The following is a 55808-nucleotide window of genomic DNA, read 5'->3' as shown; positions in this document are numbered from 1 at the left end:
GAGGCGACCGAGATGTCGATATCGCCCATCAGGATAATGAACACCATCGGCAGCACGATGAACGCTTTGTCCAGGAAGCCCATCGTGGCGTCCCGCAGATTGTCATAATCCAGGAAAAACTCCGAGAGAGAAGCGTTCATGACGAATACGGCCAAGATCAGGACGACCAGCAGCCACTCCCATTGGAGGACGAATCCCTTCCACGAAAACTCTTGTCGGTTCGCTATCAAGCGCGGTTCCATGGCTAGATGGACCTCCTCATCAGGTTGTTGCGGTCGATTCCCCGCTTGACCAGCGCGTTCACGAGCACGGCGATCAGGATGATGCCGCCTTGGATGAACATTTGCCAGAACGCGGAGACGTTGATCATCGGCAAGGCGTTATTCAGAATGCCGAGCAGGATGGAGCCGAGCACGATGCCGGAAATTTTCCCGACGCCGCCCGCGATGCTCACGCCGCCCAGCACGCAGGCCGCGATGACGCTGAGCTCATATCCGGAAGCCGTATCCCCTTGCGCGGAAGCGAACTTCGACACCCACAGGACCCCCGCCAGTCCGGACAGCCCCCCCATGATCGTGTAGACGAGCCACAGGATTTTGCCGGTCCGGATGCCGCTGATGGCCGCCGAATCCGGGTTGCTGCCGATCGCGTAAATTCTCCGGCCGGTCCGCGTATGGCCGACGAAATAATAAGCGGCCGCATAGGTCACGATGGCGATCGCGATCAGATTGTTAATGCCGAGAAGCGATCCCGTTGCGATGTCTTTGAAGCCCGTCGGCATCTGATGGGCGCTGACCCACTTGCCACCGCTCGTTTCGTAGGTCAGCCCCCGGAACACGTTCATCATCCCGAGCGTGGCGATGATGGGCAAGATGTTCACCCTCGCCACCAGGAAGCCCAGAATCATGCCGCAAACGAGACCGATGCCGATTCCGATCCCGATGGCGGCAAGCGGATGCAGCCCCGGATATCGGCTGACCGTCAGCGCCGCCATCATCCCGGACAATGCGAGCGTCGCGCCGATGGACAAATCGATGCCTCGGGTGATGATGACCAGCATCATGCCGACCGCCAAAATGCTCAAAATCGCCGTATTCGTAATCATGTCGTTGATGTTTTCCCAGGTCAGGAAACTCGGATTGCGCAGTTGAACCCCCGCCGACAGCAGCAGGATAAATGCGAGCAGCCCCAGCTCCCGGAATTTCGCGATTTTCGCGCTCATGCTCTTACCCGCCTTTGGTCTCTCGATTGCTCCGCATCGTCCATCGACGCCGCGAGGATCGCTTCCTGCGTCAGTTCGTCCCGGTTCAGCATCGCGGTGATCCGTCCTTCCCGCATGACCGCTACGCGGTCGCACAAACCGATGATCTCCGGCATTTCGGAGGACACGAGGATGACCCCGTATCCGGCGCAGGCCAGATCACCGATGATGTCGTAAATCGCGGACTTCGCGCCGACGTCGACGCCTTTGGTCGGTTCGTCCAGGATCAGCACGTCGAGGTCCGCCGTGAGCAGCTTCGCGAATACGACCTTCTGCTGGTTGCCGCCCGACAGGGAGCTGACGAGGTCGAATACGCTTTTCGCCTTGACGCCGACCTTCTCCGCCAACCGTTTGGCGATGTCCAGCTCTTTGCGCGGCTGCAAGGCTCCCTTCGCCGTGATTTTCTCGAGCGTCGACAGCGTAATGTTACGGCCGATCGCCCATTGCAGGACGAGACCCTGCTTTTGCCGATCTTCCGGCAAGTATCCGATGCCCAGCCCCATCGCTTCCCGCGGACTGCGGATGCGGACCTCCCGGCCTTTCACGAAGATCTTCCCTTTATCCGGCCGATCGATGCCGAAGATCGCTTGGCACACTTCCGTACGGCCCGCGCCGACGAGACCGGTGAGGCCGAGGATTTCGCCCCGCCTTAGCGAGAAGGCGACGTCCGCGAAATAACCGGTGCGGCCCAGTCCCTCCGTTCGCAATACCTCTTCGCCGATTTGCGCTTCCTTCTTCGGGAACAGCTGCGATATTTCACGCCCGACCATCGCGATGATCAGGTCGTGGTTCGAGATTTCATCCACGTTCCAGGTGCCGATGTAACGCGAATCACGGAAAACGGTGACCACGCCGGCCAGCCGGTACATATCTTCGAAACGGTGGGAGATGAAAATGATCGACTTGCCTTGGTCGCGAAGCCGTTCGGCGATCCGGTACAGCTCTTCGCTCTCGCTGCGCGTCAAGGCGGCCGTCGGTTCGTCCATGATGATGATTTTGGCGTCGACGGAAAGCGCCTTGGCGATTTCGACGATCTGCTGCTCGGCGACGCTGAGCGCCCCCATTTGCGTCTTGGGGCTGAACGACGCTCCCAGCTCCCGGAGCAGGCGTCCCGCTTCCTCGTGCATCTCTTTCCAGAGCACGCGTTTCGTGCCGGACGCGATTTTCTCGTGCCCCATATAGATGTTCTCCGTCACGCTCAAGTCCGGATAACACGTGACGTGCTGATAGATCGCCGCGATGCCGGCTTTCTGCGCATCGGTCGGATGCCGGAAGTCGACCTTGCGGCCGTTTAGAAACATCTCGCCTTCATCGGGACGGTGAACGCCCGTGATGACTTTGATGAACGTCGATTTGCCCGCGCCGTTCTCGCCCATCAAGGCATGGATTTCGCCGGGGCGAAGCTTGAAGTAAACATCATCCAGTGCCTTGACGCCGGGAAAAATTTTGGTGATGCCTTTCAGTTCCAGTACGTATTCGGTTTCCGCCACCGCTGTTGTCCCCCCTTGCTACCTGATTCCAAACTACCGGAAAAAGAGGCAGCCTATAAGGAGACAGCTTTCGGCTTGGGGGGATGGCTTTCGGAGAATGGCCGGGGATTCGCGAGGATACCGGCAAAACAAATAAAAGACCCGGCGGGCGCCGGGTCTAGATCGATTCGCGGTATTGGGTCGGGGTCTGCCCCGTCCATTGCTTGAACAGGCGGCTGAAATACTTGACGTCCTGGTAACCGACGGACCGGCTGACGTCCTGCAGCTTCAGAGGAGAGCCTGCGAGCAGTTCCTTGGCTTTGGACATCCGGTGCCGAGTCAAGAAATCCAGCACCGTTTCGCCTGTCTGAAGCTTGAAGCATTCGCAGAAATAAGTCGGGTTCATATGCACCCGGTCGGCGATTTTCTTGACGGTCAGATCCTCGCCCAGATGCTCCAAGATCCATTCGGCCGCCTTCTCCACCGGTTTGGCTCCGCCCGCTTCGCGGGATTGGGCGATTTCCCGGATGACCTGCCCGATCATCCGGTTCAGGCGGCGTTTCAGTTCCTGCAGGCTCGGCGCTTTCCTGAGCTGCGCCAAATCCTGCGAAAGCGACATCGCTTGAGGCAAGCTCTTATGGCTCTCCAACCGAACGGAGTGGATGAGGATTGCGGCGTTCTGCACGGCCGCCTGCACCCAGTCGGGAGACTCCAGCCGCTCCAGACGGACGAACAGGCGGTCCGCCCATTCGGCGGCAGCTTCCGCATTCGCCTGTTCCACGCTTCGCTTCAGCTGCAGCGCGAGCGGCAGCCACTCCGACTCCAATCCGCGGCCGTCCGGATGGATGGCGGCGCTCCGGAACACGCGGTTCTCGCCGTACACCAAGCGGTAATCCATCAAGTGCAGCGTTCGGCGTTTGGCTTCCGGAAGCATATAGAGATCCTCGATCGGTTCCCCGAACGCCGCCGACACCGAGAACGGCGTATACGTTCGGACGGCGGAACGGATCTCTTCGGCCAGTCCGCTCATCGCTTCTTCCAGATTGTCGTCGGTGTCCGAAGTGTGCAGCAGCGTCCAGAAATCCGAATCCGAGCCCCGCCAGCACCAGGCTTTCCGTCCCTCTCCCGCACCGGAGGAAACGACTTCCCGAATGATATTTTCAAGCGCGTAATAGTAAGCCTTCCAATCCTTGGCCGTGAAGGTTCTCGCTTTCACCGGCGGCGTGTCGAGCCGTACGTTGGACAGAAGATACCGGCCCGCTGGAAAATCGTCCACCCAATACCCCAAGCTGGCCAGATCGATGTCGGTGGAGGTAATGGCGCCCAGCGTTCCGATTTGCCGGCTTTCCTTCAGCCTTTCGGCCTCTCTCTCCATCTCGCCCCACTTCAACAGCTTGTACCGGCCGCCGGAGATCTTCGATCCGATGTCGGCCATCCGTTCGCGGAACTGGGTTCTATCCACGGGCTTGAGCAGGTAATCGAGCGCCCCTTCCCGAAGCGCGTCCCGAACGTAGGTAAAGTCGTCGTAGCCGCTGATGACGAGCGGATAGAAGGAGTACGTTTTGCGTGCTTCGCGGATCAGCGTCAAGCCGTCCATTTCGGGCATCTTCACGTCGGTGATGAGCAGATCGACTCTTCCGTCCGACTCCTTCAAGTATTCGAGCGCCTGAAGGCCGTCCCCGACCGCCGCCACGACCTCCCACCCCTCGCCGCACGATTGCACCAGCCTCTCGATGCCCCGGCGGATGCGGGCTTCATCATCCACGATCAGCGTCCGGATCGTCTCCATGCCGGCTCCCCCTTTCCCCTTGCTCCGTTTCCTCCGGCGTATGCATGACCGGGATGCGGATCGTCACTTCCGTGCCGATGTCTTCGATGCTGTGGATTTGCATGCCGTATTCCGGCCCGTGCATCATGACGATGCGGGCATTGACGTTGCTGAGGCCGAATTGCGAGCTGCGTCCTTCGAACCCCGCGCCCCGGAGCATCGTCTCCATCTGCGCGAGCTTCTCTTCCGGTATCCCGGGGCCGTTATCCCGCACCCGAAGCACGAGATCGGTTTTGCCGGAACGCGCCCCGAATTCCCGGCCGACCGAAATATGGATCTCCAGCGTTTTGCGTCTTTCCAGCCCGTGTTTGATCGCGTTTTCGACGACCGGCTGCAAAATGAACTTCGGCGTGTACAAGGCATGGTACTCCCTCGCGTCCAGCTCCTGCACCACCTCGAACGTCAGCCGATCCTCGAAGCGGAACTTCTGGATCGTCAGGTAGTCGCGTACGTGCTGGACCTCTTCCCCGATCGTCACCGACGGGCTCTGGTTGGAGACGGAGAACCTGAGCATCCGCCCCAGCAGCGTGACCATCTCGACGACAGACTCCCGTTCGCCTTCCTCGACCGCCATGCCGATCGTTTCGAGCGTGTTGTACATGAAGTGAGGGTTGATTTGCGATTGCAAGGCGTACAACTCGGCTTCCTTCTGGCGGATTTCAATCTGGTAGTTTTTACGGATGAGCTCGCGGATCGTGCCGATCATCGAGTTGAAGCTGCGGCCGAGCGTGCCGACCTCGTCTCCGCTGCCTACCTTCAAGTCGACCTCGAAATTGCCTCTTTCCACCGTTTTCATCAGGCTGCTCAGTTTCTTCAGCGGGCGGGTAACGCTCCAGGAGAAATAGATGGCGATGATCGACGTGATCAGGACGATGACGATGAAAACGAGCACGGTCACGTTCCGGACGAGGTCCGTCCGCTCCGTCAGCGCCTTGGCGGGAATGCTGTGCGCCAGCGTCCATCCGAGCTCTCCCGATTCGTTCACGCTGACGAGCCGGGAGACGCCGTCCTCCATGCTCCGGAAGCTCCCGTTATGCACCGGGTAATCCGGCTTGCGCAGGTCCGGCTGCCCGATCCGGCTGCGGTCGGTGTGGTAGACGATATACCCGTCCCGGTCGGTCACCCACAGGTCGGCGCGTTCGTCCGTTTCGAAATTGTGCAAAATTTCGTCGATGAACGACAGGTTGACGGCGATGAGCATGCTGCCCAGCACTTTCCGGTTGTCCACGTCGAACAGGGGCTCCAGCAGGAAAACGTACGGAATGCCGTTCCCGTAATGGACGTCCATGTCTTTGGGAAGCAGGATGCGAGGTTCGGCGGCCGCTTCCGCCTTCTCCCCAAAACGCCGGAGCGTATCTTCCCAATCCCGCTCCCGGAAATCCGTTTTGACGCTTCGGTACATCCTTCCTTTGGAGAAGACGAAGACGCCGAGGATGTCAGGATTGCCGGCGTTCACGTACGTACGCGTCAGGAAACCGTTGAAATTGTACTCGTCCCGGTTCACGTCAGACCGGCTTGCGTATTTCTCTCGCCGGAGGATCGCCAAGCTGCCGTCCGAATTGAACAGCAGCTCGGAGAGCCTCGCGAGCTCGTTCATGTGCTTGCCGATATCGGCGTTCGCCTGATAGAGGAACTTGGGCATGTATTCGCCGATCTGTTCCTCGACGGACCGGGCGTATTGGGCATAGGAAATATAACCGAGCAGGGACAGCGGAATGACGGTAAGCAGCAGGTACGTGACGATCAGCTTCGAGCTGAGACGGAAATCCCTGAATCGGACGGGCAGGCTGCGTTTAAAAATCATATTGGTCCACGTTGTCCTTCGTAAAATCGAGCGGTTCGCCCATAATCACCATGTCCCCGTTCACCCGGATGCTCCCCGCCTTGTCGATCTGCTGCCCGTCTCTCGGCTTCTCTCCGGAAAGATACCGATGGGCGAGCGCGATCGTCAGGTAACCCAGCTTTTTCGGGCTCCATAGCGTCGCGATCTGCGCCGAATCGTCCTTCAGGTACTCCTTCATCAAATTCGGGTTGGACAGCCCCACCACTTTGACCTGTCCGGCCTTCCCCGCTTCCCGTACCGCTTTGGCGGCGCCGGGCGGTCCGACGGAGGAATTGCCGAGCACGCCTCCGAGGTGCGGGTATTCGGCCAATAATCGGCGGCCAAGCTCCTCGGCTTTCGCGACGTCGTCGTTCGTCGGCACGACCTCGACGAGCTTCATGTTCGGGTAGAACTCCTCCTGCTGGATGCGGATCCACTTAAGCCACTCATTCAGGTTCGCGGCGGACAGGGAACCGGTCATGACGGCGAATTCCCCTTTTTCCCCCATGGCCAGCGCCATCGTGTCCATCAAGTGGCGTCCGAGCGTTTCGGGTTCCACCATGTTCACGAAAAACTCCCTGGCCGCCGGCAGCGTATCGGCATCCCAGGTGATCACTTTGATTCCCTGCCGCTTTGCTTTCAACAGGACGGGCACGAGTTTGTCGGGATCGTTCGCCGATACCGCGATCAGATCGACGTCTTGTTCGATCAGATCTTCGATGACCCGAATCTGTTCTTCCGCGCCGGCCGTCTTCGGTCCCGCGAAAATGACCTCGTCCCCGTAGTCGCCGGCGGCCTCCTGCGCACCTTCGGCGGCGAATTTGAAATATGGAATTTCGACGCCTTTCGGCACGAGTGCGATCCGGTACGGCTTGTGATCCGCCTCATCTTTCGTGTTTGCGCTTTCAGGATTGGCCGCGCCATCCATCGAGAACACGACTTCGTAAGCTCCGTTGTGCCCTCTGCCGCAAGCGGCGAGAACGGCCATCATGGTGAATAGCAGGAATAACCTGCGGTACAAGCGGACTCCCCCTCGCGACATTTGCAACTTTAAACATAACCCCGGGTAGAGGCGCCGGTAAAGAGGAAGTTATTCGGATCGGGTGACGATCTTCGGGAGAATCGTAATAAAGCCCGCGAGTGCTCCGCGGGCTTCTTCGTTTTGGCGAAGCTTAAACGTTCTCCATCGTGCTGATGTCGATCACGAATCGATACCGGACATCCGAAGCGAGCACCCGCTCCCAGGCTTCATCGATCCGGTTGGCGGAAATGACCTCAATCTCCGGGGCAATGCCATGTTCGGCGCAGAAGTCCAACATTTCTTGCGTTTCGCGAATGCCGCCGATCATCGATCCCGCAAACGACCGGCGATGTCCGATCAGCGAGAAGACGTTCACCGATAACGGATCCGCCGGCGCTCCAACATTGACGAGCGTGCCGTCCAGCGCCAGCAGCGACAGGAAAGCATTCAAATCGATCTGGGCGCTCACCGTGTTCACGATGAGATCGAACGTACCGGCCAATTTCGCGAACGTCTCCGGATCGTTCGTGGCATAGTAGTGGTCCGCGCCCAGCTTCAAACCGTCTTCTTTCTTTTTCAAGGATTGGGATAAAACCGTCACCTCGGCTCCCATGGCATGAGCGAGCTTCACGGCCATATGCCCAAGCCCGCCGAGTCCGACGACGGCGACCTTCTTGCCGGGCGCGGCTCCCCAATGGCGCAATGGGGAATACGTGGTAATGCCGGCGCACAGCAACGGAGCTGCGGCATCGAGTTCGATCCCGTCCGGAATGCGAACCACGAAATCTTCCGTCACGACGATGTGGGTCGAATAACCCCCTTGGGTATATTGACCGTATTTGTCAATCGCTCCATAGGTGCCCGTCATGCCATTCAGGCAGTACTGTTCCTCTCCCTTATGGCAGTTCGCGCACTCTCCGCATGAGTCGACCATGCAGCCTACTCCTACCCGGTCGCCGACGGCATGTTTCGTAACTTCCGAGCCCACCTGGGCGACGATCCCGGCGATCTCATGCCCAGGAACCAGCGGATATTGAACTGGCCCCCACTCGCCGCGGGCCGTATGAATGTCGGAGTGGCAAATGCCCGTATACTTAATTTCGATAAGGACATCATGCGGCTGAAGATCCCTGCGCTCTATTTCAGTCAATTGGAACGGACCTTCCGGACTGAAAACAGCTCTTGCGTGAGAAGCAATCATCGTATTACCTCGCTTAATCAAAATATATTGTTTATCCACCACATGTCTATTATTGTAGGATGAGAGCGATTCGTTCAATGGTTAAAACAGCACGATCTGTTGATATATCAACAGATCAACGGAAAATGTCCATTATTTATTGAAAGAGTGGTGGAGTACGATGGCCAAAGTGGACCGGAGAATTTTGAAGACGCAAGAATCGTTGAAAAAAGCGGTGATCGAACTGATGACGGAAAAAAATTTCGACGACATTACGATCCAGGATATCGCGGACCGGGCAGACGTGAACCGCGGAACCATCTATCTTCATTATCAGGACAAATACGATTTGTTGGATAAACTCATCGAGACGCACCTTCAGGAAATCGGAGAAATGGATGCTTGGGCATGTCAGCTGGATTGGACGGATGCTCTTGTACCCTATTTTGAATACTTCGAGAAAAACCATCTGTTCTTTTCGACCATGTTGGCGAGCAAAGGTGCCCCTTCCTCTTTTAGAACCCGGCTGCTTGCGTCTTTCATGGATGGTTTTAAGGGGGAAATAGACAGAGAAAGCGGCAAAAACAAAGACTTCCATGACGATGTGCTGCTGCAATTTACCGGTACCGCTTATGTGGGAGTCATTGAATGGTGGATCCGCAACGGGATGCCGCATCCGCCGAAAGTAATGGCCCAACAAGTCGGAGACTTGTTGGGGAGAAGCCTGTAGTTCCTCCTATTCCTTCCGATAACACCGGATGTAATCGATATGGAATTCGCTCGGGTACTCGGGAGCTTGCTTCGCCAAGCTCTCCGGCCTCGGAATCTCATAGACGTTCAGCATCAGCTGCATGGGATAGTTCGGCGACTGCTTGGAGTGGTGAATGAGCTCGTTATCGATGTAAAAGGAGATCCCCTGCGCCGTCCAATCCACCGCATAAACGTGAAAACGGCTGGCGTCGATGGGGAACTCCCGCTCGAAGAACTCATTCTCGATCGTCGGGTCGCCGAACGGATGCAGGCCGAAGCCGATGGTCGACGTTTCCTCCCCTCCTCCGTTCCAACCCTTCAGCTCGAATGGACAAATCTCCGCCGATCTCTCCGGACGGTCCTCGAACCCGATCATCCAGAACGCGCACACGTTGTTGGCGTTGTGGAGACCCTTCGCTCTCAGTTCCACATATCCGTAATGAGGCGTGAACAAATGCTCCTCGGCCTGCTCTTCACGGACGAGGCAGTTTTTTGAAAACCGATGCTGGCCCCTTTCGCTGTCGAGCGGCCCGGAATAAACGCCGGTTTGGAGGTTGCTGACCTTGATGCCTCCGTCGAGTTCGGGACACCATGGTTCTTGATCCTCCGTAATCTGCAGCACAAGCTGGCTTTCCTTGAATCGGTAATTCGCCTTCGATTTCTCGCGGCTGCTCCATTGCGGGAGATAGTATGGCAGCCATTTGCTGCGGTCAAGGTCTCCCGAATCAAAGTCATCTTCAAAAACCAGAGAATACCCCGGTTTGTTCTTGTCGTTTCTAGGAAAATCGTAACTCGACATCGGGTTGGCAGCTCCTTTTAAGCAGGCAATATTGTCTATTGTAATATAAAGATGGAAAAATGAGACCACCTGAGGTGGACAATTCATGGCGGGCGCTTTATGCTGGAAAGGTAATAATATGTAATTAATTGTTACAAATTACTTATTTAAGGAGGCTGGTTTGTCCCAAATATTCGTTTTAATACACATTTCCTATGAGAGAGTGTTTTTGATTTCCAAGTTCATGGAATTTAGAAAGCGCTGTCATTTCGAACGGGAGGGATTGTAATGGACAAGTCTGTCGTGAAAAAGCTGCTGACCGGAATGCTGGTTTTGGTGATGGCCCTTTCGATTTATGTACCCCAAGGTGTCGCTCAAGCGCAAACCCCGCCCTCCTCGGACAACTTTTATAACGTGTTGATGCAAGACGGCGCCGATCCTTGGATGATGAAGCATACCGACGGCTGGTATTATTTCACGAAGACGACCGGCGGCAACGTTACTTTATGGAGATCCAAAACGATTACCGGGGTGGATGCGGGAGATTCCAAAGTCGTCTGGGCGCCGCCCGCGAATACGCCTTATAGTCAGAATATTTGGGCGCCCGAGATTCACTTTTTGGATCACAAATGGTACATCTACTTTGCGGCGGATGACGGCCATAATGAGAACCATCGCATGTATGTGCTCGAGAATGACAGCGCGGATCCCTTCGCCGGGACGTGGACATTCAAAGGGAAGATTGCCGACTCGACCGACCGTTGGGCGATTGACGGAACGGTTCTGGAACTGGGCGGGAACAAGTATTTCATTTGGTCCGGTTGGGAAGGCACGACGAACGTCAAACAAAACCTCTACATCGCCCGTATGACCAATCCCTGGACGATCGGATCGGACAGGGTGCTCATTTCAACCCCTACTTACCCGTGGGAGACCAACACCGATCCCCAAGTGAACGAAGGACCGGAAGTCATCGTGAAAGGCGATACCGTGAATCTGGTGTACTCGGCGAGCGGAAGCTGGACGGATAAATACTGTCTGGGCCTGATTACGGCTTCCGCATCCGGCAACCTGTTGGATCCGTCCTCCTGGACGAAGAAGAATACGCCGATCTTCCAAAGCGGCAACGGAGCTTACGCTCCTGGCCACAACAGCTTCGTGAAATCCCCGGACGGGAGCGAAGACTGGATCATCTATCATACTGCCCGGTACCAGGGAGCCGGCTGGAGCCGCAATATTCGTGCGCAGCCGTTTACCTGGAATCCGGATAACACCCCCAACTTGGGAACGCCGGCAGCCCCGAACGTTCCGATCCCTCTTCCATCCGGAGAACCGTCACGTGTGCGGTATGAAGCGGAGGACGCGGTGCTGGCCAATGGCCCGAGGGTCGTGGATGAAGGAAGCGCATCCGGCGGCAAGAAGGTCGGATTCAAAGATAACCTCGACAGTTATATCGAGTTTACGGTTAACGTCGAGAACGCCGGCTACTATGTTCTGGCAGCCCGCACGGGGACAGGCATTGGCGGCTGGGCGCTGGATTCCCTTCAGGTGAATGGCGGTGACGCGGCCAACTTCTACGTGATCAATTCCGGCTGGAACCATTGGGGGATCGCAACCGCGAATGTCTATTTGCAAGCAGGAGAAAACAAAGTCCGCTTTACGAAAAAAGTGGGCTATGCCGAATACGACAGTCTCGATGTATTCCCCGGAATGAAGCCGACGCTTTTCCCGACGGACAGCGGGATATCTGGAACAGACAAAGTAGGTCCCATGACGGATAATTTCAACGACCCGATTCTGGGCAAGCATTGGATCGTTGGCCCCGGCGAGGGACAGGAAAATCCCGACTTCTGGTCGTTAACGGCGAACAAAGGATTTCTGACCATTACCACGCAGGATTCCGACGTTTATGAAGGACGGAATCAACCGTTGAACTTTTTCCTCCGCCAGGCTCCGAAGGGAGACTACGAGTTTACGACCAAACTTGATTTCTCTCCCGAAAGAGGGTACGAACAGGCCGGACTGACGGTTTGGAACGGACCGGATAATTTCATCAAGCTGTCATTCGTCTTTACGGATCGCAAAGTATTCGAAACGGCGATGGAATCGGAAGGGCGCTATTTCGGGGTCACGACGCCGAACGATATCGGGGACAATGTGTATCTGAAAATCAAGAAGGAAAGGAACACCTACTCTTTCTTCGCAAGCGGGGACGGAGAGCAATGGAACCCCATCGGGATACCGTTCGAAGCTTCCTACGGAAATGAACAGATCGGATTGTTTGCCATCTCTCCTGTCAGCGGCAGGCATATTCCCGCGAAGTTCGATTTCTTTAAAATCAAGAAGTAACGGATTAGGACTTGATACGGGAAAGAAGCATTCGAAAACATTCGAATGCTTTTTTCTTCGTTTCGCGTCAATCAAATACTCGACAGAAACTCCTCATAAGCGGCGATCATTTTATCCATTTTGGCGTCCAGATCCTCGTCTATCGTTTGCAGCTCCGGATGCGCTCGGAAATACGCAATCGATTGCCGTATGCCATGCTCGAAATTCATTGTTGCATGGTAGCCGGGAACGAATGCTTTGATTTTCCGGTTATCTACGACATAGCTGTAGCTTGCATCCCCGAACAACCCCGCTTTGAACTCAGGCAAAAATAATGAAATGCACTCCGACGTCATGTGAATGACTTTAGGCTTGATGCCCACGGCTTGTCCAATGGCAGTCAAATATTGATCCCACGTTTTAACCTCGTCCGATGTAATGTGAAACGCCTGACCCAATGTCTGCGTGTTGCCTAATAATCCAACCAGCCCTTTGGCAAAATCAGTATTATGCGTAATCGTCCACAGAGAAGTACCGTCGCCGGGAACAATGATCTTCTTCCCTTTCCGGATACGATCGATCAGTGTCCATGGATGAGCCCCGCTTGTAATGGCAAAAGGAATGGTCGTTTCCCCATAGGTATGCGAAGGTCGAACGATCGTCGCGGGGAACCCTGTTTCACGGTATGCTTTCATAAGCCGCTGCTCGCAGGCTATCTTATCCACGGCATAGTCCCATCCCGGGTTATGCTGGGGAGCGGATTCATCGAAGATATAATAGCTTGGCGGCCTTTGGTAAGTAGCCACCGTACTAATGAAGATGTACTGATTCGTTTTTCCTTCGAACAGCTGAATGTCCCGTTCGATTTCCTCGGGCTTGAAGACAATCCAATTCACCACCGCGTCAAAATGTTTATCCTCGAGCAGCGCCTGCATTTCCTCTTTATTGTTGATATCCCCGCGAAGTACGGTTGCGCCCTCCGGCACGAAACGGTCCCGATTGCCTCGATTCAGAAGATACAAATCAAACCCCTGCTTTACGGCCAAATTTGATGCTGCCGAGCTTATGAGGCCTGTTCCTCCGATAAACAACGCTTTCATGGCTATCACTCTCCTGTTCAGTACCGATATTCCTTCAACGTGGAGAAGCCCAACCCAATTCTCTCCGTTACTCATACATTGAGGTGAGGGGAACGGAGGGATTCGGCTTTGGCTCATTTTATCAGCAGGAAGTACGGAGTTTCAATCGTCACTTGCACGAACCGCCCCGAGTTTTTTACGAACCTTCTGAAAAACTATAAAAATCAACGCTATAGGAATAAAGAACTGATCATCGTTTTAAATAACGATAGTATGCACTTGGACGATTACCGCGATAAGGTTGCACAGTATCCGAACGTTTCCGTCTATCAGTTACCCGAGAGCGTGTCTCTGGGCCGCTGCTTGAATCATGGAATCGCCCATGCCAAGCTTCCTCTCATCGCCAAATTCGATGACGACGATTATTATTCGCCGTATTATTTGTTGGAGCAAGTGAAGGCTCTTGTTCGCAAACGCAGCGACGTTGTCGGCAAACACGCATGTCTCGTCTACGTTGCCGCCAAAAAAAAGCTGATCATCCGGTCTCCCAGCCAAAAAAATAAATTCCTGACGTTTGTGCAAGGCGGAACGATATTGTTCAGGATGCGCGTTTTTAAAAAAGTGCGCTTTGCGAATCGTACGGTAGGCGAAGATGTGAAATTTTTGAGATCGTGCAGAAAAAAGGGCTTTAAAGTGTACGCCACCTCCCCTTTTAACTACGTCTACATCCGCAGAAAAAACAAGAAGAGCCATACATGGAAAGCCAATGATCGTTTCTACCTGGCAGGAAGCAGGCACGTAGCGAAAACACAACAATTCCGTAGAATCGCGATTCGGAAAATGTAAAAGTTTTTCCGCGGAGGCAGCTGGGAGGGTACGCCAGAGGCCGCATAATGCCAAGAGGAGCAGTTGCCAGTGCAACTGCTCCTCTTATTCGTACAACCAACTCTGTAAAATTCAGAGCGACTATTTCTCCAACTCATAGCGGGTCGCGATTATGCCCGAGGTTAGACGATCACGCGGTAGTGAAGATGAATGATGCCGCTTCGGAGACGGCGCTCACCGAGCAGCTCGAGCCGCATGCGGAGGTTATCCGGCAATGCCCGCTTGCCTCCACCCAAGACGATAGGATTAAGAAGCAGATGACACTCGTCGATCAGACCCGCGCTCATCGCCCGCTCTGCCCGTAAAGGTAGGTGCCGATCGGCCGCTGAAATTCAGTCCAGAACGCAAACTCCTCGTCAGCGGAGATCGACCACTCGAGGTTGCCGCGCTCGTCCTCCATGTTCCCGTCCAAAGATACGTTAATCGGATAGATCAGCTTAGCCATGATAATAAGGCCCTCCAATTATCAGTTTCCAACGAGACTAAGTCCTGCTTGCCCTATTTAGGATAACATATATTGGAAGAATTTTGCCCGTTAACCTAATAAGTAATTTAGTGAGTGATTACTCACTTCTCAGATCGCGAACAGCATGTTAAGATGGGGATACCATCCAAATGAGTGATTACTCACATTTTACACGGGGAGGTATCCTGATGCAGCAATCCAACGCATCGCGAAACGATACCGTGATCGATCTGCACGGCGTCTCGCGACGATTCGGCGCCAAGACCGTACTTGATGGCATCACGCTTCAAGTCTGCCGCGGTGAAATCTTCGGACTTCTCGGCCCTTCGGGTTCCGGCAAAACGACGCTGATCAAGCTGATCACCGGAATCGACAAGGCCGACAACGGCGAGGTCCTCATGCTCGGCGAGAAAATGCCGAAGCTTGCGATGCTTCAACGATTTGGCTACATGGCGCAGTCTGACGCCCTCTATCAAGAGCTGACCGCGCGCCAGAACCTGCAATTTTTCGCTTCCCTGTACGGACTCGCGGGGGCGCGCCAACAAGAGCGGATCCAGGCGGCCATGGCGGTCGTCGACCTGCTCGACCATCTGAACAAACCGGTCGCCGCTTACTCCGGCGGCATGAAGCGGCGTCTTTCGCTCGCCATCTCGCTGCTCCATGAACCGGAAATCCTCATCCTAGATGAACCGACGGTGGGCATCGATCCGGTGCTTCGCCAATCCATCTGGAAAGAGCTGATGTCCATGCGCGACAGCGGCACGACGATCATCCTGACGACCCACGTCATGGACGAAGCGGACAAATGCGACCGGATCGGCCTTATCCGTGACGGCAAGTTGAATGCGGTCGATTCGCCGGAAGGGCTCAAAGCCGCGAGCGGCACCGATACGATCGAAGAAGCATTCATCGTCCTCGGGGGAGGTGCCCGGGCATGAGAACGCGCGCGCTCGCACTGCGTATCATTCGGCAATTCGTCCGGGACAGAAGAACGTTAGCCTTGCTGCTGCTGGCTCCCCTGCTCGTCTTGACGCTCATGCACTTCGTCTTTAACGGGAATCAGGTAAAGCCGGACATCGGCACGGTCGGCCTCCCAACGGCGCTGGCGGGAAGGATCGATCCCAATGCCGCCAACGTCACTTCTTATCCGGATGCGGCTTCGGCGGAACAAGCTTTGCGGGACGGCAAACTGGACGCCGTCTTCTCCCTCTCGGACGGAAAACCTTCTATCCGCATGGAAGGAAGCGATCCCTCCATGAACAAAGCGGTCATGCTGGTCTTGCAAAATACGATTCAGGCCGATATGCTGACCATACAGCCTTCGATCACGTATTTGCACGGAAACGCCGACTTGTCCTCTTTCGACTCCTTCGGCCCCGTGCTCATCGGCTTTTTCTCATTCTTCTTCGTTTTCCTGCTGGCCGGAGTCGCCTTCCTTCGCGAAAGAACGACGGGAACGCTCGAGAGGCTGCTTGCGACGCCAATCCGCCGGTCGGAGGTCGTCGCCGGTTATTTGCTCGGATTCGGCCTGTTCACCTTACTGCAAGCCACGCTGATCGCCTGGTATTCGATCGGGGTTCTCGGCATGTACATGGACGGCTCGGTCTGGCTCGTGCTGCTCATGAACCTTTTACTGACGCTCACTGCACTCACGCTGGGTACGTTGCTCTCCTCGTTCGCGAGTACCGAGTTTCAGATCATCCAGTTCATCCCGTTGGTCATCGTGCCTCAGGTGTTCTTCTCGGGCTTGTTCAACCTGGAGGCCATGGATCCCTGGCTGCAGAAGCTAAGTTACGTCATGCCCTTGTATTACGGCGCGGACGCCATGCGCGGCATCATGCTGCGGGGCGAAGGTTTCGCCGATATTCAGATCGACGTTTACGTTCTGCTCGGCTTCTCCGTCGCTTTCGCCTTGCTGAATATCGCGGCGCTCAGAAAGCAGCGGGCGATTTAACCGGAAGTTCTTGAAGGAGCGCAACCGTATGACCCAATCGATGGAGCCCTGGATGGAAGAACTGCTGAACGCATCCTCCTCCGGGGATAACATGACCGAAAAACAAAGCCGGATTTTCGAAGCGGCGATTGAGGTTTTCGCGGAGAAAGGCTATTCGGCTTCGTCAACGAGCGAAATCGCCCAGCGCGCCGGCGTCGCGGAAGGAACGATTTTCCGCCATTACAAAACGAAGAAGGACCTGCTTCTCTCGATCGTAGCCCCGGCGATGGTCAAATTGATGACGCCGTTCGTTCTGCGGGAATTCCGCAGCGTCCTGCAGACGGATTTCGAGACGTTCGACGGGTTCCTACGGGCGATGATCGAAAACCGGATCGAGTTCCTCGAGAAGAACCAAAGCCTGCTTCGAATCCTGCTGCAAGAGCTGCCTTTCCACGAGGATTTAAGGGAGCAGTTTCTCAAAATCATCTTCACGCAAGTGAAGGAACGCATCGAAAAAGCCATAGACCGCTTTAAAGACAAGGGACAATTGATCGACCTCCCGACAACGACACTGATGCGCTTGGCTGCCTCGGCCATCGGCGGGTACATTTTCATCCGCACCTTCTACGGCACCCGCGAAGGCGCCGATTGGGACGATGCCAAGGAAAGACAAGCGACGATCGACTTCATCATGAAAGGTCTTGCTCCGAACCCATGAACGCTGAACAACAGTCCGGCGGCGTGTTTCCGCGAACGCCGCCCATCGCACCCATCATCCCGCTCACCGTCGGCATGATCGCCATTTCCTTCGCCCCGATTCTCGTCAGGTATTCGGACGCTCCAGCATCCGTGCAGGGCATGTATCGGATGCTATTCACTTTGCTCCTGATGACCCCGTTTGGCGCGAAGCAGCTGCCCGGTATCCGTTCCATTTCGTGGAAGGATTGGGCGCTGCTCGGCGTGGCGGGGCTTTTCTTGGGCGTCCATTTCCTGCTGTGGATGGAATCCATCGATTATACGTCCATCGCCAGTTCGACGATCATCCTGTCTCTGGAGCCCGTTCTCGTCATGATCGGCTCCTTCGTCTTCTTCAAGGATAAGCCGGCCAGAGCCGCGGTGATCGGACTCGTGATCGCGTTCGCGGGGGTATGCTGCGTGGGATCCGGGGATTCGGGCGTGTCCCGTTCGGCGTTGCTCGGCGACACCCTCTCCTTCCTGTCCACGCTCGCGATCGCCGTGAACATGCTCCTTGCGAAGCGCATATTAACGCGGGTATCCTCCTATTTGTACAGCTTAGCCGTGTTTACCGTCGCTTTTTTGTTTTTCGCCGTCTACAACCTGGCGACCGACACTCCGTTCTTCGGGTATCCCGGCAAGGAATGGCTGATATTCCTGCTGCTCGCGATCGTGCCCACGGTGCTCGGCCACATGATTTTCAATTGGCTTTTGGCTTACGTGAGCGCCACGACGATCTCCATGAGCGTGTTCGCGGAGCCGGTCGGGGCGAGCCTGCTGGCCATCTTTCTGTTCAGTGAAATGATTTCCGTCTCCCAACTGGTCGGAGGTATCCTGGTCATCGTTGGACTGTTGCTTTATTTGAAGCCGCAGAAGGAAAAAAGCGAAGGGTAACGGCAGGAGAAAATGGAAAACTTAAGAGGACTACTGCCGCAAGGGGGACCCTCTTATGCTCACGGATCGGACGGTCCTCATCGCCGTGACCGTCGTGACTGCAATCCTGCTTGTCCTATTCACCCCGCGAGACCGCATTCGGGAAGCGCAACTCGTCTATTTGTTCAAACTGCTCATTACATGGCTGGTCGGATTATTGGTTTCCGAGTATGGTCTGATCCGATATCCCGTGCGGGAATTCCCAAACGCGACCGCGAACAACTTCACCTATGAATATTTCATCTATCCGGCCATTAGCATCGTGTTCGTGCTCCGGTTTCCTGAGCGAAAATCCGTTTGGCATAAAATCGGTTGGTATCTGCTGTTCCCTTCGTGGATGTCGGCGTTGGAATGGATGATCGAAAAGCATACCCAACTCATCGATTACGTCCACTGGTCATGGTATTGGACTTGGCTGTCCTTGCTCGCGACTTTCTATCTGTCCCGCCTTTATTACGTTTGGTTTATGAAAAGGGGCATTCCCGCGAAAAAACCGTGACGAAATCCGATCCGCTTGGTACGATATTTCTCGACGTCCAATCCATCGGTTCGACTCGGGAGGTACCATGCTCGCAATTGCATTTTCCATCTTTCTTCTTACTCTTATCTTCGTCATTTGGCAGCCCAAGGGACTCAGTATCGGCTGGTCGGCCTCCTGCGGCGCCATTCTTGCCCTGCTGTGCGGAGTCGTCGATTTCGGCGACGTCCGCGACGTGACCCTCATTGTGTGGAACGCCACGCTGGCGTTCGTCGCGATCATTCTCATCTCCCTCGTATTGGACGAAATCGGCTTTTTCGAATGGGCCGCCCTTCATATGGTCAGACTCGCCGGGGGCAATGGGCGATTGATGTTCGCCTACATCGTGCTGCTCGGCGCGGCCGTATCCGCACTGTTCGCCAACGACGGCGCGGCGCTGATCCTCACCCCGATCGTGCTGGCGATGGTTCGGGCGCTGAACTTTCCCAAAAGGATGCTTCTACCGTTCATCATGGCCAGCGGATTCATCTCGGACACGGCATCGCTGCCGCTGGTCGTCAGCAACTTGGTCAATATCGTTTCCGCGGACTTCTTCGGCATCGGATTCGCTTCGTACGCGGCACGCATGATCGTTCCTTTTCTTTTCTCGGTAGTCGCCAGCCTGGGCGTTCTCTATCTGTTCTATCGCCGCAGCATTCCGAAGCGTTATGATCTTGCGCAGCTTAAGCAGCCGAGAGACGCGATCAGAGACGTTCGGCTTTTCCGAATCTCCTGGGCGGTGCTCGCCGTATTGCTCGCCGCCTATCTTTCAAGCGGTTACCTGGGCGTCCCCGTCTCTTTCATCGCTTGCGCGGCGGCTGCCGTCTTCCTCCTGCTGGCACGTCAAAGCGGCGAAATCGACTCTGGCCGGCTCGTGAAAAACGCGCCTTGGACGATCGTCGTGTTCTCGATCGGCATGTATGTCGTCGTCTATGGTTTGCGCAATGTCGGCCTGACCGACCGGCTCGGGGACGCCTTCTCCTGGCTGGCCGATCAGGGACTGTTCGCGGCCACGGTCGGCGGAGGCTTCATCGCGGCCTTCCTCTCTTCCGTCATGAACAACCTGCCGACGGTGATGATAGACGCGCTCGCCATCCATGGTGCAGAGCCGGCCGGCGCGATTCGGGAAGCGTTCGTTTACGCGAACGTCATCGGTTCCGATTTGGGACCGAAAATCACGCCGATCGGCTCGCTCGCCACCCTGCTTTGGCTTCATGTCCTCTCAGGCAAAGGCGTCAGAATCGGCTGGGGCTACTATTTCAAAGCCGGGTTCCTGCTGACCGTCCCGGTTCTGTTCATCACCCTCTGCGCGCTTTATCTCAGCATCCGCTGACTTGTATAAACGAGAAGAGCAAGCCCGATTCGGGCTTGCTCTTCTCAACATTCAGACGCTTCGTTTTAACCCGCCGTGATTTCGAACGATTCGCCCGGCGCGAGCACCATGCCTTCCTGATCCTGCTCTTCGAGCCTGCGGACGAAATTCTCCGCGTCCTGGCGAATCGGCGGGAAGGAATTGTAATGAACCGGGACGACAAGCTGGGCGCCGTACCATTCCGCAGCCTGCAGCGCGTCGTCCGGTCCCATCGTGAAATGGTCGCCGATCGGGATGAAAGCGACGTCGATCTTATGACGCTCGCCGATCATCTTCATGTCGGAAAACAGCGCGGTATCCCCGGCATGCAGGACGGTGATTCCTTCGGCTTCGATGATGAACCCGGCCGGCATGCCGCCGTAGATGATGGTTCCATCCTCCAACGTGATGCCCGAGCTGTGGAACGCCTGGATCATTTTCGCTTTCGCGAATCCCATGTCCACCGTTCCCCCCATGTTCATGCCGATCGTCTTCAGCTCTTTCCCGGACATGTAACTCGCCAGCTCTACGATCGCCACGACCGTGGAATCGTTGGCTTTGGCAATCGGCTCCGCGTCAAGGATATGGTCCACATGCCCATGCGTGAGCAGAATGTATTCGGCTTTGATGTCCTCCGGCTTCGTCACCGCGATCGGATTTCCTCTCAAGAAAGGGTCAATCACAAGCGATTTTCCGCCCGTTCGGATTTCGACGCAAGAATGTCCATGATACACGATTTCCATTTCGTATTTCCTCCTTAGGATTGAATTCGCGGCGCTCGCCGCTATTCTTTGAACTTCTTCCAATCGGAACGGCTGTTGTTCAGCAAATACTCGAAATCGTTCTCCAGCCGCTTCTCTTCCGCCAGGCGTTCTTCCTTCTCCCGCTGCCTGCGTTCCTCTTGGCGCTTCGCTTCCTCCGCTTTCAGCGCCTCTGCCTGTGCCTTCAGCTTGGCAACGGTCTCGGCTCCGAGCAAGTCCTTCAAAGTCGCCGGTTTGTCTGACGCAGGCGGAGCCGGCGCGTTCGCTCTTTTCTTCTTCGCGCTCATGGCGATCACCTCGTAAAAGCTTTCTTGTGAAACCGTTCGATGTGGCGAAACAAACTCTCCCCCCGGTCCGACGGTTGAAAATCCGGGTCAAAAGGCAGGTACATCGCGCGGTATGTTTCCGGCACCCAGATATAATGGTGGACGTATTCGGTGGCAATGAAACCGCAGCTTTCCCAGAACCGTACTCGGTCTACGTTTTCCTGCCCGGGATCAGCTTCTGCCTCCAGCAGCAGGCCGGCCAGCTTCCGCTCTCCGCTCCTTGCCCATGATTCCAATTCCCTTACGAATGTCCGGCCGATTCCCTGCCCCCGCTTACCTTTCCGTACGGCCAAGTAATCGATCACGAGCCAATCCGACTCCGGCAGCAGGCCGTCGATCGCCATAGCGGACACTTCCCCGCCGTCAACCTCTACGTGCAAACGGCTCAACTTCTTGGCGAACATCCCGGCAATAATGTGATCCGGCTTGCGGCCCTCTCTGGGAAAGGCTTCGTCGTACAGCTCCATCGCCTGCCTTCCGTAAGGCGAGTCCAAGCCGTCGTAGGTGTGGAAAGCCATGCCGATCCCCTTTCTTCATCCGAATCTCTTTGATCTCCGCCATTTGGGGTAAGTATTACATAACTTGCTTGCCCGCGTAAGGGCAGCTTACTCCGGGAGGTCGTACCTTTGCTGCAGAACCGCTTTCTGCTGAACGCCGCCAAAATCATCGCCGTCCTGGTCATGATCTACCTGGCGACCAAAATCAGCTTTTTGCTGAATCCCCTTCTGAAAATGGTCCACATTTTGCTGATTCCGATGATTTTCTCCGGTTTTTTCTATTACTCGCTGCGTCCGTTGGTCAACTATTTCGCCCACCGCAAGGTGAACCGTTCATTGGCGATCTTGTTCGTCTATTTCGTTCTGACCGCTTTGATCGCCCTGCTGGGCATGGTCATTTGGCCCATTCTGCTGGATCAGGTCCAGACGCTGACGGACAACCTCCCCAGCCTGATCGAAGGATTCCGCAGCCAAGTGGAGCAACTCCAGCACAACCGTTTCCTGTCCATGTTCGCGAGCGGAAGGAGCGACTGGTCCACCCGTCTCTCCGGTTATTTGGACAACAGCGTACAGGCGATCACGGATTATGTGTCCCAATCCCTTGTCATGCTGTCGAACTTTTTCCTCGTCGCGGCCACCGTACCGATCATCGTCTACTACCTGCTCAAAGAGGGAGAGCGTCTTCCCGGCATCCTGCTCCATTTCGTGCCCAGGGCGTACCGGAAAGAAGGCCGAAACATGCTATCCGATATGGATGCTGCGTTAAGCGGCTATATCGTCGGACGGATCATCGTCACGTCGATCCTCTCGGTCATGCTGTACGTCGGCTTTTTGCTGGTGCATTTGCCCTATGCGCTGCTGCTCGCCGTCATTTCGTTCTTATTCAACCTGATCCCCTATATCGGGCAGTTCATCGGCGCGGTCCCCGTGCTGATCGTCGCGTTCATCGATTCGCCGGCCAAAGCGCTATGGATCCTCGTGATCATGACGGCCATCCAAATCATCGAAGGCAACGTCATCTCTCCGCACGTTTACGGGATGAAGCTGGATATCCACCCATTGACGACGATCCTCGTGCTGCTCATCGGCGGAGACCTGCTAGGCCTCGTCGGGATTCTTGCCGCGATTCCGATCTACATGCTGCTCAAAATCCTGATCTTGTACGTTTACCGGCTGTTTTTCGAGGAAAAGGTGGAAGAGTTGGTCGATTAGAAGGACGTATTTAAGCCTCCAAAATGTACGCCAACAGCAAAGCCGCCGTATTGACGATCGCGTCCGCATGCGTTCGTTCCATGCCATGGGACGCGTGTACGCCGGGACCGATCAGCGCGGCCCGAATGTCGCTGCCCCCGCGGAGCGCGGCCGAGGCGTCCGAGCCGTAATGCGGATAAATGTCGACCGCGTACGGCAGCCCTTCCCGTTTGGACAGCTCGATCAACTTCGTTGTCATCCCGTAATCGTACGGGCCAGTCGAGTCCTTGGCGCAAATCGAAACGTCGCGTTCGGTCGCGGACAGATCGTCGCCGATCGCGCCCATGTCGACCGCGATGAATTCCTCGATGTCCGCGGGAATGTGCGAGGAGCCGTGTCCGACCTCTTCGTAGGTCGAGAAAATCATTTTGACGGGACGGACGGGCGACTTGCCCTCTCGCTTCAGCCATTCCAGCACGCCGAACAGCGCGGCCACGCTCGCCTTGTCGTCCAGGTGGCGGGACTTGATCCAGCCATTATCCAGCACGCGTGTGCGAGGATCCCAAGAGATGAAATCTCCGACGGAGACGCCGAGCTTCTCGGTGTCTTCCTTCGATTTCACCGACTCGTCGAGACGGATTTCCATGTTCGCTTCTTCGCGTTTCCAATCGCGGGAATCGGTGTAGACGTGGACCGATGGCTTCGTGGACAGCACGGTCCCTTCGATCTTGCGTCCGTCCCGCGTGTGGACGAGGCAATATTCGCCTTCGACGCTATGCATATCGTAGCCGCCGATCGCGGTGAACCGGAGCTTGCCGTCGGGTTTGATCGCGCGGACCATCGCACCCAGCGTGTCGACGTGGGCGGTCAAGCCGATCGTTCCGCGTGACGGGGACGCTCCGGCGGCCGAGTTGGCTGGCGGTATCGACAAAATGCCGTTCCCCTTCGGCGTGAAGGCCATTTCGTAACCGAGCTTGGCGGCTTCTTCCGCCACCAGCTTCATGACGTCATGGCAATAGCCGCTGGGACTCGGCGTCTGCAGAATTTTACGCAGCAGCTCCACGATGTAAGAGCGGTTCAATTCAGGTTTCAAAGGCTCGGACAAGACGCCATCTCCTCTCGTCGGACTTCCTTCCTCCATTGTACCATTTTCGCCCAACCCGAAGCACGTCGCCCCGCTTGCAGACACCCGGCGAGACACGAAAAAGGCTTTACCGATTCCGCCGATGCGGGCCGATAAAGCCGTTGGTGTCGCTTATGAAACAAACGCATCCGCCTCCGCCAGCCGGAACGGAATCCGGAAACCGAAGGCCGCTCCCTTCTTCCTGCCGGCTTCGACCCAGATGCTTCCGCCCATCCGTTCCACGAGATCCCGGCAGATCGCGAGCCCCAGCCCCGTTCCCTCGTAACTCCTCCGGCCTCGTTCGTTCGTGAGCTGGGAGAACGGCAGAAACAGCAAATGGACTTTTGAAGGGTCGATACCGATTCCCGTGTCCGACACGAGGAATTCGATCCAAGCGATCGGTTCGGCTGGTGATGCCGGGGATTCTCCCTCTACGACTCTGGCTTCAAGCAGCACGGAGCCGGATTCGGTGAATTTGACCGCATTGCCGACCAGATTAAAAAGGATCTGTCCCAACCTGACGTGATCTCCGAATACGAGAGGCGGAAGTTCGGGCGACAGCTTGCCGGACAGCTCCAAGCCTTTGCTCCCCGCGGCCACGGAGAACGCATCCAGACATTCTTCCAGGCAGGCGGTGAGCGGAAACGGCTCATCGGCCAACGTGACGGAGCCGGATTCGATTTTGGAGAAGTCGAGCACGTCATTGACGACGCGGAGAAGGGCTTGTCCGCTTTTCTCCTGGACGAGCAGCATTTCCCGCTGCTTGTCCGTCAGCTCCGTCTCCAGCATGATCTGGTTGATGCCGATCATCCCGTTGAGCGGAGTGCGGATTTCATGGGTCAGGATCGCCAGAAACTCGCCCTTGATCCGATTGGCGCTCTCCGCCTCTTCCTTCGCCCGCAGTAACTCGTTCTCGGCTTGCTTTTGTGCCGTAATATCGCGGGCGACCGCGTAAATGTAACGTTTGCCGTTCACGTCCATCGGAAAGCACGTTACGCTAAGCTGCAGCGGACGGCCTTGCCGGTCCACGATGGACGCCTCCAGCTGCCTGGGCCGGTCATCCAGGGCCGACTGGCGGTATTGCTCCCGGACGGCCGCCATTTCGGCCTCGCTTCCGTACAACTCTCGGAACGTACACGGGTCCACTTCCTCAGGGGTAAACCCGGTCGCCCGGAACACGGCCGGATTCACGCTTACGATCCGGTTTTCCTCGGGATCGAAACAAATGACCAGGTCCGGACTGTTCTCGAACACGCGGATCCATCGCCGGTCACGTTCGTTCGCGAGCCGCTCGCCCCGGCGTATTCCCCAACCGATTCCCGCAACGGCCGCCGCGAAAGCGAGCACGACGGCTCCCCCCGCCAGCCATAAAACGGAAGATGAGGACAACCGTTCTGCCATTCCCAGCATCGACGCGCCTCCCTTCATCTGTCTTCCATGCTCGGACCGACGCGCTCCGCTACCGACTATTTGATCTGGTAGTATGCCTTCAGCGCGCCGATCACGTCAAGCGGATTGCGGCGCAGGTCCTTGGCGCTGAAAAACACGTCGCCCCTCACTTGAGGGTATGTTTCATTGAACTTGAGCTGGTTCACGATTTCGGCCGACGTCTGCCAGCCCGCTTCCGACGTGCCGAGTTTGTATGGAGAATGACCGATGAAAAGCTTGACGTTGCTTCCGTCGACTTCATGCGCCCACCATTGGACGAGCTTGTCATAGCCGGCCGCGGGGTAACCGATGCTCCAATACAGCTGCGGCATGACGTAATCGACCCAATTGCCGCGAATCCAGGAACGGACGTCGGCATGCATGTCGTCATACGCGGTGACGCTTGCGTGCGTGTCCGACCCTGAGGAATCGTCGGATTGATTGCGCCAGACGCCGAACGGACTGATCCCGAAAGAGACCTGCGGTTTGGCGGAATGGATCGCCTGGCCGAGCTTTTTGACGAAATCGTTGACGTTGTCGCGCCGCCAATCGTCTTTATTGGCGATTTTCTTGGCGTTATAGGCGAGGAAAGCCGCGTCGTCATCGAAATTACTGCCGGACGGATAGAAGTAATCGTCCAGATGAATGCCGTCGATCGGATAATTCTTTACGACTTCCATTATGACGTCGATGATGTGCTGGCGGGCGGCTGGAATGCCCGGATTGACATACAGCTTTCCTCCCGCGTTTACGATCCAATCCGGGTGGAGTACGGCGACATGCTGCGGAGACAATCCGTTGAGCGTTGCGTCGGTGTTCGCGCGGAACGGGTTGAACCAGGCATGGAACTCCATGCCCCGTCGGTGCGTTTCTTCGATCATGTAGGCCAGCGGATCGTAGCCCGGGTCTTGGCCTTGTACGCCCGTTAAATATTTGGACCAGGGAGCCAGCTTGGACGGATACAGCGCGTCCGCGTTCGGACGGACTTGCACGTAAACGGCGTTCATGCCCATTCCTTGCAGGTCGTCCAACAAAACGGCGTACTCTTGTTTCTGGGTGTCCGGAGAGCCGTAAGAAGCGACCGACGGCCAATCCAGGTTATACACCGTCGAGATCCAAGCCCCTTTGATCTCATGGCCGGGCTTGGTCATCAGCTGAATCCATTGCGTCGTCGGATTCCATTTGACCTGAAGCCCCAAACGTTCGCTGATGAACCGCAACGGTACGGTGACCCGGTTATTCGTGAGCGCGACCGGAGCGTCGAGCGCCGTTTTCGCGCCCCCGACCGTCGCCGTTTTTTGGCCGACCTTCATGATGATGGTCGTACCGGACTTCCGGATCGTTACCGTTTTCGTCTTTTGCGTCCAAACGACGTTAGCGCCCAGCCCTTGGCTGATGACGCGAACCGGCACCATGGTCAGATTGGCTTTCGGCATGATATAGGGAGCGACGTCGCTTTGAATCCATTTGCCGTCCAGGTAAATGCGGATGCTGCTCGCCGCTTGGGCATGACCTGCCAGGGAGAGCGCCGTGAATCCGCACAAGACCGCGAGCAAGCCCGCAGCCCATTTTCGAAACCGCATGTTAACATTTTCCTCCAATCTCTATACAAGCCTGAAAACGGCTATACTGGTTTGACGCTTTCGATGCCCCAGTCGTTGCTTCGGAATTGGATTAAAATCGTCTCATTTCAAAAATTGCCGCAAAAAAAAGAAAACCGCCGGGAAGGCGGTTTTCCGCATGTTCGAAATCGGCTTACAGTTGGTTGAACGTGTCCGTCAGCACCGGAACGATCTGGGACTTGCGGGACACGACGCCTTTGAGCACCGCCTTGTTGTTTTCCAACTTGACGTTGTAGGCTTTCTCGACGGCTTCTTTCTTGGCGCCGAGCGCGATGCCGATCGAGTCGTTGTTCAGGATGTCGGTGACGACGAACAGGAACAGGTCCAGGCCTTTGGAAGCGATGATGCCGTTCAGGGCGTCTTCCAGCTCAGCCTGGCGGCTCAGCACGTCGTTCACGTCGACGGCGTTGACTTGGGCGATTTCCACTTTGGAATTGCCCATATTGAATTCCTTGGCGTCCAGCGAAATCAGCTGCTGGATCGACTTGTCGCTCAGGTCCGCGCCTGCTTTCAGCATGTTCAAACCGTACTCTTCCGCGTTCACGCCGGCGATTTCAGCCAGCTCGCGAGCTGCGGCGACGTCTTCGTCCGTGCAGGTCGGCGATTTGAAGAGCAAGGAGTCGGAGATGATCGCCGACAGCATCAGGCCCGCGATTTCCTTGCGGATTTTCACGCCGTTTTCCTTATACAGCTTGTTGAGGATCGTTGCCGTGCAGCCGACCGGCTCCGCGCGGTAGTACAGCGGCCCTGCCGTCTCGAAGTTCGCGATGCGGTGATGGTCGATAACTTCGACGACTTTCACTTGGTCGATGTCGGAGACGCTTTGCTGGCGCTCGTTGTGGTCGACGAGGATGACGTTCTTCGCTTCGCTTGCTGCCGTCTCGATCAGGCGGGGAGCTTGCACGCCGAATTTGTCCAGCGCGAATTGCGTTTCCCCGTTCACTTCGCCAAGGCGTACGGCCTCGACTTTCCATCCGAGTTCCTTCTTCAGCTCCGCGTAGGCGATGGCGGAACAGATCGTGTCCGTGTCCGGATTTTTGTGGCCGAAAATCAACGTTTGATCCATATCAGGGCTCCTCGATAGTTATTTGGCGAGACAAGTATACTCTACATCGCCGCCTACAATCAAGAGATCAACCGATCGCCTAAACAGCCAAAGGAGTGGAAGTTTACTCCACGGCGTATGCGGATCGGATCCGCTCAAGCCCATAAACGGCGATTTCCAAGGCGGACCGTCCGCCCACGTCCTCTTGGAACAGCTCCAGCGACAGGAACCCGCGATACCCGGTATCGTGCAATCTGCGTGCGAGCAAGCGGGACGGCGCGACTCCTTCGCCCGGGAACACGCGGTCACGATCGGCAATCTCGCTTCTTTCAGGAGAAGCCGGATAATCGTTCGCGTGGACGATGCCGATCGCGTTAGCGCTTAAAGAGGCGATCCCTTCGACCGAACTGCCTCCCGTGTACATATGAAACGGATCGAGCAGGATTTTGGCGTCCCGCACTCCGCTCTCCATCGCCACATAAATGGCTTCGCTCAGGCGGGACAATCGCTTGGCCCGGCCCCAAAACTCGAGGTACGGTTCAACGCCGGCTCCCCGGACGACTTCCGCGAGCCTCGCATAATGAACCGCCATCTCGTCAAGAGATACCCCTTCCACGTCGCCGAACGGAGGAGCGGCTACGGCGACGCATCCGAGCCCGGCGAGCATTTCCGCTTCCCGCTTCGCCTGAAGAATGCCGGCTTCCCGGACTCCTTCGTCACGGTCGGCCCAGCGGAAGAAAGCAATGGCGTTCGCCAGCGTGAGGCCGGACTCCCGGAGCAGGCTCCTCAGTGAATGAAGAGAGCCTCCGTGGGCCACATAAGCTTCGATATCTTTCACCCACAGCTCGATGCCTTCATACCCGGCTTCCGCCGCTACGCGGATTTGGGCTTCCGCATCGAGCCGGTAAGGAAATAACGTGGAGGCGTTCAGCGACGCCCGGAACGGAAACATCACACGCTCCCGCCTTTCTCTTAAGTAGGTTGTAAGTCCGTCGCGACGAACACCCGGTTCGGAGGATACAACGAATCGCCGTCCGGCTGCGGGATCCATTCCCGGTAGGGCGGATTGTAGTACGTTTTCCGGTATTTCGTCGCGGTCATGCCTTTGACGGAGCGGAACACCCGGCAAAAATAATTTTCGTCCGCGAAGCCGACCGAGAACGCCACTTCCTTCACGGAACGCGTGTCGTTCAGCAGAAGCTGGCACGCACGCTCGATGCGGCGTGAGACGATCATTTCCCTCGGCGTTTTGCCGAGGTGCCGGACGAACGACCGCGACAGATGCTCGTGCGTCCAGCCGACCTGCTGCGCGAGGCTCTCCACCGTTAAGCGATCCTCCAGCAGCCGGCGGTCGATCATTTCCAACGCCAGGGCGATCGGCGGCGGCAGCCGCGACGGCTCGGAAGCCGCCGGCTGATCCGATACGTAGCCTTCGAGTTCGGTGAGCAAAGCGTGCAGAAGCGCGCCGCCTCTGCGCTGCAGCCGCTCGGGGAACGCATAGGCGATGTATAGAATTTGCTTCATCATCCCGACCAGCAGCTCGCCCTCGTACGGAATCCGCGAAGGCCCTCCCGGCTTGAACAACGGATAAAACGGAGCGGCCTCCACTTCTGCTCCACCCGGCTGGGAAAAATGGATGAACAGGTGCCGGGAAGGTTGGGTGCGGTCATACGTATACTCGTGACGTTCACCAGGCCGTGTGAGAATGAAGCAAGGCTTGTCGAGCGGGATGGCCTCATCTTCGCAACGGTAAACGCCGCGGCTTTTCTCGGGAAAATAGAGCAGCTCGCAATCGGGAATCGTGCGGGGCCCGAGACTTGACCCCGCCTTCATCACGTAATCCCCGAGCACCCGGATTGACGGCATGAAACCGGCTTGCTGCATGCTTATCCCTCCGAACGATTCCCCGAGAGGCCCATCCGTTGCAAATTTCGGTAGCTGATCGTCAAGCTTTCGATCGGATCGCGACGGCTCAGGTCCTGCTCCACGATCAGCCATTCGGTGCCCGCCTCGTCCGCGGCTTGGGCGATCTTCGTGAAATCGAGCGTCCCTTCCCCGACTTCAGCGAAAAACTTCTCCTCGCCCGGCTCCATGTCCTTGATGTGCAGCAGCGGGCAACGGTTTTTCAGCTTGCTGACATACTCGGCCGGGTCCTCTCCTCCGCGGGCGACCCAATAGGTGTCCAGCTCCATCTTCACCCACTCGGGATTCGTCTCGCGCAACAACAGATCAAGTGCGTAATCGCCGTCGAATTTCTCGAACTCCCAGTCGTGGTTGTGATAGAGCAACTGCACGCCTGCCTCCCGGCATCTCCTGCCGATTTGGTTGAGGCGATCCGCTTTCTGTAATACGTCGTCTTTTGATGCGAATTTGAGAGACAGCGCGATGAAACGGCCGCCCGTCTCGTCCAAGTAGCGGAACAGCGCCTCCCAATCGGCCTCGAGGCTGTCGAACGGCCCATGGGTGCCGATAACTTGCAGGTCCAGGCGATTCAGTAAAGCTTTCTGCTCCGCGACGGTTTTGCCCGCCGGCGGAAGTCCGATTTCAATTCCGCGATAGCCAATGGCCGCCAGCTTCTCGAGCGTGCCTTCGTAATCCTTGGCCAACTGGTCTCTCACAGTATAAGGTTGAACGCCGATCGGAAAAGGTCTCACGGTCACAGGGATCTCTCCTCGTTATTGGGAATGGATTGTTGTTCGATCAAACATCCAGCCGGTTGTATTTCAAGCCTAGCGGCAGCGGAGCCGGACGTTCCAGATCGGTCTGCAAATGGATATGGCGCTCCTGCTCCGACGCTTCGAAAATGCCGAGGGATACGTCGAGTACGTGCCGGGCCAGCTTTCCGCTTGCACGGTGAGTCCTTCCCAAGCGAATCGCATAAGCCATGTCGGCAATGCCGATGCCCCGGCTGTCTTCCGTGAAGCCGTGCGCGAGCGGGATTTCTTTCGTTTCCCCGTTCGGGAATCTGATCGTCGGCTGGCCCCCGAAAAAGTTCGGGTCGGGTACGGTCAGATTGCCTTCGGTTCCGAAAATCTCCAGCCGAGGGAAATAACCGAAGCTTTCTTTGGCCGCCTGGAAGCCGCCCACCACGCCGGAACGAAAATCGAACGTCGCCGTGACGTTGGTCGGCGCTTCAACCGGCACCGTGTCGCCGAATCGGTGGGACTTGGGGTTGATGATTTTGATTTCCTTCGCGAGCTGCCGGGCGGAGCCGGTCACCCGGGCAACCGGACCGAGCAGGAAAACGAGAGCCGTCAGGTAGTACGGTCCCATATCGAGAATCGGATCGCCGCCAAGCTTCAGGAAGTTCTGGAAGTTTGGGTGCATGCCGGACGATGCGTTGCCCATGATGATGACGCCGTTCGCCGCGTAGGGGGTGCCGATCCATCCGTCGTCAATGATTTTCCGGCACGTCTGAAGTCCGCCGCCCAGAAAGGTATCCGGCGCGCAGCCGACGAGCAGTCCCTTCGCTTCCGCCAGGGAAAGCACCTCATCCGCGTCTTCCCGCGTTAAGGCGAACGGCTTCTCCGTGTAGACGTGTTTTCCGGCTTGCAGTGCTTTCAAATTAACCGCCGCGTGGGCTGCCGGTGCCGTTAAGTTCAGCACGATTTCGATGTCCGGGTCGGCCAGCAGCTCCTCTACTGTGCAGGCTTTCGGGACGCCGAATTCATCCGCCCGCTTGCGCGCCAGCTCCGGCACGAGATCCGCAACCGCTGCGACTTCCACGATGTCGTTAAACGTTTGGGTGCAGTTTTTCAGATAGATGGCACTGATTTGACCGGTACCGATGACGCCGATTTTGACTTTGCGCATGGAACTCACCTCTCGATAAGATGGACGCATGCTCCCATTATTGCGTATGGATAGCGCTTCCACAATGGAGAATTCCAAAACAAAACTGGACAAATTTGATCTCGACGAGCTTTGCACTTAGTACGTGTACCGGTCCCGCTCACGCTCACGCAGTTTGATTTTGCACAACTAAATCGAACTGCGCGGAAGTTTGCCACGAACTTTTTCACCTTTCCCTCTTGGCGTCTATAACCTTCTATAATACGATTACCTTACGAACTCATCCCAAATGAAACTTCGCCGGAGCTCGCGCGTATTGCTGAAGTGTGAACCTTATTTTAGGAGGACGAAAATCGATGTCTTTGTTCAAACGCCTGCGTGATCTTACTTTATCGAACGTTTACGCGCTGATCGAGAAAGCGGAGGATCCGATCAAATTGACGGATCAATACATCCGCGACATGACGGAAGATCTTCAAGACGCGGAGAAAGCCGTCGCCTCGCAGATCGCGCTGGAGAAAAAATTCAAGCAGCTGTTCGAAGAACAAGCGGCACTCGTGCAGAAACGCACCGAGCAAGCCCATATGGCCGCGCAAGCCCAGAACGTCGATCTCGCCCGCCGCGCGCTGGAAGAGAAGCATGCCGCCGAGCAGAAGAAGACGGAATACGAAACTTCCTACAACCAAAACAAGCAGCTCGCCGACAATCTGAGAGCCAAACTCGACGACATGCGCAAGCAGCTGACCGAAATGAAAAACAAGCGCGAGACGCTGGTGGCCCGCTACAACGCCGCCAAAACGCAGGTCGAGATCAACAAGGCGATGTCCGGATTCGGCTCCGACAGCGCCGCCGCGGGACTGAAACGCATGGAAGAGAAAATGCTGCAGATGGAAGCGCAAGCCGAAGCCGGCAACGAGCTTTCTTCCTCCAAAGGCAAGTCGCTCGACGAAGAATTCGCGAACCTCGGTAAAGACAAGAAAGTCGAAGACGAGCTGGCGGCTCTTCTGAAGCAGTACGAGAACAAATAACCGCCCATGAGCTTATTCAAGAGAATCCGCAACATGATGAGCAAAACGGAGCCGCCGGCGGCTCCGCGCAGCATTTTGACGCTCGGGCCGGGAGATTTCTGCGAAGTGTCCCTTGTCACCTACCAAATCATCGGACGCACGCAGAATCCCCGCCGCCGAAGCGTGATGCTCACGCTGCAGGACGGAGCCGAAATCCGCTACCTGCTGATCGAAGAACGCGAGCAAACCGTCTACTCTCTCTACAAGCCGATTGACGGCAGGCTCGACTCGATCGAGAACGTACCGATGACGATGGAGTTGGACGACGTCGTCTACCACATGGAAGAGCAGTATAACGGCTTTATCGTCACGACCGGCAAAACGCCGTTCGCGAGCGGCGGCGATCAATCCGTCTGGCAATACCAATCGGACGACCGCAAGCTCCTGCGCATCGAATGGCTGGACGGACGCTTCATGCTGTACGAAGGGGAATCCATTCTCCCCGCCGACGTGGAGGTCATTCGCGGGAACTGAACCGCTGAACCGCACAGCGCCAATACGAACAGAGGCTTTCCTTCCGGGTGTATCCCCGGCGGGAAAGCCTCTTGTTATTGCACGTAGTTGCGATTAAATGATCAAGCTGCTGATGGCGAAGCTGGTACCGATGAACACGAAGCACAGCAGAACGCCCACCGCCATGTTCCCTTTTTGCAGATGCTCGGAAATTTTCAGCCCCGGCGTCACCAGCTCGAAAATCCAGTACACGGCGATTAAGATGAGATACCCGACCGCGAACCACAGCATCATGTACCAAATGGAAGTGTTCGTATAAGCAGAGACGCCCAGAATGATGGCGGTAGCCAAAAATTTGCCGCCGAACGCAAGGCCGACGGCCGTATTGCCGTTACGCAGCTCGTTCAGGTCGTTAAACGGCGTCATCCAGCTGAACACGAGCATGCCGATCAGCTGCAGCGCCACGATGACGGCTACGCTGACGAGCAGATTCAAAGCAACGGTCAATTCGCCCACCCCCGGAATTTGGCATACGCCAAGTCGTAATTCGCGAAATCGTGCACTTCTTCCAGAAGCACCTCGACCTTTTTCTCGTTCTTCATTTCGTTATACCGTTCGTCGTTGATCGGCTGCTTGATCTGGTTGCCGGAAGGCAGGGACAAGACGGCGAAATTGCGGGTTTTCCCCTGGTATTCCGTTTTGTACACCCCGACCAAATCGACCTCGGATTTCAGCGATACTTTCAGGTTCGCGAGATCCTCTTTGGCGCTTTTCTCGTCCTTATAGGATTTGATCGTATTCCAGGACGACAGGTGGATATCGCTCTTCTGCTGGGAATTCGTCGTCAGCTCCGCGTCCATGTATTGCAGCGTCCAGACATCGTCCCCCGTCGCGTAATTCCCGTCGTTCGGGAGCAGCTCGTTATCCGGCAGGATGGTCATGTCGCTTCCGATCAGGTCGCCGACCTTGCCTTGCACGATCCGGTAGTCCCACGGCACTTTGGAAACATCCACGTCGGCCGAACCGCCATTCGAACTCGTGTCACCGGTGTAGAAAACCGAATCCGAATCCGAGCAAGCGGACAACAGCATCCCGATCAAAGCAAGGGGCAGCAGGAACCCCGCGATTTTCCGCTTCATTCATTTCACTCCCAATGCGATAAAATGGCTGGCATTGCCCGTGATGGGCCCGCCGGCGCGCCCCAGCATGCCGCAAGGCGTCCCGTTGATGACGAACATGCCGGTCAACAGGTGGAACTCTCCGAAGGCCGTGGAGATTTGCGCCAGCTCGGCTCTTTTCTGGTAGACCACCGGGAACAGCGTGCTCGTGTCGAAGCCGTCTACGTCTTCGAACTCCAGCTCTCCGCGGGGATCGAACAGCTTGACGGAGCCGCCTTCCCTTCCGAACATGGACTTGGACACGAAGCTCCCTTCGAACACCGGCTTGTTGTAGGTCGGAAGCATGAATTGCCCGATGGCGTCCCTCTCTTCCGCATCGAAAAGAAGGCCCAGTTCGTACAAGCCCCAAGCGGCCGCCTGCAGACCCTTGGATTGAAGCAAAATGCTGTGCGGCGGGTTGAACAGCTCCAATTCGCCGGACTCGATCGCGTAAGCGAGCGCTTCTCCCCCGTCGTCGATGGCCATCCACTCTTTGGGGTACAGCGCGAACAACCGACGGACGGTTCGATCTTCTCCGTCCTTCAAGACGCCTTCATCCACCCACAAATCGAGGCAATCGACGCACTTCACGTCCAGTCCGCTGTGCCTGACGAGCGCCTCAATCGTGCCGGAATCTTCCAAATGCGAACCGTAATGGACACACGCGGCCGTATCCGGCCGATCTGCCGCCCATGCGGCTTCCACCAAGCCGGCCATGCGCGTGTTCGGCGAATCCAATCCGGCCTGCCCGCACATCCAAGGCGTCGCAATCGACGCTTCTACGTAACCGGTCGGCGTATCCGCGTTAAGCTCGAGCATTTTAATGTCGCCTTCGTTTGAAATCGCGAAATCGAATCTCGCATACCGGCTGATCTGTCCTTCGGGCGGAACGGGCAGCAAGTCGAGAGAATCCCAAAGGACAGAAGGAATTCCGATCAATTGATACAGATCCCTCTTCCCGACCACATAGCGAGCGGTTTTGTCGAACACGCGCCACAGCAGGCGAGACGCCTTCTCCAGCTCTTCGTAGATGTCCCGGCGCATCGCGACCGCCTGATCGATCCAGTAGCTCTCGCCCTCCAAGTCGGCCCAAGCGAATCCCATCTCCATCAGTTGGCGTACTCTCGCTTCCCGATCGGGAGAGGGGCTGCCGACCACTTCGAAAACGCCGCTCATCCTCCGAAACCGCCGAACGAATGCGAGCTGCTCGAGCTGGAGCTGCGCGTGCTGGAATTGCCGCCGATGCCGCCCTTGCTCGAAGAGGTGGAACGGCGGGTAATCGAGCCCGTCGTATCGGACGTCTTCGGCCTCACCGAGGACCCCGGCACCGACTTGTTCTGAAAGTCTCCGCTCGTATGAGTCTTCGGTTTGTACCGCGTCGTCGTTCCCCCGTAATAGGTCGGGTGGGAATTCGTCCACGTCGTGGACGAATACGCGGTCCCTCTATTGAACAGCAAATGGTACAAAATAAGGTCGTCCCATCCGAATCCGGAGGACGTATGGACGATCGTCGTTCCGCCGGAACCGCCTCTGCCGCCGCTAACCGCACCTTGGTCCGTGCCTTGCTGCTCTTCCCCTTTGCCGTCGTCCTGCAGGGGCAAGTTCCAGTCTACCGCGGCGTCGTAATATTGCTTGACCGCTTCGCTGGACCATTCGACCAGCTTCGGCCCGTTGCTTGCGTCCGGCGACGACGTCGCTGCGGAGGAGGCGCCCGCCGGCATCAACGTGACGTTCGCCAGCAACGCGATGCCGAGCGATGTCGACAGGATCCGCAGCGGCTTGCCGTCCTTCGTGAACAGTCTGGCGCTCAGTTGTTCCGCTTGCTTATCATCCTTATTCAAAACGCGGTTCCCCCCTGCCCGTTCGGCTTACGCATTCCTCATCGGAACGACCAAAATCTCCAATTTGCCGGTATCCAAGTTGAGCCGGCCTTCCACTGTCTCGTATTCTTGGCCCCCGACCGTCACGTAATTGACGTGTTCCAGCGCGGCGACCATGTTTAAGGTCCACGTTCTCTCGTCAATCTGGCCCAGCTCCCCGCCGGCCAGCTTCTCGTACAACACGACGACCATCTCGTTACCCATTGTTCGTGCATCCTTCCGTCTTCAAATATGTAAGGAAATACGTATTCTCCACGGGAACGTTTCAGAGTAAAAACCGCCAGGGAGCCCTTCTTCCCTGACGGCCGTCATCATCGGGCTGCTATTCCTTGCTGTTGTAAAACACGTGCCTGGCCTCCACATTCCCGCCATCGATCACCAAAATGCCGAACGAGAATTGCTTCTGCCTCCGCTTGTCGGTCGGCGATCCCGGGTTGAACAGCAGAATGCCGCCTTCGCTCCGCATGAGGGGAATGTGAGAATGTCCGAAAACGACGACGTCCGCTTCGTCCGCCCCGAACGCGGACGCGGCGAAGCGTTCTGCCGTCACTTTCGAGTTCGAACTATGCCCATGCACGAGCCCGATCCGAGCGTCTCCGATCCGAACCGTTTTCCGCAAGCCGAACTTCTTGACCAGCAATTCCCCGTCGTTATTCCCGGCCACGCCGTCGACGGGCGCAAACCGCGCGAGCTGTTCGTATACTTCTTCGCTCGTCCAATCCCCCGCGTGGAGGATCCGGTCGGCGTCCGCGAGCTCAAGAACGAGCCGCTCGGGCAATTTCTTGGCCATGCGGGGCATGTGCGTGTCGGACACCGCCACGACCTTCAGCATGACGCCCCCTCCTAATCTTCAGGGAATGACGAGTTTTCCTTGGTTGAACAGCTCCCGCTGGGCGGCGGTCAATCCCTTGGTCTTGTCGTTTGCTTTCACGCCGGTCAGCGTAATACGGTACTTTTTCGCGATATAGTCCTGCAATACTTTCATCCGATCCGGCGTCATGTCGGCCAGCTCGTACTTCCCTTTGATCTGCCCCAAAATGATGCCGATCGATTCCGCGGCTAGCGCGGTTTGCGCCTGGATGCGCGCACTGCCGTAGGCGACGGCCGATGCGCCGACGTTCTTGCCGGCCACGATGACGTTCTTGTACCCTTTGGCTTCAAAGGAACGCAGCGGCATGCCGTATTTGTCCGGGTTGCCTTTGCGCGAGCCCCACTTGCTGTTCTGCGTCCCCTGCAGGTCGATCTCGTACCCGCCGATGCTGACGTTATCCCAGTACATCCGGCCGCTCATCAGATCCGTCCCCTGCAGAACGTATTCGGTTTCGTACCGGTCAAAGTCTCGGATGTACAAGTAATCCGGATACCCGTTGACTTCCGCTTTGGACCAGCCGGGCAGCGTTTTACGCAAATAGGACACGATTCGCTGCGTCTGCGTTTTGCCTTCTTCGACGGCTCTGCGGACGCTCGCTTCGTCCGACGGATTCACGCCATACACGAGAAGCGCGTTGATCAGCACTTCGCCGTCCCTCTGGTTCACGGTATTCAAACCGCGGAGAAACCATTCGTCGCTGCCCGAGTCGTAACCGGCTCCCACTTTGCCGAAACCCCACGTGAAAGTGGTGTTGACGAACGTCTCCGAGCCGTATTTGGCTTCTCGCTGCGCCTTGCTGAGCTTCATGACTTCCTTCTGGAAAACGGCCCAATCGACGTTTTTGAACTTCAGCATGAGGGATGCGGCCATATAATCGGGAGAACCGTCCGGGGAACCGAACACGGTCTCCATGCCGGGAATGCGGCGAAGCCCGAGCTGCGAGGTCAACGCGGCGTAATCCGTGTTTTCCACGACGTACCGGGGATACACGGTTTTCTCCTCGCCGTTTTTGGTGCGATAGGCGACCGAATCGACGAACCGTCCGGTCGCGTCGGGATCCTGCCGGACGTCGACGCCGGTCAGCGTGATGCCGGATTCCATCGGAATTCCTTTCACCAATTTATCGTAATACGCGCGGAACTCGGATATTTTGCGGATTTTGCCGTTTTTAAAGGCGTCGAATAACTCTTTCATCCGCCCTTGGAGCAGCACTTGGCCGTTATCGCCGAGCGGTTCGTCGAGGAACAGCATCTCTCCTTCGAGCAGCTGGCCGCCCGGTTTGGGACGGGGATCGAGGACGACGACGGAAAGCCCTTCGTCCGCGGCAGCGCGCGCCAGATACATCCCTTCGATTTCGGAGCCGATGATGGCGATGTCGGGGTGGGTCGGATCGGAAGCCGCCTCGGCATTCCGGGACATCCCCCACTGGAGCGGAATCAAAACGGTCAGCGAAACGACCAACGCGAGTGCGGAAGTAATCGGTTTTTTCATGGATCGGTCTGTCTGGTCCTCTCTGGCGCCGCCCGGATCGGCTCCTTGCGGCGGTGATCGCGAAGCTTTCCATTAGTGTAATCGAACGCGCAGGTTCCGTAAATGACCGATTCGGCCGGACCTGCCGAATAAACGGAAAAAGCTGCCCGCCGGAACCGTTATGGCCCTGACGGACAGCTTAATATGCTTGGAGAGGTCACCGATAAAAATCGCGAACCCAGCGATGGGCTTTCAGCTTCTCGACCTGCTCCTTCGGCAGTCCTTGGCCGTCGCCCACTTTCATGTTGCGCTCTACGTTCGTGACCGTGCGCATGCCGGGGATAACCGTGGACACCGCCGGATGGCTCAGCACGTAGCGAAGGGCGGTTTCCGCCATCTGTTCCGTGCCGATCCCCAGATCTTCGGTGATCCTCTGAACGTGCTCATGCACTTGCTGTTTCCGGTCGTCTTTAAAATAGTTGTTGCGGAAGTCCCCTTCCGGGAACGTGCTGTCAGGCGTGATGCGCCCGGTCAGGCCGCCTTCATCCAGCGCCACGCGGACGATCACGCCTACGTTATGCTTCTGGCACGCGGGCAGCAGGACGTCTTCGGGGCTCTGATCGAAAATGTTGTAAATGACCTGAACCGAATCCACGACTCCGGTTTCGATCAGCTTGACCGCGTTCGCCGGCTGATGGTCGTTGATGGAAACGCCGAAATGGCGGATTTTCCCCTGCTCCTTGAGCTTCCGTACGGCTTCCAGCCAGTCTCCCTGCCCCACCCACTCATCGGACCATACGTGGAACTGCTGGACGTCGATCGCTTCGAGCCCGAGATTGCGAAGGCTTTGTTCGGTGCAGGCGATGACGTGGTCGGCCGGGAAAGCGTCGTTCGCGCTGATGCCGGCAGGCGCGGGCCACTGCATGTTTTTCGGCGGAATTTTCGACGCGACGTACACTTGCTCGGAACGGGAGCGGATGATTTCGCCGACGAGCTTCTCGCTGTGTCCTTCGCCGTAACCAAGCGCGGTATCGATGAAGTTCAAGCCGAGATCGATCGCGCGGTTGAGCGCGGCGAGCGACTCGTCGTCCTTGGCCCCGAGCCACATGCTTTTGCCGATGCCCCAAGCTCCGTATCCGATTTCGGATACTTTCAATCCGGTTTTGCCTAGCGTGCGGTAATGCATTACGATTTCCTCCGTTTCATGAATCCCCTGATTGGCTTCCCCGGCGCAGCCATGCAATGGGAGAGCAAGATTTCGACAGCGCCGAGGCTTCCGGTTATGCTACAACTGAATAGGGTTAACCTGGCTTCCATTCCCTATACTTACCCCGTAAAGGAGTCTCCCATGCAACATCGAATAGACGAGCCCGGCACGATGCGGTTGACGCCGCCGCCGATTTTCAGTTTCGAACATACCTTAGGCTATATGGCCCGGTCCGCCAATGAATGTCTATACCGGATCGAAAATGGTACCATCATCCGCTGTGTTCCGGTCGGTCCGCATAAGCCCGTTGTGGCGGTCGGAACCGATCCGGACGGGTCTTTAAGCATTCGGATATCGGGCGTTGAACCGGCCGACCTCGACCGGGTGAGCGTTCCCATCCTCGAATACGTCACGGATTGGCTGGATCTGCGCACGGACTTGGCTCCGTTCTTCAAAATCGCCGACCGGGATCCGTTGCTTTGCGGACCTGCCGAATCGTTTCGCGGCCTGCGCCTCGTCGGCGTACCGGACCTTTATGAGGCGATCGGCTGGGCCATCCTCGGCCAGCAGATTAATCTCCCGTTCGCGTACACGCTGAAGCGGCGCTTGGTCGAATCCTTCGGCGGCTCGGCCGTGGACGGCGAAGGCGTCCGCCATTGGATTTTCCCTGCAGCTGAAACAATCGCGGCCTTGAACCCTGCCGATCTGATCCCGCTCAAGATGACCGCGAAGAAAGCGGAATATTTGATCCATACGGCCCAACTCGTCGCAAGCGGCACCTTGACCAAGGAAAAGCTGTCGGCCGCCGGCAGCGCGTCCGATGCCGAGCGCCTTCTCACTTCGGTGCGCGGCATCGGTCCTTGGACTGCCCATTATGTAGCGATGAGATGCCTGCGGTTTCCTGAGGCGTTTCCCATTCAAGACGTCGGGCTGCATTTGGCGATCAAGAAGCTGCAAGGCGCGGACCGAAAGCCGACGCTTCCGGAAATCCGGGAAATGGCGTCCCGCTGGACCGGTTGGGAAGCTTACGCGACTTTCTACTTGTGGAGAACCTTGTACTGACTGCGTTTTATAACGCCCTCGGATTGCGCTTATCCTGCCTCCCCATTCGGGCGTCCCGGAAACGGAACGCGGCGAAGACGGCAAGCAAGCTGACGCAGAACGCCGCGTAGGTGCCGATCAACAGACCGATATGCATGTTCGGGAACAGGATGGACGAGCTGATGATCCCGAACAGCCAGATGTGGGACAAATTCCCGATGACCGACGACCATAAGTAGGAGGAGAACCGGATCGGTGAAACCGCCGACATGAACGAAATCAAGTTGTTCGGCATGATCGGAAGGGTCCTCAGCAGGATAATCGCCCAAATGCCGTACCGGTCGAACGACGTCTGCCACTTCTCGTAACGCTCCAGCCGGTGACCCCATTTGCGCTGAACGCGTTCCGCGAACAGAAATTTGCACACCAAGTAAACCACGATCGCGGACACGACGCCGGAAATCCAACTGGCGATCAGGCCGTCGACCACGCCGAGCGCGGAAATATGGATGAAAATGAGCGTAGAGAAAGGAAATATGCCCAGAAAGCCCTGCAAGAGGGCAAGCGGGATCGTCACGAAGAGCAGCATCGCGCCGGTTAGCCCGGTCAGCTCCACCGCCCTGCCGATCCAGTCGTTAAACCAATCTCCCATGAATCCTTGCTCCTCGTAAAACTGTGCTTATTCTTAAACAATACACCAAGCGGCTTAAAATATCCTGAAATCTTCTTGCTTTTCGTAAGAAAAATCCTGCTGGGAACCTTAATCGCACAAAAAATCGGCCCTTTAAAGCGGGCCGATCGGATACCTCGTTTATAGATCAAGGGATATTAACTTGGGGTGGCGCAGCACGCCTTCGTCCGTCACTTCGGAGCCCGTCACGCGGGCGCCGATCGGCACTCCAAGCCAGCGGATCCGCTCTCCCCGGGCAGTCGGCGGTTTCCTTGGGAGATGCCCTTCCATGGCGTCCGACGCGTCGAGCTGCCGCAACTTATCTTTCAGGGCGCCGTTCAGGCCCGAGGACACGCGGCCGAAATAGTCCCCATTCTCCTTCATGATCATGCTGGCTACGCGGCCTTCCCGCCAGACGAGGCCGACGATCTCCACGTCGAATTCCGGCATGCTTTTTCGCTTGTACCAATCGCGGTGTTCTTTCCCTTCCCGGTACGCCGAGGACAGCCTTTTGCACACGATGCCCTCCCAGCCGTTTGCCTGCACCCACTGCCAAAGCGCGGTGCCGTCCGGAAACAGGTCAGTCGTGAACAGAGGAGCTTGCCAGTCTGCCGCCAGCTCGCGGAGCCTTCGGTCCCGCTCTTCGAAGGGCAGGGATCGCAGGTCTTCCTCACCGATCCGCAGAACGTCGAACACGATGTACTGGACTGGGAGCTTGTCCGCCGCTCGCCGAATACCGCTTGCACCCGCCGCTTTGTTCCGCTGCTGCACGAGTTGGAAGCTCGGCCGGCCGGTAGCGGGATCGAGCACGACGGCCTCCCCGTCGAGCAGCAGCTTGCCCGGCAGGCTCGACAAGGCCTTCGCGATTTCGGGGAACTTGCCTTCGGCAGGCAGCATGTTCTTGGTGAACAGCCTGACGCCCCCTTCTTCTACGTTCGCGATCAGGCGGTACCCGTCCCATTTGAGCTGGAATCCCCACTCGGCCCCTTGGGGAAGGCGATCCGTTTGAAGGGGGGACATCGGTTTAAACGGGCGCATCGTCATGCGCCCGTTTTCTTCGGCCGTTTGGCCGGCTTCGGTTTCTTCTCTTCTTCATCCGAGCCCTTCTTGGCAGCGGAAGCGGCGGCTTTCTTGCCCTTCTTGGCGGGAGCCTGCGCTCCTCCTTGGGCCTGGCTCAGACTCGCCTTGAGGGCTTCCATCAGGTCGATGACGTTGGTCGGCTTCTCCTCCGGCGCCAGCTTGACGTCTTTTCCCTCCACCTTGCGATCGATCGCTTCCTTCAGCCGGGCCTTGTACTCGTCTTCGTACTTGTTCGGCTCAAAAGAAGAGGTTAGTTGGTCGATCAGCATTTTGGCCATCTCCAACTCCCGATCGTCCACGCTCTCGTTTTCCGGAAGATTCGGGATTTGCGAGACGGGGCGCACTTCCTCGGCGTAAAACATCGTCACCATCGAGAGTACGCCGTCCACGACGCGGATCGCCGCGAGGCTGCTTTTAGACCGGATCGTTACGTTGGCAATGCCGATTTTGTTCGTCGTTTCGAGTGCCTTGATCAGCAGCTGGTACGCGCGCGAACCCGTGTCGCCCGGCCCAAGGTAGTAGGTTTTCTGGTAGTAGATCGGATCGATCTCTTCCAGGTCGACGAAGTCGAGGATCCGGATTTCCCGAGAATTTTCCGAGGAAATCGCTTCGAGCTCTTCCTTGTCGAAAGTGACGAAATGGCCGGGCTCATACTCGTAGCCTTTGACGATGTCGCTCCACTCCACGTCCTTCTCGCATTTTGGGCAAGTGCGCGTATAGCGGATCGGCTCGTTGTATTTGCGATGGAGCATTTTCATCGGGATGTCGTTGTCTTTGGTGGCGGTGAACATTTTCACCGGGACGTTGACGAGGCCGAAGCTCACCGCGCCTTTCCACACCGTTTGCATCGTTAATCCTCCCTCTGCCCGGGCACTTCATTGTCGGAGCTTCCGTAGCGGTCCAGCGTATCCCAAGTTCCCGCTTCGTCCGGCATGATCGGCGCCGTCATTTCGTAACGGTCCGTCGGCCGTGCCGCGCCTTCCGTCAATCCGGCATGCTCGACACACGTCGAGGTCCAAGGCACCGCTTCGAGGCGCTCATAGGGGATGGGTTCGCGGCACAGCTCGCATTGGCCGTACGTTCCCTCGTCTATACGCTGCAACGCGGCTTCCACCGAAGTGAGCCTCTGTTCCAGGTTTTCGTCGATCGCATGGTCACGTTCCCGCTCGAACGTTTCCGTCCCCATGTCGGCCGGATGGTTGTCGTAAGCGGACAGTTCGCCGCCCGAATCTGCGCTTAGCATGTCCCCCGTCGTTCCATTTATTTCAAAATGGTGCTGCAATTCGTCTCTTTCCTCGGTCAGGCGGTTTTTCAGGGTTTGCAGCTGTTCGTCGTTTAATCGGTTCATGGGAATGCCTCCTCGGATCGTATTGCGGTTTCCGGCTCCGGATTCCGTATGTGTTCCTTACCCGACCGGGACGGAGAATGAAGCATTCGGATCATCCGCCCTCTGTACATGCAAGCCCTTATCGTCGGACCACTCCGCGTAGGCGACTTGCTCGGTGCCGGAGAGGCCTTGTTCCCGGAGTTTGCCGTACAGCCAGGCCTCGTCCTTGCCCAGGAAACGGAGCGCGTCCCCGTCGATTTGCCCTTTCGCAATCACGATGGCCGGCAGCGAAACCTTCTTGTCCGACTTACGGAGCACGCTGAGGCTGCCGTTCGTTTCGAAGATTCCATAGGCGACCTCCGTCACGGAAAATACTTCTGCTTCCCTCAGCAGCATATGGAGCTGGTCGAAGTCGAGATTGCTCTTCTTGAGCGCCTTCTCGTCCACCAATCCGTCACGGATGAGCAGCACGGGGCTTCCGCTCACCCGTTTGGAAAGCCAGGGGAACGTGATCGCCAGCTTCTCGAGCCCGAACGACAGCAGCGTCCACAGCGCCAAGGCGAAGAGCAGCTGCGGAATGCTCGCTTCCTTATCGTAAACCGTGTTGCCGACCAATTCGCTCAGCATCAGCGAAGAGACGAAATCGAACGCGGTCAGCTGTGAAATCTCCTTTTTCCCGAGAATCTTGGTCATGGTCCATAGAGCAATGAAGGCGATAACCAGCTTGGAAGCGATCTGGACATAAATCATCAGCACCCCCTCCTTCGTTACCAAGTAAATAAACGAGAGAGGAAGCCGCCAATCGGGCGGGTGAAGTTGGAAACGACGAAAAGCCGCTCCCCCTCAGGGTAACGGCTAAGTTCGTATCCGGTTCGACGCGGTTAAATCGCGGGCATGACGTTGCCGCCGTTCACCGGCACGTACGCGCCCGTGATGAAGGAGGCGAGATCCGAAGCGAGGAACGCGACGACGTTGGCGATTTCCTGATCCGTGCCGCGGCGGGCGAGCGGAACGGTACGCTCGTACTCTTCGCTATGCTCCGTCTGGTTCTCCCGATCCCTCTCGCTGATCGTCCATCCCGGCGCGACCTGATTCACGGTAATCCCATGCTCTCCCACTTCCTTGGCGAGCACGCGGTAGACGCCGTCCATGCCGCGCTTGCCGGCCACGTAAGCCGATTGCGTTTTGAAGTTCTGCATTGAACACTCCGTGTTGATGCCGATCATCCGGCCGTGTTTGTTGCCGATCATATCCGGTACAAATAGCTGCGCCAAATACACGTTCTGCATGACACAGGACTCGAATTGGCTTTCGTAGTCTTCCGCGGGCTGTTCCAAAATGGACGTCCACTGGTATTGGACGACCGCGTTCGCGACGACGATGTCGACGCGGCCCAGCTGTTCGTTGACCTTGCGCTTCATGGCCTCCAGCGACGACCGGTCCGTCACGTCCGCCTGCACGGCAACGCCGCGCCGTCCCATTCCCTTGATTTCCTCCAGCAGCTCGGCGGCTTTCGCTTCGTTGCTCTGGAAATGGATGACTACGTCCGCCCCCGCGTTCGCGAGCGTGCGGATCATGACGCGTCCCAACTGTCCCGTCGCTCCCGTCACGAGAGCCGTTTTCCCCGATAAATCGATGGCCAGCATCTTTTCCCCGTCCCCTCTCCTTTTTCCGAAGCCGGCTCAGTCCCGCTCGTAAATCGATCCGGAACGGCTGGCGAAAAACTCGGCGTACACTTTCTCCGCGTAGGCGTCCGTCATGCCGGACAGATAATCCGCGACGAGCCTCTCCCACGGCCAGCGGTCCTTGTGCCGCTCGTATTGCTCCAACCAATCGGGCGGAACGATGAGCCTCCCGGTTTCGAAACTCTTAAAACTCTCCCACAACCGGCCGATCATGACTTCGCTCCGCTTGTGCAGCCGCTGGACCCGAAAATCCTGAATGAGCGTCACCCAAGCTAGCTTCTTCAAAATCTCCATCGTCCGAAGCAGCTCCACGTCTTCCCGGCCGTCCCGGATGAACGTCACCCGTTTCCAGCCGGTCGCCGGATCGTCGATGATGCCGACCTGGCTGGCGAATTTGCCGACCCACTGCGCTTTGATTTCGCGCCGGGCGCGCGATGGCTCTCCGCCGTTCTCGGCGTACAGCCGCTCCCACTGCTCCAGGTATTGAATCAGCACACGTTTCACCATCGCGTACATGTCGACTTGGTCCCACGCCATATCCTGGTTCGTCGAATCGTTCACGATTTCCTGCATGAGGCTGCGGATCACGCGGTCGTCCTCGAAGAAGGTCCGGTTCATGTGGATTTTGCCGGCCCGCATGCCGTCCTCCAAATCGTGCGTCGAATAGGCGATGTCGTCGCACAGGTCCATCAATTGCGCTTCGAGCGTCGCGCAGCCGTCCGGCATGCCCCACAGCTGGCGGAGATGCAAGATGCTCTCCCACTCCGACCGGTAAACGCCTTTCATGCGTCCTGGATCATCGATGCAATAAGGATATTTGTTCACGGCGAGCAATACGGATGCGGTCAGATCCAGGCCGCTGTCGCTGCCGGCCCGCTTCTCCAGGAACATCAACAGCCTGAAGTTCTGGGCATTGCCTTCGAACTTCAAGCCGTGCTCGTTCATCAGCAAGCGGTTGAGGACCTCCTCGCCCTTATGCCCGAACGGAGGGTGGCCCAAATCGTGGGCCAGCGCGGCGCATTCCACGACCTCCGGATCGATCATCAGGCCGGGATGTTCCCTCTTCGCGAGAAAAGGGTGATTCTTGGCGAGCTTGCGCGCCACCTCGCGGGCGATCTGAGAGACCTCGAGAGAGTGCGTCAGCCGCGTGCGGTAATAATCGCCGGAGCCCGCTCCGAACACCTGGGATTTGCCCTGCAGGCGGCGGAACGAGGGCGATTGGACCAACCTGGCGTAATCTTTCTCGTATTCGTCCCGGTCTTCGCTGGCGTGCGTTGCCGAGGATTCGTCCAAACGCATTTTGCGTACGTTCATGGTGACCCCATCCTTGCCTGGAATGTCATTCTCATTATTCTACACGACCGAGCCGCAGGAAGAAACGAAAATCCGGCCCTATCGGACCGGATTTGTCAGGATATCTATCATGTAGCTTCCCAGTTGTGCGTTAAGCTGCGGGAGCCGCTATCCTGCGGCAAGCCTCGGCGCAGCTGCGGCAGACTTCCGCACAGCGTTTGCAATGCTCGTGTTCGTGGCGAGCGCATTCTTCTCCGCAGGCGTCGCAGATTTGCGCGCACAATTCGGCAATCGATGCGGAGAACGGCGTTCCTCTCGAGAGCGCGTCCGCCGCATAGAAGCAGATGGATGCGCACTCCCGGTCGAGCCGGATGCAATCCTTCATCATGCCCGGATCTTCTTCGTTCAAACAGCTATAATAGCATCGGTTGCAAGCCTGCACGCATTGCATGCATTCGCGGATGCAGTTTTGAAGAGCGGCATCGTCCATCATCGTAGTCGTGTGCATGGGGTCGACCTCCGTTTCCTTGATGTTCCCAGGTTCTAATTAACCGCTGGGCTTCAGGTGAAACGGATTGTCTTGATGCGACGTGCGGAATTTCAGCTCCCCGCTCCGCCTTGTTCGGTGAGCAGCCACTCGCCCGCGATACCCGGCGTCGTCATTTGGACCGGATCCAGGATGACGTCGATTTCTTCCTTGGTCAGCAGGTTCCGTTCCAGGATGAGGTCGCGGATCGGCACGCCGGTCGCGGACGCCTCCTTCACGAGACGCGCGGCGACTTCGTAACCCAAATGAGGATTCAATGCGGTCACGATGCCGAAGCTGCGGTCGACGTATGCGCGGCACAGCTCGCGGTTGGCGTCCATCCCTTCCAGCGCGTAGCGCAGAAAGACGTCGGCGGCGTTACGAAGGATTTTGAGCGACTGAAGCAGATTGAAGGCGATGACCGGCCCCATCACGTTCAGCTCGAATTGTCCCGCCTCGCACGCCATGCAGATCGTATGGTCGTTGCCCATCACCTGGAACGCGACCTGGTTGACGACCTCCGCCATGACCGGATTCACTTTGCCCGGCATGATCGAGGACCCGGGCTGTCTCGGCGGGAGCTGCAGCTCCGCCAGTCCCGCGCGGGGACCCGAGGCCATCATCCGGATGTCGTTGCAGATTTTCGAAAGGTTCACGACGCATACCTTGAGCGATGCGGATAGCTCCGTATAAGCGTCGGTGTTCTGCGTGGCATCGACGAGATCCTCCGCCCGGCTGAGCGGGATGCCCAAGTCATCCGCCATATAATCCACGACGAGCCCGATGTACTCGACCTTGGCGTTCAGTCCCGTGCCGACCGCGGTCGCCCCCATGTTCACCGTAAGCAGATTGTTCGCAGCCCGCGTGATGCGCCCGATATCCCGTTCCAGCACCCGCCGGTACGCCCCGAACTCTTGTCCCATCCGGATCGGCACGGCATCCTGGAGGTGCGTTCTGCCCATTTTGATGACGTCGTCGAATTCCTGCTCCTTGCGGGCGAATCCTTCGGCGAGCGCGTTCAACGCTTCCAGCAGCTTCTGCGTCAGCCGGTAGGCGGCAATTCGCAAGGCTGTCGGGATGGCGTCGTTCGTCGATTGGGCCATGTTCACGTGATTGTTCGGGCTGCAATGGAAATAGTCGCCCTTGGCATGCCCGAGATGTTCCAATGCCCTGTTCGCCAACACTTCGTTCATGTTCATGTTAATCGAGGTACCGGCGCCGCCCTGTATCGAATCCGACAGGAATTGGTCAGCGAATTTACCTTCGGCCACCTCATCAGCGGCCTTGATGATCGCTTCCGCGATGGGTTCGGGAAGCAGCTTCAGCTTCTCGTTCGCCCGTGCCGCCGCTTTCTTCACGTGCGCGAGCGCCCATAGCAGCTCCGGGTGAATCGGTACGCCCGTGATCGGAAAGTTGTCGACCGCACGCATCGTCTGAATGCCGTAATACGCTTCAAGCGGGACTTCTTTTTCGCCCAGAAAATCTTTCTCGATCCTGCCTGCCGCCAAGAGAACATCCCCTTTGCATGGTCGGTTCCAATATCTTCCCTTATTGTATCAAAACCGCGCAAACAAAACCCGTCCTGAGGTGGTAATCGTCAACTGATTAAGAAAAAGCGGAGCCTAGGAGCTCCGCGGAATTCGAATCGTTATGCGTTCAACAGTTTCTTGTACAGCTTGATCACGCTCACGTGCATGCCTTCATGATACAGATTGAAGGTCAAGAACTGTTCGGTTGTCGACAATGTGAAGCCTGCGGACGTCGTGTACGGAGGCGTGATTTCCTCCTGCATCCGATGCTCCAGTGCCTCGCGGATTCGCCGATGCTGATCCCGCAGCAACGCCTCCAGTTCGGACAGCGTCGGAGCGGGGCCTTCCGCCGTGGAAGTCAGCGGAGACGTACCGGATTCGAACCGCTCTTTGAAGCCTTCGGGCATATGAAGCGGAAGCCCGATGTACTGAAAGGCGAACCGCTCCAGAACCGAATAGATGTGCCCCAAATTCCAGCGGATCGAATTCCGGAAGCCTTCGGGAATCCGATCTGCCATATCTTCGGTTACCCCCTCCGCCGCCTTTAGCGTCTGCTTGCGCACGGACTCCAACTGCTTGAACAAAAAATGCTCCATCTCCCACATCTCCCTTAACGTAATGGAAACGCGCCGGCGATCCTCTCGTACGAACGTAACCGCTCGCCGTAATCCGGGATCATCGTCACGAGCATAAACTCATCCGTCTCATATGCTTCCGACATCGCCAGCAGGCGGGCTTTAACCGACTCTGCCGTGCCGACGAGCAGCCGGTCTGACGGCACCCGTTCGCTCTCCCCCTCGGCTTGCTGCCGGAAAAGCGCGCCCGCAGATGACGCCAGCTTCGCCGCTTCCTCATCCGTATCCGCGCAAATCACGCCGACGGCGACGATCGTTCTCGGGTTCGGGCACAACGCCGAAGGAACGAACGACTCGCGGTACGCGCGCAGCGTTTCCTCCCCGCCCGTTTCGCTCATGAACCGGCCGAACGCGTATCCAAGCCCGAAGCGGGCGGCATACTCCGCGCTTCTCCTGTTCGTGCCGAGCATCCATACCTCCGGCGGCACCGTGGGTCTCGGCCTGGCGCCGACCGGCTCGCCTTCATACGTGTAGCTATCCTGCAGCAGCCTGACGACCGCGTCCACCTTCTCGGGCACCCGCGACACTTGCTCCAGGAAGTTCCCGCTCAGCGCCATGCTGACATGGGCATTGCCGCCCGGCGCTCGGCCGAGACCGAGATCGACGCGGTCTGGATACATCGTCGCCAGCATCCGAAACGATTCCGCCACCTTCAAAGGGCTGTAGTGCGGAAGCAGCACCGCGCCGGAACCGATGCGAATCCGCTCCGTCCGCGCGCCGATATGGGCGAGCAGCACTTCCGGCGACGGGCAAGCCAGCTGCGGCATATCATGGTGCTCGGCAACCCAGTATCTCGAATAGCCGAGCTCTTCCGCCCTCCGGGCCAGCAAGGCCGCCTGCTCGAGCGCGATTGCGTCGTCCCGCCCGCCGTAGACGGGAACGAGGTCCAGCACCCCGAGCTTCAATTCGCCTTCGCCCATGGCACGTCCATTCTGGTCACGCTCATTTCGAGCATCGTCACGCCGTTTTCGACGAAAGAGCCCAAGTAGCGAAAGCCGCACTTCTCGTAGCAGCGGATCGCCCGTTTGTTGTCCTCTCTCACCGTCAAATAGACGGATTCGATAAGAGGATCTTCGAACGTTTCCTCGATCATCTTCCGCGTAATCTCCGTGCCCAGTCCCCGCGAATGCAGCACGGATTCGCCGATCATCACGGAATATTCGACGGACGCCGTTCCGCGAATCGGCTTCAGCCCAACCCTGCCGATCAGCTTATTCCCTGACAGTATGGCGTAATACCGATACTTCGGCCGGCCCAGCTTGTCCTTCCAGTAGTCCGTCAATTCCTTGAGCGTATAAGACTGGAACGGCTTCGCGTTCGCGGTCACATGCAAATCGGGATCATTGTACCAATCGAGGAGATTCGGCACGTCTTCCAATTGCATCGGTCGATAAGTCCAAGAGATGTCTGTCTCCATCGCGTCACACCTTGCCCTTTTTCAGTTTGTCCGCCACCCAAAACAAGGAGAGTCCCAGCGAATAAGCGATCATGCCCAGCAGCAGGAAAAAGCCGACGAATGGGATGTTGACCGAAGCGGCCAGCACGAAAGCGCCGGCGGCCGTTTTCATCCAATCCGCGCTGCCCGGCGCGATCTGGAACCGTTCCCCCAGGATCCTGCTGAGCACGGTTAAACCGAAAGCCAGGGTCACCGCGATCAAGACGGCGAAGATCAAAATGAACGGAATACCCACAATCGTTAAAATGAGAATCCCGCTGACGGCGAGCATGAACAATAACGCGAATAAACCCGCAGTGACCAGTTTTCCCCGAGGGGCGTGCCGGAATCGGTTTACGAAAGCGTCCGTTTTTCCTTTGCCGAACAACACGAACAGGACGGGCAGGAGGAACATGAGCAGCGAACCCGCCAGTTGAACGGCCGCGATGCCGATCACGACGCCGCCGCCCACGACCAGGCTGTTCACGGTGGCCCGGTCGAACGAAATGTTGATCACGTCATCCGACAGCTGGGCCCCGGCATCCTGCTCTACGCGACCGCCGATCACGAGCACGAAGCCGCCTACTCGCGCGGTCGATTCAAGTTTCAAGTCTCCGTTCATCACGATAACGGAGCTGTCTACTGCCCCCGCGATCGCCACATCCCCGCCGATCACCACGACGTCGTTGACCGTTTGGTTTTCGGGCACGAAAGTGCTCTGATGCTCGAAAATGCCTTTGGCTGCTGCTCCGCCGGGGAGAAACGAGAAACAAACCAAACATAGAAGTGCGAACGCGCAAAGCTTTCTCATTCGGCTTCCCCTTCTTTACTGTAAACTGGATCGCAGCATGCGGCGTAAAGAGACGGCGGATATCGCGAGCAGCAGCAAAATGGCCGTTAACACCACGCCATAGACGGACGGAGCCACGGTGACCATGTTGGAGAACAAATAGGCAAACGCCGCCAACATTTTGTAGGCGACCGAAAATACTTTCAAAGCAATTCCGCCGAAGAAGAACCAGAACGCCGCCATGCTGAGAATTCCCGCAACCGCGATGAATGACCACGAACCGATCCAGGACCGGTAACCGGATTCTCGTTCGACCGCGCGCAGCACGTTAATCTCCAAATCAGGAGGAAGTTCGATCGCGCCAGACCATCCCGCCATGGCCGTTTTCGTCTCGGCAAGTTCCTCCAGCATCGAGGCACAGGAAGGGCATAACGCTAAATGACGTTCGACGAGCAGCCGATTTTCCGTATTCAATTCATCATCAAGGTACGCCGACAACTCATCGATCGGATGCACCATTAAGCTTCACCTTTTTTCCATTCTTTTCTGAGCGCGAGCCGTGCGGCATTCAAGCGGGATTTCACCGTTCCGAGCGGGATGTCGAGCAGCTCGGAGATTTCCTCGTAGCGGTACCCTTGCATGTCGTGCAGCAACAGGACTTGGCGATGTTCCGGACTCAATTGCCGCATCGCCTCTTGAATCGCCATTCGCGTATCCGACATCTCATCCCGCGCCGCCGCGGCCGAAAGCCTGCTTTCCTCTGCCACCGGCCACTCGTCGGTCCGTTTTTTCAAACGATCCAAGCAAATATTCGTTACGATTCGCATCATCCACGAGGAGAAGGCAAAGTCCGCGTCCAAACGGGAAATCGAATAATAGGCTTTGATGAAAGCCTCCTGAGCCGCATCTTCCGCTTCCGAGCGGCTGCCCAGCATGCCGTAAGCATGCCGGTAAACGTTCCCCTTGAATCGCCGGACCAGCTCGGCGAACGCTTCTTTGCTGCCTGTTCTCGCAGCGTGAACGAAACGGCGTAGTTCCTCGTCCACCCCAAATCAGTCCCTCTTGAATCCACGGATGGTGCGCATGATTTCGAGCAAAATCACACTCATGCTCAGCCACGCGCCCCCGAAAACATAACCGGCGGCAATGTCGCTCGGATACTGTTCCTGCAGGTAAACGAGGCCGATGCCGACAGCCAAACAGACGGCGATGACGGCAATAAAGGCCAAGGATCGCACGAAATAATTCCCGTAATGCCGAAAAAGCAAATAAGCCGCGAATCCGTAAATCGTTATAGCAAGCATAGTCGGCTCGCTCGGAAAGGTCAATCCTTCCAGTCCGCCTTGAGGACCGACGCGATGAAACCAATACCGCAGCGCATGGTTCAAACCCTCGCCGGCGATCAAGACGACCGCCAAAACCGTAAGTTCCAGCACCCTGTCTTTCCCTCTCAGCACAATCCAGATGCCCGTTACGGCAAAGACCGGCAGGAAGAATCGGTAGGTCCCCAGAATGACGGCGTCGTTCATGGCAGGCGTCCATCTCGGGTCGAATATCTGATGAAGGATAAACACCGTTACCTCATCGAACATAGCGAATTCGTGCGCGAGAAAATCCTGGATCAAACCGATCAGCAGCGAGGTGAAAAGGACCAGAACGGCGAACGCAGCCACAACGATGAACTTGACTTTGCCCATCGATTGGAAACGCTCATGTCCTTTCTCTAAGGATTTCACGATCAACCCTTTCAAGGCTTCTTTCTTCTTCCGGTAAACGTACACGCAGAGGTAAATCACCGTCATCAAGATCCCCGACAAGACCATGTACCGGTTGATCGTATGATGGTAGGCCTCCCACTTCGGCCCGAGCAGCCTGCCGAGGGAAATGAACAAGCTTACCCATAACAGTGCGCCGGGGTAAGCGAATGCCGCATATTTTCGAAAGGGAAGCCTCGTGACGCCGGAGAACAATCCCGTCATATGGCGCACGCCGGGAATGAAATAGGCAACCAGCAGCAATTTATTCCCATATCGCTCATACCAACGGGATACATGCTCAAGCTTATCCGGGCCGAAATGAATTCGGCGGCCGTACTTTTCGAAAAACGGCGTGCCGAGCCGGTATCCGATCCAATAGGAGATCGACATCCCGATGCATGCCCCGATGCCGGCCACCGCGATACTCAGCACCCAGTTCAGTTGGCCCTGGTACACGATGAGGCCGGCGTAGGTCATGATGAATTCGCCCGGGAGCGGCAATGCGATCAACTCCAGCAGAAGGGCGAAGAAGAGAACCCAGTATCCGTACTGTTCGAGCAGATGGGTAAAATATTGCGTGAAGAAGCTCATTTTCCCGCCCTCCTCTCTGCTGTTATGCCGACAAATGAATTTCCGTTTTCGCCTGCTTGCGCTGCATCCATTCGTAAAGAATCGGGATGACGACGAAGCTGTTCAGAGTCGAGGTGATCATGCCGCCGATGACGACGATGCCGAGCACCTGCGAAATGACCGTATCCGCACTGTGGGACAAGGCAAGCGGCAGCAAAGTGAGAATCGTCGTGCCGGCCGTCATGAAGATCGGTCTCACCCGGGACAGGCTTCCTTGCAGGACGGCGTCCCGCAGGCCAAGACCCTCCTTACGGTTGCGTTCGATTTTGTCGATCAACACGATTCCGTTGGTGACCACGATCCCCGTCAACATCAAGACTCCGATCAGTGCAGCCAGATTCCATTGCCCTTGAATGGCGTACAGCGCCAGCACGATGCCCGATAACGCGAGCGGGATGCTGGCCAGCACGGCGAACGGCGCTCTCCAGCCTTTGAACACGAAGCCGGTGATCAGCAGCACGAGAAGAATGGAGACGATGATGGCAACCGCCATTTCGACGATCATTTCCGTGACCTGCTGCGTAATGCCCCCCATCGAATAGCTGACGCCATCGGGCAGCGAAATCCCTTTTAAGGTATCATTCACCTTCTTGGAGACGTTACTCACATCGCTCGATACGATTTGCGACGTCACGACGGCGAAAGGCTCGCCGTCCCGTTCCTGAATCGTGGATTCGGCGCTGCTTTTCCGGATCGAAGCCAACTGGTCGAATCGGTATGCGGCTCCGCCAGTACCCGTTACGGTTGCCCCGGCCAACGATTTCAGCACGTCGTCAGGGGCATACACCGGCAGCGTTTGGCTGCCGCCGGCGCCGCTTTGAACGCTGTCCAGATAGACGTCCACCGGGATCACGCCATGGGAAGCAGGAACTTCGAAATCTTTTCCTTTGGCCATATACCGCGCGAGAATTTTATTGATATCGGCAGGTTCGACGCCGGCATCCAGCACCTTCTTCCGGTCGATGGTAACGGCGTATTTGGGAATCCCATTGGTCAAATCCGTTTTCCCGGCTACGCTAAGCCCATCGATGCCTGCCAATTTGCTTCGCACCAGTTGAGCGGCGTTCTCCAACGTAGTGGAGTCCGCCCCGGTCAGCATGATTTTGATCTGGGAATCGTCGCCGGCGATATTCTGGTTGGAGACGGTAATCGATGCCTTTTGCGATAAAGACGACATGGCGGGC

60 protein-coding genes (2 of these 60 running past the window's edge) are annotated in these 55808 nt (G+C 57.0%); 13 read left to right on the top strand and 47 right to left on the bottom strand.

The window, feature by feature from the left end; all coding sequences use genetic code 11:
- The 7 genes from EAV92_RS06060 to EAV92_RS06030 all read right to left on the bottom strand — a co-directional run.
- A protein-coding gene (locus EAV92_RS06060) for an ABC transporter permease (protein ID WP_123040229.1) crosses the window boundary here: on the bottom strand, window positions 1–242 show its 5' portion. It extends 742 nt beyond the left edge of the window; the window shows 242 of its 984 coding nt (coding positions 1–242); it begins with the start codon at window positions 240–242; its stop codon lies off the left edge, out of view.
- A 2-nt stretch (window positions 243–244) separates the two neighbouring features.
- Window positions 245–1222 (bottom strand): ABC transporter permease, encoded by a 978-nt coding sequence (locus EAV92_RS06055; RefSeq protein WP_123040228.1) that lies wholly within the window; start codon window positions 1220–1222, stop codon window positions 245–247.
- Window positions 1219–2751 carry a sugar ABC transporter ATP-binding protein gene (locus tag EAV92_RS06050; RefSeq protein ID WP_123040227.1) on the bottom strand — a complete coding sequence of 511 codons (1533 nt, stop codon included), beginning with the start codon at window positions 2749–2751 and terminating at the stop codon, window positions 1219–1221. Before EAV92_RS06050 ends, EAV92_RS06055 begins: the two co-directional genes overlap by 4 nt.
- 157 nt (window positions 2752–2908) lie before the next feature.
- Entirely contained in the window at window positions 2909–4519 is a 1611-nt protein-coding gene (locus tag EAV92_RS06045) for a response regulator transcription factor (protein ID WP_123040226.1), read from the bottom strand.
- Entirely contained in the window at window positions 4488–6362 is a 1875-nt protein-coding gene (locus tag EAV92_RS06040; protein ID WP_123040225.1) for a sensor histidine kinase, read from the bottom strand. The genes EAV92_RS06045 and EAV92_RS06040 overlap by 32 nt, the downstream gene beginning before the upstream one ends.
- The gene (locus EAV92_RS06035; RefSeq protein WP_241158454.1) at window positions 6352–7401 is read right to left on the bottom strand and encodes an autoinducer 2 ABC transporter substrate-binding protein; all 1050 of its coding nucleotides are present in this window, start codon (window positions 7399–7401) and stop codon (window positions 6352–6354) included. The genes EAV92_RS06040 and EAV92_RS06035 overlap by 11 nt, the downstream gene beginning before the upstream one ends.
- Window positions 7402–7552: 151 nt before the next feature.
- Window positions 7553–8602, bottom strand: a complete 1050-nt coding sequence (locus EAV92_RS06030; RefSeq protein WP_123040224.1) for an NAD(P)-dependent alcohol dehydrogenase — start codon at window positions 8600–8602, stop codon at window positions 7553–7555.
- Between the two features lie 160 nt (window positions 8603–8762).
- Here EAV92_RS06030 and EAV92_RS06025 point away from each other — a divergent pair, with 160 nt between their 5' ends.
- Window positions 8763–9311: a TetR/AcrR family transcriptional regulator gene (locus tag EAV92_RS06025; protein WP_123040223.1), complete on the top strand. Its 549-nt coding sequence runs from the start codon at window positions 8763–8765 to the stop codon at window positions 9309–9311.
- A gap of 6 nt (window positions 9312–9317) precedes the next feature.
- On the opposite strand, the gene EAV92_RS06020 is transcribed toward EAV92_RS06025, so the two are convergent.
- Complete coding sequence (locus tag EAV92_RS06020; RefSeq protein ID WP_123040222.1) at window positions 9318–10130, bottom strand: glycoside hydrolase family 16 protein; 813 nt, start codon at window positions 10128–10130, stop codon at window positions 9318–9320.
- 267 nt (window positions 10131–10397) lie between these two features.
- On the opposite strand from EAV92_RS06020, the gene EAV92_RS06015 reads away from it, so the two are divergent.
- A complete protein-coding gene (locus EAV92_RS06015; RefSeq protein ID WP_123040221.1) occupies window positions 10398–12458 on the top strand; it encodes a family 43 glycosylhydrolase in 2061 nt (686 codons plus the stop codon).
- A gap of 71 nt (window positions 12459–12529) precedes the next feature.
- Here EAV92_RS06015 and EAV92_RS06010 read toward each other — a convergent pair whose 3' ends face one another.
- Complete coding sequence (locus tag EAV92_RS06010) at window positions 12530–13537, bottom strand: SDR family oxidoreductase (protein ID WP_123040220.1); 1008 nt, start codon at window positions 13535–13537, stop codon at window positions 12530–12532.
- 108 nt (window positions 13538–13645) lie between these two features.
- Here EAV92_RS06010 and EAV92_RS06005 point away from each other — a divergent pair, with 108 nt between their 5' ends.
- On the top strand, window positions 13646–14362 hold the full coding sequence (locus tag EAV92_RS06005) for a glycosyltransferase family 2 protein (RefSeq protein WP_123040219.1): 717 nt from the start codon (window positions 13646–13648) through the stop codon (window positions 14360–14362).
- Window positions 14363–14523: 161 nt separating this feature from the next.
- Here the strand turns inward: EAV92_RS06005 and EAV92_RS24705 are convergent, their stop codons facing one another.
- Entirely contained in the window at window positions 14524–14688 is a 165-nt protein-coding gene (locus tag EAV92_RS24705; protein ID WP_206424287.1) for a dihydrofolate reductase family protein, read from the bottom strand.
- Entirely contained in the window at window positions 14685–14846 is a 162-nt protein-coding gene (locus EAV92_RS24700; RefSeq protein ID WP_206424286.1) for a dihydrofolate reductase family protein, read from the bottom strand. Before EAV92_RS24700 ends, EAV92_RS24705 begins: the two co-directional genes overlap by 4 nt.
- Before the next feature lie 209 nt (window positions 14847–15055).
- On the opposite strand from EAV92_RS24700, the gene EAV92_RS05995 reads away from it, so the two are divergent.
- The 6 genes from EAV92_RS05995 to EAV92_RS05970 all read left to right on the top strand — a co-directional run bounded on the left by EAV92_RS05995 (window position 15056) and on the right by EAV92_RS05970 (window position 20318).
- Window positions 15056–15805: an ABC transporter ATP-binding protein gene (locus EAV92_RS05995; RefSeq protein WP_241158453.1), complete on the top strand. Its 750-nt coding sequence runs from the start codon at window positions 15056–15058 to the stop codon at window positions 15803–15805.
- Window positions 15802–16821 (top strand): ABC transporter permease, encoded by a 1020-nt coding sequence (locus tag EAV92_RS05990; protein ID WP_123040217.1) that lies wholly within the window; start codon window positions 15802–15804, stop codon window positions 16819–16821. Before EAV92_RS05995 ends, EAV92_RS05990 begins: the two co-directional genes overlap by 4 nt.
- A 28-nt stretch (window positions 16822–16849) precedes the next feature.
- Window positions 16850–17518, top strand: coding sequence for a TetR/AcrR family transcriptional regulator (locus EAV92_RS05985; RefSeq protein ID WP_123040216.1), 669 nt, complete (start codon window positions 16850–16852; stop codon window positions 17516–17518).
- On the top strand, window positions 17515–18429 hold the full coding sequence (locus EAV92_RS05980) for a DMT family transporter (RefSeq protein WP_123040215.1): 915 nt from the start codon (window positions 17515–17517) through the stop codon (window positions 18427–18429). Before EAV92_RS05985 ends, EAV92_RS05980 begins: the two co-directional genes overlap by 4 nt.
- 55 nt (window positions 18430–18484) lie before the next feature.
- Window positions 18485–18967 carry a CBO0543 family protein gene (locus EAV92_RS05975; RefSeq protein ID WP_123040214.1) on the top strand — a complete coding sequence of 161 codons (483 nt, stop codon included), beginning with the start codon at window positions 18485–18487 and terminating at the stop codon, window positions 18965–18967.
- A 67-nt stretch (window positions 18968–19034) separates the two neighbouring features.
- Entirely contained in the window at window positions 19035–20318 is a 1284-nt protein-coding gene (locus EAV92_RS05970) for an arsenic transporter (RefSeq protein WP_123040213.1), read from the top strand.
- A 65-nt stretch (window positions 20319–20383) separates the two neighbouring features.
- On the opposite strand, the gene EAV92_RS05965 is transcribed toward EAV92_RS05970, so the two are convergent.
- From EAV92_RS05965 to EAV92_RS05955, 3 genes are read right to left on the bottom strand one after another with little or no spacing between them, the layout of a single operon-like run.
- A complete protein-coding gene (locus EAV92_RS05965) occupies window positions 20384–21079 on the bottom strand; it encodes a metal-dependent hydrolase (protein ID WP_123040212.1) in 696 nt (231 codons plus the stop codon).
- A gap of 41 nt (window positions 21080–21120) precedes the next feature.
- Entirely contained in the window at window positions 21121–21384 is a 264-nt protein-coding gene (locus EAV92_RS05960; protein WP_123040211.1) for a YqkE family protein, read from the bottom strand.
- 5 nt (window positions 21385–21389) lie between these two features.
- Window positions 21390–21941 carry a GNAT family N-acetyltransferase gene (locus EAV92_RS05955; protein ID WP_123040210.1) on the bottom strand — a complete coding sequence of 184 codons (552 nt, stop codon included), beginning with the start codon at window positions 21939–21941 and terminating at the stop codon, window positions 21390–21392.
- Window positions 21942–22049: 108 nt separating this feature from the next.
- Here EAV92_RS05955 and EAV92_RS05950 point away from each other — a divergent pair, with 108 nt between their 5' ends.
- Window positions 22050–23132, top strand: a complete 1083-nt coding sequence (locus EAV92_RS05950) for an AI-2E family transporter (protein ID WP_241158452.1) — start codon at window positions 22050–22052, stop codon at window positions 23130–23132.
- Between the two features lie 10 nt (window positions 23133–23142).
- Here the strand turns inward: EAV92_RS05950 and EAV92_RS05945 are convergent, their stop codons facing one another.
- The 8 genes from EAV92_RS05945 to EAV92_RS05910 form a co-directional block, all read right to left on the bottom strand.
- Window positions 23143–24216: a M42 family metallopeptidase gene (locus EAV92_RS05945; RefSeq protein ID WP_420888805.1), complete on the bottom strand. Its 1074-nt coding sequence runs from the start codon at window positions 24214–24216 to the stop codon at window positions 23143–23145.
- A 150-nt stretch (window positions 24217–24366) separates the two neighbouring features.
- Window positions 24367–25644, bottom strand: coding sequence for a PAS domain-containing hybrid sensor histidine kinase/response regulator (locus tag EAV92_RS05940; protein WP_164472637.1), 1278 nt, complete (start codon window positions 25642–25644; stop codon window positions 24367–24369).
- Between the two features lie 56 nt (window positions 25645–25700).
- Window positions 25701–27245: a family 10 glycosylhydrolase gene (locus EAV92_RS05935; RefSeq protein WP_123040208.1), complete on the bottom strand. Its 1545-nt coding sequence runs from the start codon at window positions 27243–27245 to the stop codon at window positions 25701–25703.
- Between the two features lie 172 nt (window positions 27246–27417).
- Window positions 27418–28350 (bottom strand): manganese-dependent inorganic pyrophosphatase, encoded by a 933-nt coding sequence (locus EAV92_RS05930; RefSeq protein WP_123040207.1) that lies wholly within the window; start codon window positions 28348–28350, stop codon window positions 27418–27420.
- Window positions 28351–28453: 103 nt separating this feature from the next.
- Window positions 28454–29281 carry a sugar phosphate isomerase/epimerase family protein gene (locus EAV92_RS05925; protein WP_164472636.1) on the bottom strand — a complete coding sequence of 276 codons (828 nt, stop codon included), beginning with the start codon at window positions 29279–29281 and terminating at the stop codon, window positions 28454–28456.
- 20 nt (window positions 29282–29301) lie between these two features.
- The gene (locus EAV92_RS05920; RefSeq protein WP_123040205.1) at window positions 29302–30213 is read right to left on the bottom strand and encodes an AraC family transcriptional regulator; all 912 of its coding nucleotides are present in this window, start codon (window positions 30211–30213) and stop codon (window positions 29302–29304) included.
- Between the two features lie 2 nt (window positions 30214–30215).
- The gene (locus tag EAV92_RS05915; protein ID WP_164472635.1) at window positions 30216–30989 is read right to left on the bottom strand and encodes a sugar phosphate isomerase/epimerase family protein; all 774 of its coding nucleotides are present in this window, start codon (window positions 30987–30989) and stop codon (window positions 30216–30218) included.
- A 40-nt stretch (window positions 30990–31029) separates the two neighbouring features.
- A complete protein-coding gene (locus EAV92_RS05910) occupies window positions 31030–32142 on the bottom strand; it encodes a Gfo/Idh/MocA family protein (RefSeq protein ID WP_123040203.1) in 1113 nt (370 codons plus the stop codon).
- Window positions 32143–32477: 335 nt separating this feature from the next.
- Between EAV92_RS05910 and EAV92_RS05905 the strand changes: the two genes are divergently transcribed.
- Together EAV92_RS05905 and EAV92_RS05900 are read left to right on the top strand one after the other, a co-directional pair.
- Window positions 32478–33149: a PspA/IM30 family protein gene (locus EAV92_RS05905; protein WP_123040202.1), complete on the top strand. Its 672-nt coding sequence runs from the start codon at window positions 32478–32480 to the stop codon at window positions 33147–33149.
- 6 nt (window positions 33150–33155) lie between these two features.
- Entirely contained in the window at window positions 33156–33662 is a 507-nt protein-coding gene (locus tag EAV92_RS05900; protein WP_123040201.1) for a DUF4178 domain-containing protein, read from the top strand.
- Between the two features lie 93 nt (window positions 33663–33755).
- Here EAV92_RS05900 and EAV92_RS05895 read toward each other — a convergent pair whose 3' ends face one another.
- From EAV92_RS05895 to EAV92_RS05860, 8 genes are all read right to left on the bottom strand, one after another.
- The gene (locus EAV92_RS05895) at window positions 33756–34148 is read right to left on the bottom strand and encodes a DUF350 domain-containing protein (RefSeq protein ID WP_123040200.1); all 393 of its coding nucleotides are present in this window, start codon (window positions 34146–34148) and stop codon (window positions 33756–33758) included.
- The gene (locus EAV92_RS05890; RefSeq protein ID WP_123040199.1) at window positions 34145–34780 is read right to left on the bottom strand and encodes a hypothetical protein; all 636 of its coding nucleotides are present in this window, start codon (window positions 34778–34780) and stop codon (window positions 34145–34147) included. Before EAV92_RS05890 ends, EAV92_RS05895 begins: the two co-directional genes overlap by 4 nt.
- Window positions 34781–35974: a glutathionylspermidine synthase family protein gene (locus EAV92_RS05885; protein WP_123040198.1), complete on the bottom strand. Its 1194-nt coding sequence runs from the start codon at window positions 35972–35974 to the stop codon at window positions 34781–34783. It lies immediately after the preceding gene.
- The gene (locus EAV92_RS05880; RefSeq protein ID WP_123040197.1) at window positions 35971–36639 is read right to left on the bottom strand and encodes a hypothetical protein; all 669 of its coding nucleotides are present in this window, start codon (window positions 36637–36639) and stop codon (window positions 35971–35973) included. Before EAV92_RS05880 ends, EAV92_RS05885 begins: the two co-directional genes overlap by 4 nt.
- Before the next feature lie 27 nt (window positions 36640–36666).
- Window positions 36667–36882 (bottom strand): hypothetical protein, encoded by a 216-nt coding sequence (locus EAV92_RS05875; protein WP_123040196.1) that lies wholly within the window; start codon window positions 36880–36882, stop codon window positions 36667–36669.
- A gap of 118 nt (window positions 36883–37000) precedes the next feature.
- Window positions 37001–37510: a metallophosphoesterase family protein gene (locus EAV92_RS05870; protein WP_123040195.1), complete on the bottom strand. Its 510-nt coding sequence runs from the start codon at window positions 37508–37510 to the stop codon at window positions 37001–37003.
- Between the two features lie 18 nt (window positions 37511–37528).
- Complete coding sequence (locus tag EAV92_RS05865) at window positions 37529–39040, bottom strand: FAD-dependent oxidoreductase (protein WP_241158451.1); 1512 nt, start codon at window positions 39038–39040, stop codon at window positions 37529–37531.
- Between the two features lie 196 nt (window positions 39041–39236).
- Window positions 39237–40205, bottom strand: coding sequence for an aldo/keto reductase (locus tag EAV92_RS05860; RefSeq protein ID WP_123040194.1), 969 nt, complete (start codon window positions 40203–40205; stop codon window positions 39237–39239).
- A 162-nt stretch (window positions 40206–40367) separates the two neighbouring features.
- On the opposite strand from EAV92_RS05860, the gene EAV92_RS05855 reads away from it, so the two are divergent.
- Window positions 40368–41288: a DNA-3-methyladenine glycosylase family protein gene (locus tag EAV92_RS05855; protein ID WP_241158450.1), complete on the top strand. Its 921-nt coding sequence runs from the start codon at window positions 40368–40370 to the stop codon at window positions 41286–41288.
- Between the two features lie 7 nt (window positions 41289–41295).
- Here the strand turns inward: EAV92_RS05855 and EAV92_RS05850 are convergent, their stop codons facing one another.
- From EAV92_RS05850 to EAV92_RS25030, 17 genes are all read right to left on the bottom strand, one after another.
- Window positions 41296–41919 (bottom strand): TVP38/TMEM64 family protein, encoded by a 624-nt coding sequence (locus EAV92_RS05850; protein WP_123040193.1) that lies wholly within the window; start codon window positions 41917–41919, stop codon window positions 41296–41298.
- A gap of 159 nt (window positions 41920–42078) precedes the next feature.
- Window positions 42079–42981, bottom strand: coding sequence for an ATP-dependent DNA ligase (locus EAV92_RS05845; protein WP_241158449.1), 903 nt, complete (start codon window positions 42979–42981; stop codon window positions 42079–42081).
- The gene (gene ku, locus EAV92_RS05840; protein ID WP_123040192.1) at window positions 42978–43865 is read right to left on the bottom strand and encodes a non-homologous end joining protein Ku; all 888 of its coding nucleotides are present in this window, start codon (window positions 43863–43865) and stop codon (window positions 42978–42980) included. Before ku ends, EAV92_RS05845 begins: the two co-directional genes overlap by 4 nt.
- Before the next feature lie 2 nt (window positions 43866–43867).
- A complete protein-coding gene (locus tag EAV92_RS05835) occupies window positions 43868–44365 on the bottom strand; it encodes a TraR/DksA C4-type zinc finger protein (protein WP_123040191.1) in 498 nt (165 codons plus the stop codon).
- A 57-nt stretch (window positions 44366–44422) separates the two neighbouring features.
- A complete protein-coding gene (locus EAV92_RS05830) occupies window positions 44423–45094 on the bottom strand; it encodes a DUF421 domain-containing protein (RefSeq protein WP_123040190.1) in 672 nt (223 codons plus the stop codon).
- Between the two features lie 131 nt (window positions 45095–45225).
- Window positions 45226–45990 (bottom strand): SDR family NAD(P)-dependent oxidoreductase, encoded by a 765-nt coding sequence (locus EAV92_RS05825; protein ID WP_420888804.1) that lies wholly within the window; start codon window positions 45988–45990, stop codon window positions 45226–45228.
- 36 nt (window positions 45991–46026) lie between these two features.
- A complete protein-coding gene (locus tag EAV92_RS05820) occupies window positions 46027–47343 on the bottom strand; it encodes a deoxyguanosinetriphosphate triphosphohydrolase family protein (protein ID WP_123040189.1) in 1317 nt (438 codons plus the stop codon).
- A 130-nt stretch (window positions 47344–47473) separates the two neighbouring features.
- Complete coding sequence (locus EAV92_RS05815) at window positions 47474–47830, bottom strand: four-helix bundle copper-binding protein (RefSeq protein ID WP_241158448.1); 357 nt, start codon at window positions 47828–47830, stop codon at window positions 47474–47476.
- Window positions 47831–47922: 92 nt separating this feature from the next.
- Window positions 47923–49356, bottom strand: coding sequence for an aspartate ammonia-lyase (aspA, locus tag EAV92_RS05810; RefSeq protein WP_123040188.1), 1434 nt, complete (start codon window positions 49354–49356; stop codon window positions 47923–47925).
- Between the two features lie 140 nt (window positions 49357–49496).
- Window positions 49497–49973: a DinB family protein gene (locus EAV92_RS05805; protein WP_123040187.1), complete on the bottom strand. Its 477-nt coding sequence runs from the start codon at window positions 49971–49973 to the stop codon at window positions 49497–49499.
- Window positions 49974–49987: 14 nt separating this feature from the next.
- Window positions 49988–50932, bottom strand: a complete 945-nt coding sequence (locus EAV92_RS05800) for an LLM class flavin-dependent oxidoreductase (protein ID WP_123040186.1) — start codon at window positions 50930–50932, stop codon at window positions 49988–49990.
- Window positions 50914–51429, bottom strand: coding sequence for a GNAT family N-acetyltransferase (locus tag EAV92_RS05795; RefSeq protein WP_338134398.1), 516 nt, complete (start codon window positions 51427–51429; stop codon window positions 50914–50916). Before EAV92_RS05795 ends, EAV92_RS05800 begins: the two co-directional genes overlap by 19 nt.
- A gap of 4 nt (window positions 51430–51433) precedes the next feature.
- A complete protein-coding gene (locus EAV92_RS05790; RefSeq protein ID WP_123040185.1) occupies window positions 51434–52258 on the bottom strand; it encodes a hypothetical protein in 825 nt (274 codons plus the stop codon).
- A gap of 15 nt (window positions 52259–52273) precedes the next feature.
- Complete coding sequence (locus tag EAV92_RS05785; protein ID WP_123040184.1) at window positions 52274–52756, bottom strand: anti-sigma factor family protein; 483 nt, start codon at window positions 52754–52756, stop codon at window positions 52274–52276.
- Window positions 52756–53283: a sigma-70 family RNA polymerase sigma factor gene (locus EAV92_RS05780; protein WP_123040183.1), complete on the bottom strand. Its 528-nt coding sequence runs from the start codon at window positions 53281–53283 to the stop codon at window positions 52756–52758. Before EAV92_RS05780 ends, EAV92_RS05785 begins: the two co-directional genes overlap by 1 nt.
- A 6-nt stretch (window positions 53284–53289) precedes the next feature.
- Complete coding sequence (locus tag EAV92_RS05775; protein ID WP_123040182.1) at window positions 53290–54585, bottom strand: VTT domain-containing protein; 1296 nt, start codon at window positions 54583–54585, stop codon at window positions 53290–53292.
- A gap of 22 nt (window positions 54586–54607) precedes the next feature.
- Window positions 54608–55808, bottom strand: the 3' portion of a protein-coding gene (locus EAV92_RS25030) for an efflux RND transporter permease subunit (protein WP_277424224.1). It continues 242 nt past the right edge of the window; the window shows 1201 of its 1443 coding nt (coding positions 243–1443); its start codon lies beyond the right edge, outside the window; the stop codon is at window positions 54608–54610.

The organism is Cohnella candidum (assembly GCF_003713065.1).
Lineage (GTDB): Bacteria > Bacillota > Bacilli > Paenibacillales > Paenibacillaceae > Cohnella > Cohnella candidum.
Note: the sequence above shows the minus strand (reverse complement) of the source record. Positions and strands in the feature narration are given on the sequence as shown.

What these genes read in the sequence shown, in the direction of transcription:
- EAV92_RS06055 (WP_123040228.1), bottom strand. Translation starts at nt 1,222, where the DNA reads ATGAGCGCGAAAATCGCGAAATTCCGGGAGCTGGGGCTGCTCGCATTT.
- EAV92_RS06045 (WP_123040226.1), bottom strand. Translation starts at nt 4,519, where the DNA reads ATGGAGACGATCCGGACGCTGATCGTGGATGATGAAGCCCGCATCCGC.
- EAV92_RS06040 (WP_123040225.1), bottom strand. Translation starts at nt 6,362, where the DNA reads ATGATTTTTAAACGCAGCCTGCCCGTCCGATTCAGGGATTTCCGTCTC.
- EAV92_RS06030 (WP_123040224.1), bottom strand. Translation starts at nt 8,602, where the DNA reads ATGATTGCTTCTCACGCAAGAGCTGTTTTCAGTCCGGAAGGTCCGTTC.
- EAV92_RS06025 (WP_123040223.1), top strand. Translation starts at nt 8,763, where the DNA reads ATGGCCAAAGTGGACCGGAGAATTTTGAAGACGCAAGAATCGTTGAAA.
- EAV92_RS06020 (WP_123040222.1), bottom strand. Translation starts at nt 10,130, where the DNA reads ATGTCGAGTTACGATTTTCCTAGAAACGACAAGAACAAACCGGGGTAT.
- EAV92_RS06015 (WP_123040221.1), top strand. Translation starts at nt 10,398, where the DNA reads ATGGACAAGTCTGTCGTGAAAAAGCTGCTGACCGGAATGCTGGTTTTG.
- EAV92_RS06010 (WP_123040220.1), bottom strand. Translation starts at nt 13,537, where the DNA reads ATGAAAGCGTTGTTTATCGGAGGAACAGGCCTCATAAGCTCGGCAGCA.
- EAV92_RS24705 (WP_206424287.1), bottom strand. Translation starts at nt 14,688, where the DNA reads ATGAGCGCGGGTCTGATCGACGAGTGTCATCTGCTTCTTAATCCTATC.
- EAV92_RS24700 (WP_206424286.1), bottom strand. Translation starts at nt 14,846, where the DNA reads ATGGCTAAGCTGATCTATCCGATTAACGTATCTTTGGACGGGAACATG.
- EAV92_RS05995 (WP_241158453.1), top strand. Translation starts at nt 15,056, where the DNA reads ATGCAGCAATCCAACGCATCGCGAAACGATACCGTGATCGATCTGCAC.
- EAV92_RS05990 (WP_123040217.1), top strand. Translation starts at nt 15,802, where the DNA reads ATGAGAACGCGCGCGCTCGCACTGCGTATCATTCGGCAATTCGTCCGG.
- EAV92_RS05985 (WP_123040216.1), top strand. Translation starts at nt 16,850, where the DNA reads ATGACCCAATCGATGGAGCCCTGGATGGAAGAACTGCTGAACGCATCC.
- EAV92_RS05980 (WP_123040215.1), top strand. Translation starts at nt 17,515, where the DNA reads ATGAACGCTGAACAACAGTCCGGCGGCGTGTTTCCGCGAACGCCGCCC.
- EAV92_RS05975 (WP_123040214.1), top strand. Translation starts at nt 18,485, where the DNA reads ATGCTCACGGATCGGACGGTCCTCATCGCCGTGACCGTCGTGACTGCA.
- EAV92_RS05970 (WP_123040213.1), top strand. Translation starts at nt 19,035, where the DNA reads ATGCTCGCAATTGCATTTTCCATCTTTCTTCTTACTCTTATCTTCGTC.
- EAV92_RS05965 (WP_123040212.1), bottom strand. Translation starts at nt 21,079, where the DNA reads ATGGAAATCGTGTATCATGGACATTCTTGCGTCGAAATCCGAACGGGC.
- EAV92_RS05960 (WP_123040211.1), bottom strand. Translation starts at nt 21,384, where the DNA reads ATGAGCGCGAAGAAGAAAAGAGCGAACGCGCCGGCTCCGCCTGCGTCA.
- EAV92_RS05955 (WP_123040210.1), bottom strand. Translation starts at nt 21,941, where the DNA reads ATGGCTTTCCACACCTACGACGGCTTGGACTCGCCTTACGGAAGGCAG.
- EAV92_RS05940 (WP_164472637.1), bottom strand. Translation starts at nt 25,644, where the DNA reads ATGCTGGGAATGGCAGAACGGTTGTCCTCATCTTCCGTTTTATGGCTG.
- EAV92_RS05935 (WP_123040208.1), bottom strand. Translation starts at nt 27,245, where the DNA reads ATGCGGTTTCGAAAATGGGCTGCGGGCTTGCTCGCGGTCTTGTGCGGA.
- EAV92_RS05930 (WP_123040207.1), bottom strand. Translation starts at nt 28,350, where the DNA reads ATGGATCAAACGTTGATTTTCGGCCACAAAAATCCGGACACGGACACG.
- EAV92_RS05925 (WP_164472636.1), bottom strand. Translation starts at nt 29,281, where the DNA reads ATGTTTCCGTTCCGGGCGTCGCTGAACGCCTCCACGTTATTTCCTTAC.
- EAV92_RS05920 (WP_123040205.1), bottom strand. Translation starts at nt 30,213, where the DNA reads ATGCAGCAAGCCGGTTTCATGCCGTCAATCCGGGTGCTCGGGGATTAC.
- EAV92_RS05910 (WP_123040203.1), bottom strand. Translation starts at nt 32,142, where the DNA reads ATGCGCAAAGTCAAAATCGGCGTCATCGGTACCGGTCAAATCAGTGCC.
- EAV92_RS05905 (WP_123040202.1), top strand. Translation starts at nt 32,478, where the DNA reads ATGTCTTTGTTCAAACGCCTGCGTGATCTTACTTTATCGAACGTTTAC.
- EAV92_RS05900 (WP_123040201.1), top strand. Translation starts at nt 33,156, where the DNA reads ATGAGCTTATTCAAGAGAATCCGCAACATGATGAGCAAAACGGAGCCG.
- EAV92_RS05890 (WP_123040199.1), bottom strand. Translation starts at nt 34,780, where the DNA reads ATGAAGCGGAAAATCGCGGGGTTCCTGCTGCCCCTTGCTTTGATCGGG.
- EAV92_RS05885 (WP_123040198.1), bottom strand. Translation starts at nt 35,974, where the DNA reads ATGAGCGGCGTTTTCGAAGTGGTCGGCAGCCCCTCTCCCGATCGGGAA.
- EAV92_RS05875 (WP_123040196.1), bottom strand. Translation starts at nt 36,882, where the DNA reads ATGGGTAACGAGATGGTCGTCGTGTTGTACGAGAAGCTGGCCGGCGGG.
- EAV92_RS05870 (WP_123040195.1), bottom strand. Translation starts at nt 37,510, where the DNA reads ATGCTGAAGGTCGTGGCGGTGTCCGACACGCACATGCCCCGCATGGCC.
- EAV92_RS05865 (WP_241158451.1), bottom strand. Translation starts at nt 39,040, where the DNA reads ATGAAAAAACCGATTACTTCCGCACTCGCGTTGGTCGTTTCGCTGACC.
- EAV92_RS05860 (WP_123040194.1), bottom strand. Translation starts at nt 40,205, where the DNA reads ATGCATTACCGCACGCTAGGCAAAACCGGATTGAAAGTATCCGAAATC.
- EAV92_RS05855 (WP_241158450.1), top strand. Translation starts at nt 40,368, where the DNA reads ATGCAACATCGAATAGACGAGCCCGGCACGATGCGGTTGACGCCGCCG.
- EAV92_RS05850 (WP_123040193.1), bottom strand. Translation starts at nt 41,919, where the DNA reads ATGGGAGATTGGTTTAACGACTGGATCGGCAGGGCGGTGGAGCTGACC.
- EAV92_RS05845 (WP_241158449.1), bottom strand. Translation starts at nt 42,981, where the DNA reads ATGACGATGCGCCCGTTTAAACCGATGTCCCCCCTTCAAACGGATCGC.
- ku (WP_123040192.1), bottom strand. Translation starts at nt 43,865, where the DNA reads ATGCAAACGGTGTGGAAAGGCGCGGTGAGCTTCGGCCTCGTCAACGTC.
- EAV92_RS05835 (WP_123040191.1), bottom strand. Translation starts at nt 44,365, where the DNA reads ATGAACCGATTAAACGACGAACAGCTGCAAACCCTGAAAAACCGCCTG.
- EAV92_RS05830 (WP_123040190.1), bottom strand. Translation starts at nt 45,094, where the DNA reads ATGATTTATGTCCAGATCGCTTCCAAGCTGGTTATCGCCTTCATTGCT.
- EAV92_RS05825 (WP_420888804.1), bottom strand. Translation starts at nt 45,990, where the DNA reads ATGCTGGCCATCGATTTATCGGGGAAAACGGCTCTCGTGACGGGAGCG.
- EAV92_RS05820 (WP_123040189.1), bottom strand. Translation starts at nt 47,343, where the DNA reads ATGAACGTACGCAAAATGCGTTTGGACGAATCCTCGGCAACGCACGCC.
- EAV92_RS05815 (WP_241158448.1), bottom strand. Translation starts at nt 47,830, where the DNA reads ATGCACACGACTACGATGATGGACGATGCCGCTCTTCAAAACTGCATC.
- EAV92_RS05805 (WP_123040187.1), bottom strand. Translation starts at nt 49,973, where the DNA reads ATGGAGCATTTTTTGTTCAAGCAGTTGGAGTCCGTGCGCAAGCAGACG.
- EAV92_RS05800 (WP_123040186.1), bottom strand. Translation starts at nt 50,932, where the DNA reads ATGGGCGAAGGCGAATTGAAGCTCGGGGTGCTGGACCTCGTTCCCGTC.
- EAV92_RS05795 (WP_338134398.1), bottom strand. Translation starts at nt 51,429, where the DNA reads ATGGAGACAGACATCTCTTGGACTTATCGACCGATGCAATTGGAAGAC.
- EAV92_RS05790 (WP_123040185.1), bottom strand. Translation starts at nt 52,258, where the DNA reads ATGAGAAAGCTTTGCGCGTTCGCACTTCTATGTTTGGTTTGTTTCTCG.
- EAV92_RS05785 (WP_123040184.1), bottom strand. Translation starts at nt 52,756, where the DNA reads ATGGTGCATCCGATCGATGAGTTGTCGGCGTACCTTGATGATGAATTG.
- EAV92_RS05775 (WP_123040182.1), bottom strand. Translation starts at nt 54,585, where the DNA reads ATGAGCTTCTTCACGCAATATTTTACCCATCTGCTCGAACAGTACGGA.